The sequence below is a fragment of the Demequina sp. genome (assembly GCF_016278775.1).
Taxonomy (GTDB): Bacteria; Actinomycetota; Actinomycetes; order Actinomycetales; family Demequinaceae; genus Demequina.
On the sequence record NZ_JADQBF010000055.1, the window covers coordinates 1 to 56975 of the forward strand.

Annotated in this window: 53 protein-coding genes (1 of these 53 running past the window's edge); 24 read left to right on the plus strand and 29 right to left on the minus strand. The window is 65.8% G+C overall.

What is annotated here, in order from left to right:
- Positions 1-219: 219 nt before the first annotated feature.
- Complete coding sequence (locus QZZ33_RS06990; protein WP_291379053.1) at positions 220-1386, minus strand: nucleotide pyrophosphatase/phosphodiesterase family protein; 1167 nt, start codon at positions 1384-1386, stop codon at positions 220-222.
- Positions 1387-1388: 2 nt separating this feature from the next.
- The gene (locus QZZ33_RS06995) at positions 1389-1949 is read right to left on the minus strand and encodes a DUF5998 family protein (RefSeq protein ID WP_366475773.1); all 561 of its coding nucleotides are present in this window, start codon (positions 1947-1949) and stop codon (positions 1389-1391) included.
- 96 nt (positions 1950-2045) lie between these two features.
- On the opposite strand from QZZ33_RS06995, the gene QZZ33_RS07000 reads away from it, so the two are divergent.
- Entirely contained in the window at positions 2046-4508 is a 2463-nt protein-coding gene (locus QZZ33_RS07000) for a DNA topoisomerase IV subunit A (RefSeq protein WP_291379055.1), read from the plus strand.
- Between the two features lie 38 nt (positions 4509-4546).
- Here the strand turns inward: QZZ33_RS07000 and QZZ33_RS07005 are convergent, their stop codons facing one another.
- The 8 genes from QZZ33_RS07005 to QZZ33_RS07040 form a co-directional block, all read right to left on the minus strand.
- Complete coding sequence (locus tag QZZ33_RS07005) at positions 4547-5815, minus strand: threonine/serine exporter family protein (protein WP_291379056.1); 1269 nt, start codon at positions 5813-5815, stop codon at positions 4547-4549.
- 69 nt (positions 5816-5884) lie between these two features.
- Complete coding sequence (locus QZZ33_RS07010) at positions 5885-6262, minus strand: hypothetical protein (protein ID WP_291379057.1); 378 nt, start codon at positions 6260-6262, stop codon at positions 5885-5887.
- Between the two features lie 35 nt (positions 6263-6297).
- Complete coding sequence (locus QZZ33_RS07015; protein WP_291379058.1) at positions 6298-8394, minus strand: DNA topoisomerase IV subunit B; 2097 nt, start codon at positions 8392-8394, stop codon at positions 6298-6300.
- A gap of 57 nt (positions 8395-8451) precedes the next feature.
- On the minus strand, positions 8452-8943 hold the full coding sequence (locus QZZ33_RS07020; RefSeq protein ID WP_291379059.1) for a GNAT family N-acetyltransferase: 492 nt from the start codon (positions 8941-8943) through the stop codon (positions 8452-8454).
- A 3-nt stretch (positions 8944-8946) separates the two neighbouring features.
- The gene (locus tag QZZ33_RS07025) at positions 8947-9291 is read right to left on the minus strand and encodes a hypothetical protein (protein ID WP_291379060.1); all 345 of its coding nucleotides are present in this window, start codon (positions 9289-9291) and stop codon (positions 8947-8949) included.
- A 184-nt stretch (positions 9292-9475) separates the two neighbouring features.
- Positions 9476-9835: a hypothetical protein gene (locus tag QZZ33_RS07030; protein WP_291379061.1), complete on the minus strand. Its 360-nt coding sequence runs from the start codon at positions 9833-9835 to the stop codon at positions 9476-9478.
- Between the two features lie 151 nt (positions 9836-9986).
- Positions 9987-11261: an RNA polymerase sigma factor gene (locus QZZ33_RS07035; protein ID WP_291379062.1), complete on the minus strand. Its 1275-nt coding sequence runs from the start codon at positions 11259-11261 to the stop codon at positions 9987-9989.
- A 144-nt stretch (positions 11262-11405) separates the two neighbouring features.
- On the minus strand, positions 11406-12443 hold the full coding sequence (locus QZZ33_RS07040) for a DUF4192 domain-containing protein (RefSeq protein ID WP_291379063.1): 1038 nt from the start codon (positions 12441-12443) through the stop codon (positions 11406-11408).
- Between the two features lie 108 nt (positions 12444-12551).
- Between QZZ33_RS07040 and QZZ33_RS07045 the strand changes: the two genes are divergently transcribed.
- Complete coding sequence (locus tag QZZ33_RS07045) at positions 12552-13622, plus strand: polyprenyl synthetase family protein (protein WP_291379064.1); 1071 nt, start codon at positions 12552-12554, stop codon at positions 13620-13622.
- A 39-nt stretch (positions 13623-13661) separates the two neighbouring features.
- On the opposite strand, the gene QZZ33_RS07050 is transcribed toward QZZ33_RS07045, so the two are convergent.
- Positions 13662-14003: an Rv2175c family DNA-binding protein gene (locus tag QZZ33_RS07050; RefSeq protein WP_291379065.1), complete on the minus strand. Its 342-nt coding sequence runs from the start codon at positions 14001-14003 to the stop codon at positions 13662-13664.
- A gap of 127 nt (positions 14004-14130) precedes the next feature.
- On the opposite strand from QZZ33_RS07050, the gene QZZ33_RS07055 reads away from it, so the two are divergent.
- Positions 14131-15213: a lytic transglycosylase domain-containing protein gene (locus QZZ33_RS07055; RefSeq protein WP_291379066.1), complete on the plus strand. Its 1083-nt coding sequence runs from the start codon at positions 14131-14133 to the stop codon at positions 15211-15213.
- 57 nt (positions 15214-15270) lie between these two features.
- Positions 15271-17223 (plus strand): Stk1 family PASTA domain-containing Ser/Thr kinase, encoded by a 1953-nt coding sequence (gene pknB / locus QZZ33_RS07060; protein ID WP_291379067.1) that lies wholly within the window; start codon positions 15271-15273, stop codon positions 17221-17223.
- Between the two features lie 11 nt (positions 17224-17234).
- Here the strand turns inward: pknB and QZZ33_RS07065 are convergent, their stop codons facing one another.
- The 5 genes from QZZ33_RS07065 to QZZ33_RS07085 all read right to left on the minus strand — a co-directional run bounded on the left by QZZ33_RS07065 (position 17235) and on the right by QZZ33_RS07085 (position 23776).
- On the minus strand, positions 17235-19175 hold the full coding sequence (locus tag QZZ33_RS07065) for an EAL domain-containing protein (protein ID WP_291379068.1): 1941 nt from the start codon (positions 19173-19175) through the stop codon (positions 17235-17237).
- A gap of 211 nt (positions 19176-19386) precedes the next feature.
- Entirely contained in the window at positions 19387-20775 is a 1389-nt protein-coding gene (locus tag QZZ33_RS07070; protein ID WP_291379069.1) for a class II 3-deoxy-7-phosphoheptulonate synthase, read from the minus strand.
- Positions 20772-21971 (minus strand): pyrophosphate--fructose-6-phosphate 1-phosphotransferase, encoded by a 1200-nt coding sequence (locus QZZ33_RS07075; RefSeq protein ID WP_291379070.1) that lies wholly within the window; start codon positions 21969-21971, stop codon positions 20772-20774. The genes QZZ33_RS07070 and QZZ33_RS07075 overlap by 4 nt, the downstream gene beginning before the upstream one ends.
- A gap of 100 nt (positions 21972-22071) precedes the next feature.
- Positions 22072-22782, minus strand: coding sequence for a lysophospholipid acyltransferase family protein (locus QZZ33_RS07080; protein ID WP_291379071.1), 711 nt, complete (start codon positions 22780-22782; stop codon positions 22072-22074).
- Positions 22783-22801: 19 nt separating this feature from the next.
- Positions 22802-23776, minus strand: a complete 975-nt coding sequence (locus QZZ33_RS07085) for an ROK family glucokinase (RefSeq protein WP_291379072.1) — start codon at positions 23774-23776, stop codon at positions 22802-22804.
- A gap of 81 nt (positions 23777-23857) precedes the next feature.
- Between QZZ33_RS07085 and QZZ33_RS07090 the strand changes: the two genes are divergently transcribed.
- Positions 23858-25645, plus strand: coding sequence for a long-chain fatty acid--CoA ligase (locus tag QZZ33_RS07090; protein WP_291379073.1), 1788 nt, complete (start codon positions 23858-23860; stop codon positions 25643-25645).
- Positions 25646-25674: 29 nt separating this feature from the next.
- Here the strand turns inward: QZZ33_RS07090 and QZZ33_RS07095 are convergent, their stop codons facing one another.
- Both QZZ33_RS07095 and QZZ33_RS07100 read right to left on the minus strand, forming a co-directional pair.
- Entirely contained in the window at positions 25675-25998 is a 324-nt protein-coding gene (locus tag QZZ33_RS07095) for a YggT family protein (protein ID WP_291379074.1), read from the minus strand.
- A 170-nt stretch (positions 25999-26168) separates the two neighbouring features.
- On the minus strand, positions 26169-26360 hold the full coding sequence (locus tag QZZ33_RS07100; protein ID WP_291379075.1) for a hypothetical protein: 192 nt from the start codon (positions 26358-26360) through the stop codon (positions 26169-26171).
- Between the two features lie 86 nt (positions 26361-26446).
- On the opposite strand from QZZ33_RS07100, the gene QZZ33_RS07105 reads away from it, so the two are divergent.
- The gene (locus QZZ33_RS07105) at positions 26447-28162 is read left to right on the plus strand and encodes a DEDD exonuclease domain-containing protein (RefSeq protein WP_291379076.1); all 1716 of its coding nucleotides are present in this window, start codon (positions 26447-26449) and stop codon (positions 28160-28162) included.
- Between the two features lie 5 nt (positions 28163-28167).
- On the opposite strand, the gene trpD is transcribed toward QZZ33_RS07105, so the two are convergent.
- Positions 28168-29208, minus strand: a complete 1041-nt coding sequence (gene trpD, locus QZZ33_RS07110) for an anthranilate phosphoribosyltransferase (protein ID WP_291379077.1) — start codon at positions 29206-29208, stop codon at positions 28168-28170.
- A gap of 41 nt (positions 29209-29249) precedes the next feature.
- Entirely contained in the window at positions 29250-29678 is a 429-nt protein-coding gene (locus QZZ33_RS07115) for a hypothetical protein (RefSeq protein WP_291379078.1), read from the minus strand.
- A 112-nt stretch (positions 29679-29790) separates the two neighbouring features.
- Between QZZ33_RS07115 and QZZ33_RS07120 the strand changes: the two genes are divergently transcribed.
- From QZZ33_RS07120 to QZZ33_RS07145, 6 genes are all read left to right on the plus strand, one after another.
- On the plus strand, positions 29791-30423 hold the full coding sequence (locus QZZ33_RS07120) for a heme-copper oxidase subunit III (protein ID WP_291379079.1): 633 nt from the start codon (positions 29791-29793) through the stop codon (positions 30421-30423).
- 9 nt (positions 30424-30432) lie between these two features.
- The gene (locus tag QZZ33_RS07125; RefSeq protein ID WP_291379080.1) at positions 30433-31215 is read left to right on the plus strand and encodes a cytochrome c; all 783 of its coding nucleotides are present in this window, start codon (positions 30433-30435) and stop codon (positions 31213-31215) included.
- Complete coding sequence (locus tag QZZ33_RS07130) at positions 31212-32237, plus strand: Rieske 2Fe-2S domain-containing protein (protein WP_291379081.1); 1026 nt, start codon at positions 31212-31214, stop codon at positions 32235-32237. The genes QZZ33_RS07125 and QZZ33_RS07130 overlap by 4 nt, the downstream gene beginning before the upstream one ends.
- Entirely contained in the window at positions 32234-33916 is a 1683-nt protein-coding gene (locus QZZ33_RS07135) for a ubiquinol-cytochrome c reductase cytochrome b subunit (RefSeq protein WP_291379082.1), read from the plus strand. Before QZZ33_RS07130 ends, QZZ33_RS07135 begins: the two co-directional genes overlap by 4 nt.
- A gap of 140 nt (positions 33917-34056) precedes the next feature.
- Positions 34057-34674, plus strand: coding sequence for a superoxide dismutase (locus tag QZZ33_RS07140; RefSeq protein ID WP_291379083.1), 618 nt, complete (start codon positions 34057-34059; stop codon positions 34672-34674).
- A gap of 1618 nt (positions 34675-36292) precedes the next feature.
- Entirely contained in the window at positions 36293-37228 is a 936-nt protein-coding gene (locus QZZ33_RS07145) for a hypothetical protein (RefSeq protein ID WP_291379084.1), read from the plus strand.
- Positions 37229-37509: 281 nt separating this feature from the next.
- Here the strand turns inward: QZZ33_RS07145 and QZZ33_RS07150 are convergent, their stop codons facing one another.
- The gene (locus QZZ33_RS07150) at positions 37510-37935 is read right to left on the minus strand and encodes a pyridoxamine 5'-phosphate oxidase family protein (protein WP_291379085.1); all 426 of its coding nucleotides are present in this window, start codon (positions 37933-37935) and stop codon (positions 37510-37512) included.
- Between the two features lie 301 nt (positions 37936-38236).
- On the opposite strand from QZZ33_RS07150, the gene QZZ33_RS07155 reads away from it, so the two are divergent.
- The 3 genes from QZZ33_RS07155 to QZZ33_RS07165 all read left to right on the plus strand — a co-directional run bounded on the left by QZZ33_RS07155 (position 38237) and on the right by QZZ33_RS07165 (position 42149).
- Complete coding sequence (locus QZZ33_RS07155) at positions 38237-40591, plus strand: excinuclease ABC subunit UvrA (RefSeq protein ID WP_291379086.1); 2355 nt, start codon at positions 38237-38239, stop codon at positions 40589-40591.
- Between the two features lie 42 nt (positions 40592-40633).
- Complete coding sequence (locus QZZ33_RS07160) at positions 40634-41617, plus strand: quinone oxidoreductase (protein WP_291379087.1); 984 nt, start codon at positions 40634-40636, stop codon at positions 41615-41617.
- Between the two features lie 241 nt (positions 41618-41858).
- A complete protein-coding gene (locus QZZ33_RS07165) occupies positions 41859-42149 on the plus strand; it encodes a hypothetical protein (protein ID WP_291379088.1) in 291 nt (96 codons plus the stop codon).
- Positions 42150-42219: 70 nt separating this feature from the next.
- Here QZZ33_RS07165 and QZZ33_RS07170 read toward each other — a convergent pair whose 3' ends face one another.
- The 3 genes from QZZ33_RS07170 to coxB are packed head-to-tail and all read right to left on the minus strand — an operon-like array spanning position 42220 to position 45207.
- On the minus strand, positions 42220-42621 hold the full coding sequence (locus QZZ33_RS07170; protein WP_291379089.1) for a cytochrome c oxidase subunit 4: 402 nt from the start codon (positions 42619-42621) through the stop codon (positions 42220-42222).
- A gap of 10 nt (positions 42622-42631) precedes the next feature.
- Positions 42632-44332 (minus strand): cytochrome c oxidase subunit I, encoded by a 1701-nt coding sequence (gene ctaD, locus QZZ33_RS07175; protein ID WP_291379108.1) that lies wholly within the window; start codon positions 44330-44332, stop codon positions 42632-42634.
- Positions 44333-44343: 11 nt separating this feature from the next.
- Positions 44344-45207, minus strand: a complete 864-nt coding sequence (gene coxB, locus QZZ33_RS07180; protein WP_291379090.1) for a cytochrome c oxidase subunit II — start codon at positions 45205-45207, stop codon at positions 44344-44346.
- Positions 45208-45239: 32 nt separating this feature from the next.
- Here coxB and QZZ33_RS07185 point away from each other — a divergent pair, with 32 nt between their 5' ends.
- Together QZZ33_RS07185 and QZZ33_RS07190 are read left to right on the plus strand one after the other, a co-directional pair.
- On the plus strand, positions 45240-46376 hold the full coding sequence (locus QZZ33_RS07185) for an aminotransferase class V-fold PLP-dependent enzyme (RefSeq protein ID WP_291379091.1): 1137 nt from the start codon (positions 45240-45242) through the stop codon (positions 46374-46376).
- Positions 46373-46621, plus strand: a complete 249-nt coding sequence (locus QZZ33_RS07190) for a sulfurtransferase TusA family protein (protein ID WP_291379092.1) — start codon at positions 46373-46375, stop codon at positions 46619-46621. Before QZZ33_RS07185 ends, QZZ33_RS07190 begins: the two co-directional genes overlap by 4 nt.
- Positions 46622-46626: 5 nt before the next feature.
- Here the strand turns inward: QZZ33_RS07190 and erpA are convergent, their stop codons facing one another.
- Together erpA and QZZ33_RS07200 are read right to left on the minus strand one after the other, a co-directional pair.
- Positions 46627-46980, minus strand: coding sequence for an iron-sulfur cluster insertion protein ErpA (gene erpA / locus QZZ33_RS07195; RefSeq protein WP_291379093.1), 354 nt, complete (start codon positions 46978-46980; stop codon positions 46627-46629).
- A 93-nt stretch (positions 46981-47073) separates the two neighbouring features.
- A complete protein-coding gene (locus tag QZZ33_RS07200) occupies positions 47074-48048 on the minus strand; it encodes a glycerate kinase (RefSeq protein ID WP_291379094.1) in 975 nt (324 codons plus the stop codon).
- Between the two features lie 73 nt (positions 48049-48121).
- Between QZZ33_RS07200 and nadA the strand changes: the two genes are divergently transcribed.
- Positions 48122-49327 carry a quinolinate synthase NadA gene (nadA, locus tag QZZ33_RS07205; protein ID WP_291379095.1) on the plus strand — a complete coding sequence of 402 codons (1206 nt, stop codon included), beginning with the start codon at positions 48122-48124 and terminating at the stop codon, positions 49325-49327.
- A 46-nt stretch (positions 49328-49373) separates the two neighbouring features.
- Positions 49374-49940, plus strand: a complete 567-nt coding sequence (locus tag QZZ33_RS07210) for a DUF3043 domain-containing protein (RefSeq protein WP_291379096.1) — start codon at positions 49374-49376, stop codon at positions 49938-49940.
- A 57-nt stretch (positions 49941-49997) separates the two neighbouring features.
- Here the strand turns inward: QZZ33_RS07210 and QZZ33_RS07215 are convergent, their stop codons facing one another.
- Positions 49998-50807 (minus strand): MerR family transcriptional regulator, encoded by an 810-nt coding sequence (locus tag QZZ33_RS07215; protein WP_291379097.1) that lies wholly within the window; start codon positions 50805-50807, stop codon positions 49998-50000.
- Positions 50804-51295: a GyrI-like domain-containing protein gene (locus QZZ33_RS07220; protein ID WP_291379098.1), complete on the minus strand. Its 492-nt coding sequence runs from the start codon at positions 51293-51295 to the stop codon at positions 50804-50806. The genes QZZ33_RS07215 and QZZ33_RS07220 overlap by 4 nt, the downstream gene beginning before the upstream one ends.
- 209 nt (positions 51296-51504) lie before the next feature.
- Between QZZ33_RS07220 and QZZ33_RS07225 the strand changes: the two genes are divergently transcribed.
- From QZZ33_RS07225 to amrS, 4 genes are all read left to right on the plus strand, one after another.
- A complete protein-coding gene (locus tag QZZ33_RS07225) occupies positions 51505-52521 on the plus strand; it encodes an aldo/keto reductase family protein (protein ID WP_291379099.1) in 1017 nt (338 codons plus the stop codon).
- A 235-nt stretch (positions 52522-52756) separates the two neighbouring features.
- Positions 52757-53566, plus strand: a complete 810-nt coding sequence (gene amrB, locus QZZ33_RS07230) for an AmmeMemoRadiSam system protein B (protein ID WP_291379100.1) — start codon at positions 52757-52759, stop codon at positions 53564-53566.
- Entirely contained in the window at positions 53559-54173 is a 615-nt protein-coding gene (gene amrA / locus QZZ33_RS07235) for an AmmeMemoRadiSam system protein A (protein ID WP_291379101.1), read from the plus strand. Before amrB ends, amrA begins: the two co-directional genes overlap by 8 nt.
- Positions 54137-55315 carry an AmmeMemoRadiSam system radical SAM enzyme gene (amrS, locus tag QZZ33_RS07240; protein WP_291379102.1) on the plus strand — a complete coding sequence of 393 codons (1179 nt, stop codon included), beginning with the start codon at positions 54137-54139 and terminating at the stop codon, positions 55313-55315. The genes amrA and amrS overlap by 37 nt, the downstream gene beginning before the upstream one ends.
- Here amrS and QZZ33_RS07245 read toward each other — a convergent pair.
- Positions 55290-56306 carry a quinone-dependent dihydroorotate dehydrogenase gene (locus tag QZZ33_RS07245; RefSeq protein WP_291379103.1) on the minus strand — a complete coding sequence of 339 codons (1017 nt, stop codon included), beginning with the start codon at positions 56304-56306 and terminating at the stop codon, positions 55290-55292. The two genes, amrS and QZZ33_RS07245, sit on opposite strands and share 26 nt — an antisense overlap.
- 31 nt (positions 56307-56337) lie before the next feature.
- Between QZZ33_RS07245 and QZZ33_RS07250 the strand changes: the two genes are divergently transcribed.
- Positions 56338-56975: the beginning of a leucyl aminopeptidase gene (locus tag QZZ33_RS07250; RefSeq protein WP_291379104.1), read on the plus strand. 814 nt of this gene lie beyond the right edge of the window; the window shows 638 of its 1452 coding nt (coding positions 1-638); its start codon is at positions 56338-56340; its stop codon lies off the right edge, out of view.

Consider the following 56975-nt stretch of genomic DNA (forward strand, 5'->3'; position numbering starts at 1 on the left):
CTCACCCAGCTGGCACCGCCCGTTCTACTCCCACACCGCCACACGGCGAGGATCAGGTGCCTCCCGCAACAGCGCCGTCGTCGCCTCCCGCAAGCCCCGACAAGCGGCCCCGCAAGGGCAGGGCGTCTGTTCCCAGTTGGGACGAGATCGTCTTCGGCGCCAAGAACGACTGACGTGGGCCGTGCACCCTAACGGGTGTCGGTCGTGCCAGTGGTGGCGTTAGCGTCCCTCGGCGATCAGCAATGGCACGTGAAGTTCCTCAGGCGTGAGTGACCCGTGCATCCCCACCAGCGCCATCGACTTGGAGCTCTGAGTCCGCGAGTCCACCACGGTGGCGCGTCCGGCCATGGCGACCACGACGTCGCCGATGCGATCCCTCGCTTCGAGCGAGATGGGGCCGAAGAGCCCGGCCGTCTCCGCCTCATCGCGAGTGAGTACGACGGCGTCGTCGCCCAATACTTCTTGCCACCGGTCCGCAACGGAGCGCACGTGAGACTCCCCCACGTGCAGATGAAGCGCGCGCGGCTCCCCCGCCACCAGGTCTACGTCTTGGGACAGCGCGGTTTCCTGCCCGACGTCCCACCGAGGCGCACCAGGCACGTCCACCATGCCGTGGTCAGCGGTGACCACCATGACGGTGTCACGGGGAAGGCTGTCCGCGAGTCGCCGCAACTCTCTGTCGGCATCCTCGAGACAGGCCACCCACTGATCGGACTGCCAGCCGTGGCGGTGGCCCGCAGCATCGATCTCGCCCCAATAGCAGTAGGACACGCCCGGCTGTTGGGCGATTCCCAGAGCCACGTCTATGCGGTCTGCAAGGTGTTCGGCGCCCACAAACTGGCCTCCCCGCAAGACGGCATGCGTGAGGCCGGAACCGGCGAACGTACGCTTGCCCAGCGTGGTGACGGTGAACCCCTCCCTGTCCGCCTCGGCAAGCAAGGACGGCATGGGTTGCCATTCCTCGGCCCTGTACGCGCCCTCCCACGAGATGAGATTCGCGAGCTCCCCAGTGCGCGGGTTGCGGGCGGTGTAGCCCGACATGCCGGTGCGTCCGGCCGGAAGTCCGGTGCCGAACAGCGACAATGACGCTGCCGTGGTGGTGGGAAAGCCCGCTGTCACAGTTCCCGACTCGATGCCGCGCAGAAAGGGCGCATGGCCTCGGCGTGCGTCAAGCTGATAGTGGCCGAGCCCGTCGAGAAGGACCACCACCACGTGGCGTGCGCGCGGGATCTCGAGCCGGACGCGATCGGCCTCGGCGTCACGGTGTGCCACCGCGTGTCCGGCGCCAATCGCGGCAAGAGACGCAGACAGCACCGCGCCGAGTTCGCTGCCCCCGTAGTCGGGAAGCTCGAGGCCTGCCGCCTTGAGCCGTGAGATGGGGTCCACGCTTAGCGGCCAGCCAGACGTTGAAGCGCGGCGGTGAAGTCTTCGAGCGCCCGCACGGTGTCTTCGCCATCTGCAAGCACGCTTACGCGGGCCATGGTGTCGTCGCCAGTGATGTCGCCCGTGTAGCCGTGGTCGGCATCGCAAGACTCGTCGGCGCACGTGGCGGGCTCCAGGTCCACTCGCGAGTGGATGCCCCAGCCGACGGCGAGCACGAGTTCGCCAGGAACGTCTCCCTCGCGGAACGACTCTGGCTCCAGGACCACGTGGGTGAGGGCAACCGAGGTGACGACCCGCAGCGGGGCGCTCTCGACCGTCGCCGATGCGGCGGGCGCTCCCCCGCTCTCTGGGCTGGCGCCGTCGTCGATGTGGACGCGGATCAGGCGCGCGTCGGTGAGCACCAGTACCGTCATGTGTCGGCGCACCTCTGACGTGTCAAAGGTGGTCTCTGCGTGCACGAAGTGGCCGCGGACCTCCTCGTCTCCGATGGCGTTCTTGAGGACGTGGTTGGCCAATGCTGGGTAGTACCCGGCACCCACAACGGCCTGAGCAAGCGAGGTGGACATGTGTGGCATTGTCTCACCTGCTCGCGTGGCGTGGCGAACCCGTTGCCGCTTGGCGCGAGACAATGCCATGAGTCCCGATCCTGAACGGAGTGATGCATGCCCGAGTCCGACGCCCAGATCGTCGATATTGACGTGAGCGCCGAGATGGAGGCGTCGTTTCTTGAGTACGCCTACTCGGTCATCTACTCGCGGGCGCTCCCGGATGCGCGCGATGGGCTGAAGCCTGTGCAGCGCCGCATCGTGTACACGATGGGTGACATGGGCCTGCGGCCCGACAGGGCGCACGTGAAGTCGTCGCGCGTGGTCGGCGAGGTGATGGGCAAGCTTCACCCCCATGGCGACCAGGCCATTTACGACGCTCTGGTGCGCATGGCGCAGTCGTTCTCCTTGCGCCTGCCGTTGGTGGACGGGCACGGCAACTTCGGCTCCCTCGACGACGGCCCTGCGGCGTCTCGCTACACCGAGGCGCGGCTCGCACCCGCCTCGATGGCCATGACGGCAGACCTGGGCGAGGACGTCGTCGACTTTGTCCCCAACTACGACAACAAGCTTCAGCAGCCTTCGGTGTTGCCCAGCGCGATCCCCAACCTGCTGGTCAATGGCGCCTCCGGCATCGCCGTGGGCATGGCCACCAACATGGCACCGCACAACCTCATCGAGGTGGTCTCTGCTGCGCGCTACTTGCTAGCGAACCCCAAGGCGACTCTCGACGAGTTGATGAAGTTTGTGCCGGGCCCTGATCTTCCCTCTGGTGGCAAGATTGTGGGACTCGACGGCATCCGGCAGGCCTATGAGACGGGCAGGGGCGCGTTCAAGACTCGCGCGGCGGCGCGCATCGAGAAGGTGACCGCCAAGCGCCAGGGAATCGTGGTGACGGAGCTGCCGTACACGGTAGGCCCTGAGCGCGTGATCGAGAAGATCAAGGACGGCGTCACCTCCAAGAAGCTGCAGGGCATTCAGGCAGTGACTGACCTGACCGACCGCCACCACGGGCTACGGCTCGTCATCGAGATCCGTACGGGATTCTCGCCAGAGGCCGTGCTGGAACAGCTCTACAGGTTCACGCCGCTCGAGGAGGCCTACTCCATCAACAACGTGGCCCTGGTGGACGGTGAGCCGCGCACGTTGGGTCTCAAGGAACTGCTCAGGGTGTGGGTCGACCACCGCATCGACGTCACGCGCAGGCGTTCCGAGTACCGCCTGAAGGCCCGTCGTGATCGGTTGCACCTGGTCGACGGGCTGCTCGTGGCCATCCTGGACATCGATGATGTCATCCAGATCATCCGCACGTCTGACGACTCGGGTGCCGCCAAGGACCGCCTGATGACGGCCTTCGACCTGTCCCAAGTGCAGGCCGAATACATCCTGGAATTGCGCCTGCGCCGCCTCACCAAGTTCTCGCGTCTCGAGCTCGAAAACGAGAAGGCGCAGCTCATGGCGGAGATCGCCGAGCTTGAGGACGTCTTGAGTACTGAGAGCGCGCTGCGGGCCGTTGTGGGACGGGAGATGGACGCGGCCGCGGCCGAGCACGGGACGCCGCGGCGCACCATCTTGTTGGCGGACGCGGGCACCCCTGCAGCCACGTCGCTCGCCAGTGCCCCCGGGGGCGCCTCTGCCGCTGCGCCTGCATCGGGGCGTCGCGCCGCTCCCGCGAACCTCGAGATCGCGGACACGCCCTGCCATGCCCTGCTCTCGACGACCGGCCTGGTGGCTCGCACCTCGGACGAGCATCCGGTCACTCGCGAGGGCCGACGCTCTCCTCACGACGCCTTGCGATCCGCCGTCGCGTCGACGGTGCGCTCCGATGTGGGTGTGTTGACGTCACGCGGACGCATCCTCAAGTTGTCGCTGCTCGAGGTGCCCAGTCTTCCCACGACCGACGGGCCGCCGTCGCTGTCTGGGGGCGCTCCCGTGCGCGAACTCGTCATGCTGGAGCGGGACGAGGAACCGATTGCGTTGGTGCCGCTCGACGGCCAGACGTCTGTCGCTCTTGGCACCCGTCAGGGAGTCGTCAAGCGGATCGCCCCAGAGCCTGTCCCCGCCAAGGAAGCGTGGGACGTGATCGCGCTGAGGGATGGCGACGCCGTGGTGGGTGCTGCTCCCGCCACTGACGACCTGGAACTGGTGTTCGTTACCTCGGATGCGCAACTGCTCCACTTCCCCGCGTCGGCCGTTCGCCCTCAAGGGCGGTCCGCCGGCGGCATGACGGGGGTCAAGGTGGGCGCTGGCGCCGCTGTGACCGGCTTCTTCGTGGTCGACTCCCAGGCGGAGAACCACGTGGTCACCATCTCCGGGCCCTCCGACGGCCTGCCAGGGACGCAACCAGGTGCCGCCAAGGTCACGCCACTCTCCGAGTACCCCGGCAAGGGTCGCGCCACTGGCGGCGTGCGTGCGCACCGCTTCCTCAAGGGAGAAGACGTGCTGCTGAACGCCTGGGTGGGACCCGCCCCAGCGCGTGCCGCTTCTGGCGCCGGACAGCCGGTGGAGTTGCCTGACGCCAACGGCCGACGCGACGGTTCCGGCACGCCACTGACCACCCCTGTCGACGGAATCGGCTAACGCCCCGCTTCTGAGCAGGATTTGGGGTCCGAGACGGCCTAGCGCTCGAAGGCCCAGTGTCTGTCGGTCATGTACTTGGCGACCACAAGCCCCACCAGGATCGCCAACACCGTCAGCAGCACCTGCAGTATTCCGGCCGTGGCGTCGATGTAGCGGGCCTCATTGAGGCTCACCACCGCCTCGTGTGCCAACACCCCAGGGATCTGCACCAGGCACGCGGGCACCTGCAGCGTAATCACCGGCCAGCGCCCACCGCGAGCACCCAGCGCCGCGAAGATTCCCAGCACCAGGCAGGCCAGGAACGTCGCCGTTTGGACCGGCATGCCGTTCTCGATCAACAGCAAGCGGGGCACGTTGACCAGCCCGATCGTCGCCGCGGTGACGGCCATGCGCCACGGCGAGTTGAACAGCAGTGCGAAACCGAGAACTCCCACAAAGCTCGCAGCCGACTTGATGGCAAGGTCTGCCGCCAGTCCCACGTCTATGGGAGGGCGATCAGTGGTGTCGAGCGGACTGATAACAGAGACGCCCCACACGGCCACGGCGGCGGCGAGCGTCAAGGATGTGCCGTAGACCACCCGGACGATGCCGGCCGAATAGTCGGACTTGGCAAGGTCGAGCGCTCCCGTGATGAGTGCGAAACCCGGTAAGAGGAACAGCACTGAAGAGATGTAGCCAGAGGCGTGCGACTCGAGGCCGGTGCCCGCCAACGACAACAGCGCGAGCGATCCGATGTAGACCGTGGTGGCCACGGTGGCGGCCACCAACACCGTGCCGAAGGCGTTGAAGTGCCGATGGGCCAGTTCCCGGCGCACCCATTGCCCCATGAACGCCGCGATGAACACCACGACCACCTCGAGGATGCGTGCCCGGTTGAGCACGGCGAACCCTGCACAGGCTGCACCCGCGAAGCTGGAGTTGAGCCACGGGTTGTACATGCGTCCGTGCCGCTCGATCTCGTCGAGCGCCCGGTGCACGTCGGCTGGCGTCGTCGCGCTCGGGACCTGACGGCGGAAGCGATCGAGGCGCGCGATCCGATCCGCGTTCACGGAGTGGTGCCGCAACTCAGAGACCTCGGTGCGGAACTGCTGACCCACGCGCGACGTGGTGGTGATCTCAGTCAGCGTGACTTGCTCTGAGTGCTCCTCGACTCCGAGCGACCTGGCTACCGTCTTCATGCCTTGCTTGACGCGGTAGCTCGCGGTACCCGAACCAAGCATGAGCAGTCCCACACGCAGGATGGCGTTTGACCGACGGCCTAGTTCGTCGGCGTCGATCTCGTCAGAGGGGGGCGGCGATGGTGTCACGACGTCATTGTTTCGCATCTCGCGACCACCGGTTGCGACCTGGGGCCCGACACCGTCGCGTATTCCGGGTTACGCCCCTCGGCCGATGGCGGCGAGCCGCGCCTCGACAACCCCTTGCCATTGCACGGCCCTTCGCCGCGCCTCTATCGTTCCCAGCCCCATGGGCACGGCCATCGCGAACAGGACGGCGCTTGCGATGTCCCACCCGAGCACCCCGGTAGCCAGACCGCCGAAAACCGCCATCGCTAGCCCACCGGCGGCCGCCCAGTAGGAGCGAAGCTCGCCCAGCATGACGCCCAGAGCGGCAGCATCCTGGCACCCATGGATCGCTCGCGCCGCATCCTCGGACAGTCGCTTGGGAAGCGGACCTGACCAGCCGATGTCGGGCAGGTCTGGCGCCATCGCACGGTAGAGCGGCGACCCCGCTGTGGGCGCTGGTTCCGTCATGATGGCTCCTAGGCGTCACGCCGCTGCAGGTGTGGCTACGTGTCGATCCGATTATGGTCCACGTTGGCCGCACCCGCCACGATGAAGTCGCGGCGGGGGCCTACGTCGTTGCCCATCAGCAGTTCAAACACTCGCTCAGCCGCCTCCGCGTCGGCCGCGGTGATACGCCGTAGCGTCCGGTGCTCAGGGTCCATCGTGGTCTCCGCCAATTGGTCGGCATCCATTTCGCCAAGGCCCTTGTAGCGCTGAATCTCGTCCTTGAAGCTCCGGCCGGCGCGGCGCAGTTCACGCACCGTCTCCTGGAGTTCCTTCTCCGAGTACGTGTAGATGTGCTCGCGCTGTCGCCGCGCCGAACCGAGAACCTCGACCCGGTGAAGCGGCGGTACGGCCGCGTACACGCGACCGGCATCCACGAGCGGCCGCATGTACCTGAAGAACAACGTGAGCAGCAGCGTACGGATGTGGGCACCGTCAACGTCGGCGTCCGTCATCAGGATGATCTTGCCGTAGCGCGCGGCGTCCAGATCGAAGGTGCGCCCCGATCCCGCTCCCAGCACCTGGATGATGGAGGCACACTCGGCGTTGTGAAGCATGTCCGTCACTGACGCGCGCTGCACGTTCAGAATCTTCCCGCGAATGGGAAGCAGCGCCTGGTAGTCCGAGTGTCGCGCCAGCTTGGCAGTGCCAAGCGCACTGTCGCCCTCGACGATGAAGAGTTCGGACTGTGCCACATCGTTGCTGCGGCAGTCGGCAAGCTTGGCGGGCAGCGTTGACGTCTCGAGGGCGTTCTTGCGGCGTGAGATTTCCTTCTGCTTGCGGGCGGCAACGCGGGCCCGCATCTCCGCCACGACCTTCTCCAGCACGGTGTTGGCTTGGGCCTTGAAGTCGCGCTTGTTCGAGGTGAGGATCGCGCCCAGCTCTGTCTCTACCGTCCTGGAGACGATGGCCCGCACTGCCGACGTTCCCAGCACCTCTTTGGTCTGACCCTCGAACTGTGGTTCCGGGAGTCGCACCGTCACGACGGCGGTCAGTCCCGCCATGATGTCGTCCTTCTCGATGCGTTCGGCGCCGTCCTTGCCGGTGAGCTTGAGCCTGCGCGCGTTGGCCTCGATGACCTTGCGCACCACCTTGGTGAGCCCCTGCTCGAAGCCAGCGTGGTGGGTGCCACCCTTGGGAGTGGAGATGATGTTGACGAACGAGCGCACCTCGGTCTCGTAGCCGGTCCCCCAGCGCAGTGCGACGTCCACCTCGCACGAGCGGTCCACGTCTTCCGACTCCAGGTGGCCGTTGGGCTTGAGCACCGGCACGGTCTCCGTGTAGGTGCCGGAACCCTTGAGCAGCCACGTATCGGTCACCGCGGCGTCGGGAGCAATGAAGTCCACGAAATCTTTGGAGCCGCCCTCGAACATGAAGCTGGTTTCGCTCGGCTCAAGCGGGTTGCGTTCGTCGCGCACCACCATGGTGAGCTTGGGCACCAAGAAGGCCGTCTGACGCGCCCTCACGATCAACTCTTCAAACGAGAAGCTCGCCTGCTTGTTGAAGACCTGCCTATCGGCCCAGTAGCGGATGCGCGTGCCCGTCACTGCCTTGGCCACCTTGCCCGTGACGTCCAACTCGGAGCCGGTGACAAAGGGCGAGAACTCGGCGTCAGGTGTCGGTCCACTCGCCGGGTCAGCGAACTTTCCAGGCTCCCCCCGCCTAAACGCCATGTGGTGAGTCTTTCCTCCCCTGTCGACCCACACGTCGAGACGCTCACTCAGCGCGTTCACCACCGATGCGCCCACCCCGTGCAGCCCGCCTGAGGCGGCGTAGGATCCCGAGCCGAACTTTCCGCCCGCGTGCAGCTTGGTCATGACAACCTCGACGCCGCTGAGGCCCGTCTTCGGCTCGATATCTACGGGGATGCCGCGTGCCGTGTCGCGCACCTCGACCGAATCGTCCGGGTGAAGGATCACTTCGATGCGGTTGCCGTGACCGCCGAGCGCCTCGTCCACCGAGTTGTCGATGATCTCCCACAAGCAGTGCATGAGGCCACGCGAATCGGTGGTGCCTACGTACATGCCGGGACGCTTGCGGACGGCGTCCAGCCCCTCAAGGACGGACAGATGACGTGCGGAATAGTCGGAGCTCACGCGGTGAGTCTAGGCGGGCTTCGTCCCGCGACGGCGCGGGCGCGCCCTACAGCGGGGCTATACCTCGGGGACCTCTTTGGCCGCATCGGCGCGCAACGCCGTCATGGAGATGTTGTCCGTCTTCACGAAGAAACCCAGCTCGCGATACAGCTCTCGCCCGTCTGGCGTCGCGTGAAGCTCGATGACCTCGATCCCCTGCTCATCCGTCCACTCGAGCAGCGCGGTCATGATCTCCCGCGCGTACCCTCTGCGGTGGTACTGGGGCGCCGTGGAGACCCATTGCACATAGCCAGCCTTATGCGCCTGCCTGCCGGGCCGCGGCAGCCGAGGGACGATGTTGACAAGACCGCAAGCGGCGAGCCCGCCCTCTTCTGCATCGATCACCATGCCGTACAGATCCTTGCCGAGGCGTTCCTTGACGACGGCGGTCGAGTCGAGCGCCCAAATCGGGGTGGGTTTTGCGCCGACTGCCTTATACATCAAGGCGCCGAGGTACACGATTTCGGCGGCATCCGCTGGCTCGGCGGGGCGCACTACAATCGCGGCCACCGCCTAGTGCCAGGCAACGGCGACAGTCACGTTGAGCAGAGTCAGTAGCAGTGCACCCGCCCACATGCGCCTGGCCGACTCGCGCCGTGCTCCCGTCTCACACAACGCCGCGACGCCCATGGCCACCAAGAACTTGACGGCGATCTTCCAGTGATTGGGCGACTCGTCCTCATCGCCGAACGCGAAGCCCGCGAGAAAGACGCCTGTGACGATCTGAGCGCGCGCTCCCCACAGCATCACCTTGGTGATGCCGCGCTCGCCCACTCGCCACTGCTCTAGCCCACCGCCAACAATGGCGGCCATGCCAACCAGGTGCGCAATGACAAAGAAAATCTGTAGGGCTTCCACGACCACTCCTTAATGGGATGTGTTCTTCGATGTTATCGTGCCTGCCACGAGCGCTGCCCAGGGTCCAGCGAGTGTGAGCGGACTCGCGCGGAGTCCCACGCTGCGATCCAGGGTTCACTCGGCCCAGGAATGCGAAAGCGGCGGGCCCCGTGGGGATCCCGCCGCCAACGCACTGAGCGATGACCTACCAGAACAGGCCCAGCGCCAGCCCGGCTGCCGAAAGCAGCCCGAGGGCGCCCCACACCAGCTGCTGGTTCTTTCTTGCGCGGAACACGACCACGAGCACCAGAATCAACGCCGGAATGATGACGAGGTACACCCACTTCGGAGTGTCGAGCCCACCTTCTCCCAGGATCAGAATCATGGCGGCGGCTACGGCTTGAACGATGCCACCAAGGAACATGCCGCTGGTGACGTCCTTGGACTTCTCCTGAATCTGGTGGAAGAAGCCACCAAAAACAGCGGCGGTGCCGAGAATCAACAGAACCCAGAAGATCTTGTCGATAACGTCGAGGCCCTGATAGGCCTGCAAGAGCACACTCATAGTTTTCTCCTCTTTGAGAATCGCGCCAGGGTGCAGTGACCCGGACGATTGCCAGCCTATCCGTGTAGCGAACACACAGTGCGATCCACCATCACGAACTTGCGACCACTCTTTGTCGAAACCCCACAACGATGAGGGCTGCCGTCACCGACTAATCCAGGTAGTCCCGCAGCACCTGGGAACGGGAAGGGTGGCGGAGTTTGGACATGGTCTTACTCTCTATCTGCCTTATCCGCTCCCTGGTCACTCCGAACACTCGTCCGATCTCGTCGAGCGTCTTGGGCTGACCGTCGGTGAGTCCAAAGCGCATGCCAACAACTCCTGCCTCGCGGTCGGACAGCGTGTCCATCACCTTGCTGAGTTCTTCCTGCAGCAGCGTGAAGCCCACGGCATCAGCGGGAACCACGGCCTCCGAGTCCTCGATGAGGTCGCCAAACTCGCTGTCGCCATCCTCGCCGAGAGGGGTGTGCAGAGAGATGGGTTCGCGGCCGTACTTCTGGACCTCGACCACCTTCTCTGGCGTCATGTCGAGTTCGCGGGCAAGCTCCTCTGGGGTGGGCTCGCGGCCGAGGTCTTGAAGCATCTGGCGCTGAACGCGGGCGAGCTTGTTGATGACCTCGACCATGTGCACCGGGATGCGGATGGTCCGCGCCTGGTCCGCCATGGCGCGTGTGATCGCCTGGCGGATCCACCAGGTGGCGTAGGTGGAGAACTTGTAGCCCTTGGTGTAGTCGAACTTCTCGACCGCACGAATCAAGCCGAGGTTGCCCTCTTGGATCAGGTCCAGGAACAGCATTCCGCGCCCCGTGTAGCGCTTGGCGAGAGACACGACGAGGCGCAAGTTGGCCTCGAGCAGGTGGTTCTTCGCGTGGCGTCCGTCGTTCGCGATCCACTCGAGTTCGCGGCGGTTCTTGGGGGTGATCTTGTCGCCAGCCGCCAGCTTCTCTTCGGCGAAGAGTCCGGCCTCGATCCGCTTGGCAAGATCGACCTCTTGCTCGGCATTCAGCAGCGCGACCTTGCCGATCTGCTTGAGGTAGTCCTTGACGGGGTCCGCTGTAGCTCCAGCGGTCATCACCTGCTGAACAGGGGCGTCGTCGTCCTCACCGGTAATGACGAAGCCGACGATCTCTTCTGGCTCTTCAGCCTCCACGTCCGGCGTGGGCTCAACTTCCGGCACCGACTCTTCCTCGTCAGCGGACGGAGCGGCCGCAGCGGCCGCCTTGGCCTTGCTTGCTTTCGAGCGCGCGGTACCCGCGCCCTTGGTGACGCGCGGAGTGGCCGTGGGAGCGAGGTCCTCTGTGGGGGCGGTAGCGGTCGTGGTCTTCTCCTTCAGTGGTGCGGGCCTCGAGTTGCGGCCTGAGTTTCCGGTGGTGCGGGACGTACCTGCTCGCGTTGCGTTGGCAACGCCGGAACGATCAGACGACACAAGAGTCCTCTCGAGCACGGTGGGGGGTTGCCACGGCTCTCAGCACCGCCGGCAAATCCATTAAAGTGTAACGCCTCTGTCAACGCGGGCAACCCCACCAACAGTTCCCCAGCGGCCCAAATCAGCGCATAAGCCACGTAACGCTTACGCCGCCGTGAGCCATCCGGGCGGCAGGTGAGCTTCGATGGCGCATTGGATCAGTTCCGCGAGTCGGTATGCGGGGTCGTCCTCCAGTGCCATCGCGATGGCGTGAGCCGCTCCCGACTCGTCTCCGTGCCACCAGCGGGACAGTCCCACGAGGGTCATGACAGGGGCAATGTCCGCTGGATGCAACCACACCATGTGGGCCGAGAGCTCCTCGAGCGCGTCCACGAGGTAGCCACGCGGCGCCGCCGCCGATGCTGGCAAGAGCATCACCGACAACGCCTCACGCACTCCTGCCGCCGAGGGGTCAACGCACAGCGCCTCCGCCACGCTCCCCTCACCTGGCACCATGTCGATCACGATCGCGTCCCTGACCGCCACGTCCCGCAGGCCTGCCGCGAGCTTGCCGACCTCGGGATCTGACGGAAGCGTGCCGTCCACCGACACGCGGGTCAACGCGTCACGCCACGCGTCGAGCCGTTGCATACGCCAGTTCGCCACACCGCGCTCGCGAGACGCCCAGGACCTGGCGTGCGCCCTGCGCGCCTTGCGTCGGCGCTCCGCAGGCGCCTGAGCTCGGGCAGACGCTCCGTGTGGCCGTGCGGCGAACGCTCTCACCGCCCCCTTGGGGGCAGGCGGAATTGCCCTTCCCGCATCCGGGCAACACCGGGGATCCACGCATTCCGGGGAACGGTACGTGCCGCGAGCGACCGCCCATGCATCCACCACCTCAATGTGTTCTGCTAGTGCCTGCCTTGCCTCCATGGCCGCGCGGGTTCCGTTGGGGTCCGCGGCGCCGCCGTAGCCCACCACAATGGCCCGCGTCGCGCCCGCTTGAGACAGGTGCCCGGCGGCAATCGAGCACATCACGCGGGAACAGTCGCTGATCGCGAACTCGGCGGCGTCCGCGCGCATCACGGGGCGCATCGCACCGGAGGTCGTGAGCCCCACGATCACCACGGAGTCCACGGGGGTGTATCCCAGCATCAACGGAATGGTGGCGATGAGCTCGCCAGGGTCGCTCAGTTTCACGGTCATGGCGCCAGCGTGGCGCGGGTGGGGCCGCCGCCGTCTGACGAGGCCATCGCGCTGTGGGCAAGGGGGCATTCGTGCGCCTGGGCACGACGCGCGCCCTAGGCTGGTGGCATGGACGACGTCGCACGCAGAGCCCAGGTAGATGAGGTCATCGCGACCGCTCTGGAACAGCTCGCAGCCGACATTGCGCCAGCCACACACAGCCCAGAAGAACTGCTGGCCCCTGTGGCGACGCTGGCAGCCAAGGGCAAGCGCGTGAGGGCGCTCCTGGTGCTCACTGCGTACGACGCGTGTGGCGGGCACGAGCCGGACCGTGCACTTCGAGTGGCAGGCGCGGTCGAGCTCTTCCAGACCGCAGCGCTCATCCACGACGACGTCCTCGACCGCTCGGACACACGTCGAGGCATGCCGTCGACGCATCGCAGCCTGGAGGCGCTTCACTCGTCGCAGGGGTGGCTGGGCGATCCGGAGCGGTTCGGCACGGGTGCCGCGATTCTTGCGGGCGACCTCGCGCTCATGGCGTGTCATCACCTGCTCACCGCAGGCATTGCCGGCCTGCCAGGCAAGGTCGCGTCGGCCGTCGGCGGTCGCTTCTCCTCCATGGCCACCCTGTGCACGGCCGGCCAGTACCTCGACATCCGTCTCGCGGCACAGCCGTTGGAGTCTCTCGGCGCGCACACGGACGCCATTGTGGCGACGATGCGCGCAAAGACGGCTTCGTATACGGCCGAGGGGCCACTCGCGCTGGGGGCCGCACTTGCCGGGCTGCCTCCCGAGACCGTCGACGAGTGGGCCGCCGTGGGTGTCCCCCTGGGCATCGCCTTCCAGTTGCGGGACGACCTCTTGGGCGCGGTGGGGGCGCCAGAGACGACGGGCAAGCCCGCAGGTGACGACGTGCGGGAGGGCAAGCGCACCTTGCTGCTCTCCCTGGGTCTCGACCGCGCCGACGCGAAGGGCCGGGAGGTGCTCATGGCTGCGGTCGGCAACGAATCGGCCGACGCATCGGACATCGCCGCCGCCGTGGGCGTGCTGAGGACTTCGGGAGCGGTGCAGGCCGTCGAGGAGCGGATTGACGATTACGCGCAGCGCTCTCGGGAGGCGCTCGGTTCCCTCGTCATGGACGACGCCCAGCGCGCTCGGCTCGAAGGTCTCATCGACTCGACGGTCTCCCGCGCGTCCTAGTCCCGTCGCGCGCAGGCGCTGCCCGCCGACGCTGGGTGACTAGAAGACGGTCTGGGCAAGCCTTCTCACGGGGGCGCGCTTGCCGGATCGCAAGGCATCCAGCGGCGTGGCATCCAGTTCGTCGTGGACGCTCGTGAGCCATTCGACAATGACGTCGTCGCTGAGGCCAGCGTCTGCCAAGACGATGACGGTGCCGCGCACCGTGGCGAGCACCTCTGGGCCCTCTTCACCGTCGATGATCTGCCCGGCTGGCAGGTACAGCGCGTTGTTCTCCCCGCGCCTCACGGCGATCAGGTAGCGCTCTCGCAAGAGCTCCCTGACGCGGGACAACGGCACGCCAAGCACCTCGGCGCACTCGGGAACACTCAACCATTCGCTCACGTGCCAAGCGTAGCGAGCCGCGTCCCATGTGTTGTGCGCCCCCACATCACCGGCTACAGTCACATATGTCCCAATTGTCACATGCGCCCCGTGAGTATCGCGGCGACGCGTCACGCAAGGAGCCGTCATGGACACGCGCACCGCAACCCGCAGGGCCATCGCCACGTCGCTGACCGCCGCCGCGCTTGCCATGGTCTCCCTACCGGCGCAAGCGCACACGGACCACGTGGTCGCGCCAGGCGACACGGTGTCGGGCCTGGCCGCGACGTACGGGGTTCCCGCCGTGAGCATCATGGAGGCCAACGACCTCAACGCGTCCGCCACCATCTACATCGGCGAGCGCCTCACCATCCCCACCTCATCGCCTGCGCACGCCCCCGTCACGCACGTCGTGGTGCGCGGCGACACCGTGTGGGACATCGCCGCGGCCTACGGAGTGACCGTCGCGCACATCCGCCAGGCCAACGCCCTGAACGCGGCGGCGACCATCCGCATCGGACAGACGCTCGCGATCCCCGGCGCCACAACCTCGCCCTCCACACCAGAACTCACCGCCACCGCTCCATCGCTCACCTATGTCGTCAGGAGCGGGGACACCGTGTGGTCAATAGCGACTCGCCACGGCACCACCGTGGCGGCGATCGCTGACGCAAACGCCTTGAAGGACCCCGGAGTGATTCGCGTCGGCCAAGCGCTGACGGTGCCTGGAGGCGCCCCCACGGGGCTCGTCCCAGACACCTTCCTTGGCCGCACATATCCCGCCGACGTGGTGGCGGCTGCCAACGTCAACAAGGCGACGCTCAACGCGATGGACGTCCCCAGTCGCACACAGATGCAACACCTGGTGATCGACACGGCCAACAGCATGGGAGTGGACCCCGCCCTCGCCCAGGCGATCGCCTACCAGGAGTCCGGCTTCAATCAGCGAGCGGTCTCCCCCGCTAACGCCATTGGATGCATGCAGGTGATCCCCACCTCTGGCGAATGGGCCTCCGACCTGGTAGGACGAGAGCTCGACCTGCTGGTGCCAGAAGACAATGTGACCGCCGGGGTGGCGATACTGCGCCGTCTTCAGCGCGATGGCACCGATCTCGATACGGCGATTGCTGGGTACTACCAGGGAGAAAGATCGGTCAGGACACGTGGAATGAACTCTGACACGGTGCGGTACGTTGCATCAGTGAAAGCATTGATGTCCCGTTTCGACTAGATCACCATCGGAACGGCGTCCCACCTTTTGACCATCCCGACTCCGTAGAATGTGACTGTGGCCGAGACGATAACCGACCCCATGCTCGGCCGTCTGATCGACGGCCGCTACGAGGTGCGCGAACGCGTCGCCTCTGGCGGCATGGCGACCGTGTACCTCGCGCTTGATCGACGCCTGGAACGGCTCGTGGCCGTCAAGGTGATGCACGCGGATCTTGGCTCAGAGACGGAACGCCAAGAGTTCGCCTCCCGCTTCCGACGCGAAGCCAAGGCCTCCGCTCGATTGACCCACCCAGGCATGGTGAGGGTGTACGACCAAGGCACCGACGGCGACATCTCGTACCTCACCATGGAGTACGTCGACGGCGAGAACCTGCGAGCCAGGTTTCACCACGAGTCGACCCTGCCGGTGGGCGAGGCGCTCACCATCGTTGAATCAGTGCTCGACGCGCTCAGCGCGGCTCACCGCAAGGGACTGGTGCACCGCGACGTCAAGCCGGAGAACGTCCTGATCGACGAGGACGGTCGCCCCAAACTGGCCGACTTCGGTTTGGCGCGCGCCGTCACCGAGGTCACGGCAACGTCCACGGGAACCATCATGGGCACCGTCGCCTACTTGGGCCCGGAACTGGTCGCGAACGGCACCGCAGATTCCCGCACGGACGTGTACGCGACAGGGATACTGCTCTTCGAGGCCCTCACTGGCCGGCAGCCCTTCACCGCCCCCAGCGCGATCGAGGTGGCGGCCCGCCACGTCCACGAGGACATCCCCGCGCCTTCGACGTACGTCCCCTGGCTTCCTGCGGAGATCGACGACCTCGTGCTGGCCTTGGCGGCCCGCGAACCGGACAAGCGCCCAGCCGACGCTGGGGCCGCACTGACGATGTTGCGGCAGACGCGCGCCATGATCGACGACCCCACTCTCGACCGCCGCGCCGATCCCCCGTCTGGCACGGTGCCCGTGGTGGATGACGACACCACGATCCTCGATCAGGTTCCGACCGGTTCCACCATTTCGCTGCCCATCGGTGCTGGCATGCCAGCCTTCGCTCCCATCGACGTCGAGATCATCGACGATGACCCGGAGGCGCTGGAGCCGATTCAAGAGAACAGGCGTGTGGGGCTATGGGTGGGCGCCCTCGTGACGGCACTGCTCGTGCTCCTCGGCCTCGGCGCCTGGTGGTACACGACTCAGGGCCCGGGCGCATACACGACCGTGCCCCCCGTGGCAGGCGAGACGTCGAGCGATGCCAGGGCGATTCTCGAGAGCGCGGGCCTCGGCGTCGTCACCTTGTCCGACTTCTCCGACGACGTCCCCGCCGGATTGGTGGTCCGCACCGACCCAGGTGCGCAGGAACAAATCGGCAAGGGCGAGACCGTCAAGATGGTCGTGTCCAAGGGCCAGCGCATGGAGGTGGTGCCCAACGTGGTGGGCATCCTTGAGGCCGACGCTTTGGACCTCTTGGGCGACGAGGGCTTCAGCGTGGGCACCAAGGACTCCGTCTACGACGACGGCGCACCAGAGGGCGAGATCCTCTCGACCTCTCCTGCTGCCGAGGAGTCGGTGCCGTGGAACACGCCCATCGACCTGGTCATCTCCAAGGGCCCGCAACCGATCGTGGTGCCGGACGTGACGGGACTCAGCGAGGAACGCGCCAAGAATCTCCTGGATAGCTTCGCGATGGTCGTGGCCGTCGAGTACGGGCGCGACAACACGGTGGAAAAGGGCGAGGTGTATGCCACCGACCCCGCGCCAGGAGCCGATTCGACCCGCACCGCCGCGATCACGCTGTGGGTGTCTGAAGGCAAACCGTGGGTCGAGGTCCCGAGCTTCTACGAACTCGAGGTGGACGTGGCGCAAGCCCGTGCCGACGACCTCGGGCTGGTGGTGGAGTGGAAGCCGTACAACGCGTTCCCGTGGACCAAGAAGGAGTTTGTTGCCGATCAGAGCATCAAGGAGGGCAAGCGGGTCGAAGAGGGCACGACGATCACCCTCTACTACGACAGTTAGTCGTCCTGAGGTCACCACTGTGCGAACAGCTCAGTGGCGAGGTTGCGCCACTTTCGCAGGCCCCAGTCCTCGCCCGCGCGCCCGCCGCGGCGATCAGAAAGCCATTGATCAATCTCCCCCGCGGGAATGGGCCGACAAAGGTGGTACCCCTGGGCGTCGTCGCACCCGTACGCGGAGAGGTGTTCCAGCACTTCGGCGTTCTCCACGCCCTCCGCGACGATCGTCAGCCCGAGGTTGTGCCCCAAGTCGATGACGCTATGCACGATCAGCGCGTCGCTGGTGTCCTCATGCATCGTCATGACAAAGGACTTGTCGATCTTCAGTTCGGAGATGGGCAGGTTTTTCAGCTGGCCAAGGCTGGTGTAGCCAACCCCGAAGTCGTCAATCGAGATCTCCACTCCAAGATCAGCAAGCCCCCGCAGAAGCCGGGACGCACGCTCCGGATCGGCCATGATCGCCGACTCGGTGATCTCCAACTTCAGCAACGCGGCCGGCACGCCGTGAGCCTCCAAGAGCTCCTCTACGCTGCGCGGCAGGTGCTCGTCCAGGAGACTCCTGGCGGACAGATTCACCGCCACCTGAAGGGGTGCCCCTTCATCGACCCAGGACCTCGCCTGGGACAACGCGGAGTTCAGCACAAACCGCGTGAGCGGGCCAATCAGCCCCGTGTACTCGGCCAACGGCACAAAGTCATCGGGGTACACCGCGCCGCGCGTGGGGTGCTCCCATCGCACGAGCGCCTCCACTCCGGTCACCTCGCCAGACCCCATGTCCAACGTGGGTTGATAATGCAAGAAGAGTTCATCGTTCTCGATCGCGTGGCGCAACTCTCCCAGGAGCACGAGCCGCTCGGGCGAATGGGTATCGGTGTCTGACTCATAGGCAACGACCCCTAGATCGCTGCCCTTCGCGACATACATGGCGGTGTCCGCGTGCTGCAGCAGGGTGGAGGCATCGCTGCCATGCCGTCCAGAGATGACCACGCCAATACTTGCCTCCACTTCGAGCTCGACGCCCTCCACGTGGAAGGGACTCTCGAGAGCCTCCTGGAGGGCGTCTGCGACCCGTGTGGCCGCGGCCAAGGAGCCGACGTTCGGAAGCAAGATGGCGAACTCGTCCCCCCCGAGCCGAGCGACCGTATCGCTGCTCCTCAGCCGTGTCTGCAGTCGGGGGCCGATCTGGCGAAGAAGAACGTCACCATAGTGGTGACCGAACGTGTCATTGACTTCCTTGAACCTATCAAGATCCATGAGGAGCAGACCGGTCGTCGCGCCCGTGCGTGCGCCCGCCTTGAGCAATTCGTCGAGGCGGTCGCCCATGAGCGTCCGATTCGGGAGACTCGTAAGCCCGTCGTGCATGGACGCATACAGGGCGCCCGCGCGCTCGGCGTCGAGGAGCTTTCGATAGCCCCGGGTGATGGCGGCCAGCCCTGCAACCATGAGCAGCCCAATGATGAACACGAGAGGGACGAGTCCGCGCACGGTGTCATGAAGGTTCTGCACCTCCTGGATCCGCGCCATCGCCACCACGTGCTCCCGGTCGGCTTCGCCTTGGACCAGTACGACAATGGCGTTGAACTCCGGGTCCACCTCTTGCCCGGCGATCCGCGACACCTCCATGGTGTCATTGCGATCAACCGCGGCAAACATCTCCTCGATCGAGCTCAAGTAGCGGTCGTGACGGCTTCTCGCACGCTGAATCAGGGTCCGCTGCTCCGGCCCGGCGTCGCCGTACGCCTGCTGGAAGGCTGCCACCAAATCCGCCGACGCCGCATTGAAGTCTGCGCGCACACTGACGCTGGGATTCAGTCGGTACTTGTGGGCCAGTGCCTCCTCCGCCGCTACCGCCGCGGCCGCGCGGTCGAAGGCTTGAGACTGCCTGCTGGCCTCGGTCGCCGCCGCCGCGGCTCGCGCCGCCAACTGCGACGACCATATGGCGAACAAGCTCACCATGAGGAGCACGACGACGATGCCTACTCCGGCCAACCGACTCCGTCGAGCCTGACGCTTTGCCGTGTTCTTGCTTCCCGAGTCTCCGCTCGTGGGTCCCCCGCCCGCGCGAAAACGGCTTGGGACAATGTGGAACCAAGCAGCACCTCGCCATTGAAGTCGCATGCGAGTCCTATCGGGCTCGAATGGGGGTGTGTAAGGAAACCCCCTTGCGCTAGTCGTCCACCTGCAACTGCTCCAGCGGAATCTGGTTGCGCTGCGACAACAGTTCGGACACCAGGAACGCCATCTCGAGCGACTGCTCGTGGTTGAGGCGCGGGTCAACCTTAGTCTCGTAGCGCCGCGCCAGGCCCAAGTCGTCGATCTCGGCTGTGCCGCCCATGACCTCGGTGACGTCGTCGCCGGTGAGCTCCACGTGCAGTCCTCCGGGGACGGTGTCGAGCTCCCTGTGCACCTCGAAGAAGCCCTTGACCTCGTCCAGGATCGTGTCGAATCGGCGCGTCTTGAAGCCGGAGTCTGAGGTGAAGGTGTTGCCGTGCATGGGGTCCGTCAACCACGTGACCGCCACACCGGCGTCGCGCACACCCTCCACGATTCCAGGAAGCACGTCACGCACTTTGTCCGCCCCCATGCGGGCCACGAAGGTGATGCGACCGGGGATGTTCTCAGGATTGAGGCGTTCGGCGAGGGCCACGGCATCCGCCGCCGTGCTCGCAGGCCCCAACTTGATGCCGATGGGGTTGTGAATCTTCGACATGAACTCCACGTGGGCGCCGTCTAGCTGACGGGTGCGCTCGCCGATCCACAAGAAGTGCGCCGAGCAGTCGTAGGGCAAGCCTGAGCGCGAGTCGATGCGGGTGAGCGCACGCTCGTAGTCGAGAAGGAGCGCCTCGTGGCTCGAGAAGAACTCGACGGTCTTGAGCGCGTCGAAGTCCCCGCCTGCTGCCTCCATGAAGCGCACGGCGCGGTCGATCTCCCCCGCCACCTTGTCGTAGGCCGCGTACGCGGGGTTCGCCGCGAAGCCGCGATTCCATTGGTGCACACGGCGCAGGTCAGCAAATCCACCCGTGGTGAAGGCCCTGATGAGATTGAGGGTGGATGCCGACACGTGGTAGGCGTCAACCAGCCGCTCGGGGTTGGGAATCCGAGACTCCGGCTCGAAAGACGAGTGGTTGACGATGTCGCCGCGGTACGCGGGCAACGTCACGCCGTCCCTTGTCTCCCAGTCGGAGGAGCGCGGCTTCGCGTACTGGCCGGCCATCCTGCCGATCTTCACGACGGGTGTCGACGCGCCGTACGTCAGGATCACGGCCATCTGCAGGATCGTTCTGATCTTGTTGCGGATGCGGTCAGCCGTCGCCTCGGCGAAGATCTCGGCGCAGTCCCCGCCTTGAAGCACGAAGGCATCGCCAGCCCCTGCGGCGGCGAGGTGGCCACGCAACACGTCGGCCTCTCCCGCGAACACGAGCGGCGGCACCTGCTTGAGCCTGCCGACGGCCCGTTGGAGGGCGTCGGCGTCTGGCCACGCCGGCTGCTGCCTGGCCTCGCACGCGAGGTAGCTGTCGACGCCAGCGGCGACGAGCCTCTCGTCTGCGGTGGTCATGACTGCCCGATGTCAGCCAAGAGATCGACGTACCAAGAGGTGGACGTGTCGAAGGGCTTGTGGCCCGCAATCCGGGGGAACGCAATCGCCTTCAAACGGCCGCCGTCCTCCTCGTCGTGCCCAATCACGCCGGGCTCGCCGCGCAGGGCGGACTCGACGGCGAAGTCGGTCATGGACTTGATAAGGCGCAGATCTTCCTTGTTGGCGCGCGCTGAACGCGAGAAGTAACCGGACTTCTGCACCATCACCTTCTCGGCGCCCAGGCGGTCGGCAAACTGCTGAGCGAACCAGTTGCCAGGGTTGATGTCGTCTAGTCGCACGTGGCCGAACGGGTCGCGTGCCACCTCGCCGCCTGACTCCTCGATCTCCTTGATGATTTCCGGCACGCCAGCGCCCTCTGACAAGAAGATGTTGACGTTACCCACCGTATCCATGACGGCCTTGAGGCGCGTGGCCTCTGCGTCCAGGTCGATCGACGCCTCCGGCACGTACAGGGCGTGGATGTCCCACCGCTCCTTGGTCAGGCCGATGCCTGGCACAAACTCCAGGGTGTTCAGCCACTCGCGGTACTTCATGCCGGCCGCGGCCGTCAGCCAGCCACACGCACGGCCCATGACCTCGTGAACGATGAGCATGCGGGGGCCTGACCGGTGTTCGCCGATGACGTTCTGAGCGAACACGGAAGCCTGCTCGGCAGCGGACCATGCGCCGAGCGACTGCTTGATCGGCACCACGTCGTTGTCGATCGTCTTGGGAAGCCCCACCACGGTTAGCTCGTAGCCGTTCTCGTGAAGGTAGGCGGCAAGGTCGGCCGCGGTCGTGTTGGTGTCATCGCCGCCAATAGTGTGAAGCACGTCCACGCCGTCGGCCTTGAGCTGCTCAGCGGCGACGGCGAGGGGGTCTTGGCCCTCCTTGACCAGGCCGCGCTTGACGCAGTCGGCCACGTTGGTGAGCTTGACGCGCGAGTTGCCGATGGGCGAGCCGCCGAACTCGTGAAGGATGCCCGCCTTGGCTCGCACCTCATCGGAGATGACGATCTTCTTGCCCTGCAACAGGCCCCAGTATCCGTGCTCGTAGGCGATGATCTCCACGTCGGGCGCGACCTCGGTGTAGCGACCAATGAGGCCACCGACGGCGGACGACAGGCAGGGGGCGAAGCCTCCGGCGGTGAGCAACGCGACACGACGAACGGACATGCGACAAGCCTTTCAGAAGAGGGTTTTCCCGCTCATTCTAGGGGCGGGGCGTGGGCTGCTGCGCGACGCAGGTCCCGTGGACGGCGAACGGTGCGGGCGGTCAGGACTCCTCGGAGCTGGCCTTCCGCTGCGCCTTGTCGAGTTCGCGCTTGTACTGTGCGGAGTCACGATCGACGTACTCCTGGCCGGACATCGCACGGATCGCGTCCATCACGGCATCCGTCAGTTCCCGCAACGCTTCCCTGTCCTCTTGGCGGCCCCGATACCCGCTGATGTGGAGGGGGGCGCCGATGCGCACGCCGATGTCCTCGCGAGTAGGCACCCTCTTCCCCACCGGCTGCGCCACGTCTGTGTTGATCATCGCCACAGGAATGATGGGAACGCCAGCCTCGATGGCGAGCCGCGCCACCCCGGTCTTGCCGCGGTAGAGGCGGCCGTCAGGGCTGCGGGTGCCCTCAGGGTAGATGCCCAGCAACTCGCCGCCTCCCAGCACCTGCATGCCGGTGCGCAGCGCGGCCTCAGAGGCCTTGCCCCCGCCTCGATGCACGGGAATGGTGCCAACACCCTGCATAAAGGCCCTGGTAGCAGCGCCCTTGACGCCTTTGCCGGTGAAGTACTCCGACTTGCCAAGGAACACCACCTTGCGCTTGAGCACAAGGGGCAGAAACACGGAGTCGGAGAAGGACAAGTGGTTCGACGCCAAGATTGCGCCGCCATGCGCTGGCACATTCTCTGAGCCCTCGACCCAGGGCCGGTAGTAGGCCTTGAGGCCGGGACCCAGCAACACGTGTTTGAACATCTGGTAGTACATGCGTCTCCTCGTGTTCGCTCTAGCGGGGCGTCAAGTCGAGCGGCACGGCCTCGCGAGCGAGCGCCGCTGCCCCCACGATTCCGGCGTCGTTTGCCATGTCGGCGGCCAAGATGGGAGGCACTGGGCGATGGCCACGTGCGGTCAGGTGCTCGAAGAAGGCCTCGCGGGCCGGTTCAAGCATGAGATCTCCCGCAGCGATCACGCCCCCGCCGATGACGAACACCTCGGGGTCGAGTACGGCGGCGACTTGAGCGCAGCCCTCGCCGATCCACCGGCCCACATCCGCCAGGAGTTCGAGTCCCAGTTCGTCGCCGTCAAGAGCGGCGGCCGTGACATCCGGACCGGAGATGGCCTGGGGCTTGCCGCCCGCGCGCTCGATCAGACCGGCGGCGCGCACGGGGCGATCGACGGCTGCCTTGCGGGCCTCGCGAGTCAAGGCAGAGCCAGACGCGTATTGCTCCCAGCAGCCCTTTTGCCCGCATCCGCACGGTTGACCGTTCGGCACCATGCGCAAGTGGCCCAGTTCGGCGGCAAAGCCATAGGCGCCACGCACCAGTTCACCGTCGACCACGATCGCGGACCCTAAGCCAGTGCCGATGGTGAGCATCACCATCGTCCCTGTGCCCTTGCCAGCGCCGTGAACGTATTCCGCCCAGCCCGCAGCGTTCGCGTCGTTCTCCACCACCACGGTGATGTCGTCTCGGCCCATCATGGCCCGCAGGTTGTCTCCCAGCGGGTAGTCGCGCCATGCGATGTTGGGAGCGAAATTCATGTGGTTGCGGTCGGAGCTTGCGAAGCCAGCCGCCGCAAGGCCTACGGCCCGCACGTCGTACTTCGCCGACAACTCCGCCACCGCGTCGGCGATGGCCGCATCGATGCTGCCGGGGTTCTGCGGCTGGGTGGGGCGGCGCACCTTCGTCAAGATCGTGCCAGTGCTGTCGACCACGCCCACAGCGATCTTGGTTCCCCCAATGTCGACACCCACCGCGTCCACGTCAATCCCTTCAGATGTATGTCATTCGACCCCACCGAGGGTATCGTGAGCGCAACCATTCACCTTGCCAACGGAGTCAACATGAGTGATGCATCGTCCCCAGCGTCCCCTGCCCGCAACATCATGGAACTCGCGACGGAATCCTGGTCTCTGCGCGCAGACAAGGTGGTGATGCGCTACACCGACGCCGATGACCAGTGGATCGACGTCACCGGCGCTCAAGCACGCGCACACGTCGACGCCGTCGCGAAGGGGCTGATCGCGCGAGGCTTGGGTCCAGGCGACACCATCGGCATCATGTGCCGCACACGGTTCGAGTGGACAGTGCTTGACATGGCCATCTGGTCGGCAGGTGCCATCCCTGTTCCCGTCTACGACACGTCGTCGTCGTCCCAAATCGACTGGATCACGTCAGACGCCAACATCGCCACGCTGTTTGTCGAGACCGATGCCCACGCGGCTCTCGCACGCAAGGTCGCCTCCGACTCCGAGTCGCCGCTCACCGCCATCGAGGTCATCGACAGGGGCGCCATCGACGCCCTCATGGCAGAGGGTGCGAGCGTGAGCGACGCCGAACTTGAGGCGCGCCGCACGGCCCCCGGTCCCGATGACCTGGCCACCATCATCTACACGTCCGGCACCACTGGCAGGCCCAAGGGCGTCCGCCTCACGCACGGCAACTACACCGTGCACGTGGCCGGAATCCAAGAAGAGTTGCACGACGTCCTGTTCGAGGAGGGTGCCTCGACCGTCATGTTCCTGACGCTCGCGCACTCGCTTGCCCGGCTCGTCGAGGTCGCGCTCGTGGCGTCCGGCACCGTCCTGGGCTTCTGCCCAGACTCGACCAAGTTGGTCCCCTATATGGGCACGTTCAAGCCGACGCTGATCCTGGCCGTTCCGCGCGTGTTCGAGAAGGTCTATACGTCGGCCGAGCAGAAGGCCGCAGCTGGCGGCAAGGTCAAGATCTTCCGGTGGGCAGCCAAGCAGGCGATCGACTACTCGAGGGCGCTCGACACACCAGAGGGCCCGTCGGCTGCACTGAAGCTGCGCCACCGCATTGCCCACCGGCTGGTCCTGCAGAAGATTGTCAACGTGCTGGGAGGGAATGGCCACTGGGCCATCTCCGGCTCCGCCCCGCTGGGCGAACGGTTGGGGCACTTCTATCGCGGGCTGGGCCTGGTGGTGCTCGAGGGATACGGACTCACGGAGACCAACGCTGCGTCTCACGTGAACCGCCCCGAGCGGTCCAAGATCGGCACCGTGGGCAAGCCCCTGCCCGGCATCGAGGTCAAGATCGCCGACGACGGCGAGATCCTGTTGCGCGGGCCCTCGCTGTTCTCCGGCTACCACCACAATCCCGACGCGACGGCCGAGTCAGCGCAGGGTGACTGGTTCTTGACGGGTGACATTGGCGCCGAGGACGACGAGGGTTACCTCACCATCACTGGCCGCAAGAAGGAACTCATCGTGACGGCCGGCGGAAAGAACGTGGCGCCCGCGATGCTGGAGGACCGACTGAGGGCCTATCCGCTGGTCTCTCAGTGCGTGGTGGTGGGCGACGGCAAGCCCTTCATCGCCGCGCTGATCACTCTCGATGCTGAGGCACTACCAGGCTGGCTCAAGGCGAAGGGCCTGCCCGAGCTGACGGTGGCAGAGGCGGCGGCCGACGCGACGGTGCGCGAGCACCTTGACAAGGCGGTCGAGCGAGCCAACAGGGCGGTGTCACGCGCCGAGTCGATCCGCAAGTACGAGGTGGTGCTCGAGGACTTCACGATCGCGAACGGCTACCTCACTCCTTCCCTCAAGGTGGTGCGCGCCCGCGTCATGAAGGACTTCCACGAACGCATCAAGGGCCTGTATCGCGAGTAACTGGCGACAGGACCGCGTCGCTCTAGCCGCTACAGGGCACTCCTTCTGGCCTCATCAGCCGGCGTGGGAGTAATCGCGTTGATGAGCGCGACGATCAGCAGGTAGGCGAGCCCGTACACGAGCAGTGCGAACAGCGTCGAGAACTCCAGAACGTATTGGCTCTGGTAGGTCTCGGTGGGAAACACGCCGCGGAACGGATCGAGCAAGACGCCGCTCATCTCGTACCACCAACTGACAAAGCCGTTGTCTTCGTTGGCGCCGAACAGCTTGAGCACGAACCGCAAGAGCAGGAACGCTCCCACCAACGTGAACAGAAATTCCAGAATTCTGGTGACGAGCAGATTGATGCGCACGGCGCCTCCTTCGTCGGGCAAAGGTCCCGCGACCCGCAAGGCAACCGTGCGGCGCCGGGGACACGCAACTGGTCATTTTCCAGGTTAGCCGCCACCACATCGTCGTCAAGCCCTCACGAAGCTCGCCTCCCGGGGTGGATGGAATGGGGCTGTCGCGGATGAGGCGAGGGTCAGCTGGCGCGTTCATCCCGCACAAGTCGCAAGGGCGGCAATAGTCCCCCTTGCGACATGGCGGTGATGGCCGCCGCTTGGTCCTCGTCCACTTCGATGGTCTGGGGACGCCGCGTGATCGTGAGAAAGGACACCACGCAGTCGCCGCACGCTGGGCCGCGTGCCGTGCACTCATCGCATTCGATCAACATGACACTCACGCTAAACGCGACCCCTGACATCTGGACATGAGCGCCAGCGCCCACCCCTGTCTGACCCGTGACGTACGGTCTGACACATGACCATCGACGCGCCCGATCTGAGCTCTCAACTTCAGGGCGTGCAGGTAGGACTCGACCAGATCGGCGAGCCGCTCCACGCCACCACCTTTGTGGTGGTCGACCTCGAGACCACCGGCGGCTCTCCCTCGGGGAGCGCCATCACCGAGATCGGCGCGGTCAAGACGCGCGGCGGCGAGGTTCTCGGGGAGTTTCAAACGCTCGTTGACCCAGGGCTGCCCATCCCACCCATGATTGTCGCCCTCACCGGGATCACCGACGCCATGGTGGTGGCCGCACCCAGGATCGAGCAGGTGCTTCCCAGCTTCCTCGAGTTCCTCGGAGACGCCGTGCTGGTCGCGCACAACGCGCCATTCGACGTCGGCTTCCTCAAGGCAGCCTGCCGCCAGCATGGCTACCGCTGGCCTGGCAACGAGGTGGTGGACACGGTCACCTTGGCCCGCAGGGCCACCACCAAGGAGGAGGCTCCCAACAAGAAACTGTCGACGCTGGCACGCGCCTTCGGCACTGTGGTCACCCCCAACCACCGCGCACTGGAAGACGCCAGGGCCACGTCGGAGATCCTCCACCACATGCTCGAGCGGTTGGCGCGCTTTGGCATCACGCACCGGGAAGATCTGGACGCCCTGCGCAACCCTGTGCCGGAGAAGCTGAGCAAGAAGGCCACGATGGCCGACAAGGTACCCGCGCAGCCAGGCGTCTACGTCTTCAGGGGCCCGCAAGGCGAGCACCTGTACGTCGGCACCTCCAAGAACCTGCGCTCGCGCGTCAAGACCTACTTCACGCGGGGCGAGCAACGCCGCCAGATCAGGGAAATGCTCGAACTCGCAGTGGGAGTCGACACCTACGTGTGCGCCACCGACCTGGAGGCCAGAGTCGTCGAGGTGCGGATGATCGACCGTCACCGCCCCCGCTACAACCGCCGCTCCGCACGGCCGGAGCGCACGGCCTGGATCGGCTTCACCGACGAGCGCTACCCACGCCTGCGCGTCACCCGCTCGGCATCCGGCGGCGGTGCGCTCGTGGGGCCGATGCGCGGCGGGGGCGAGTCTCAGTCCGCGATCGAAGCCGTTCAACACGCGCTAGGGGTGCGCACGTGCACCACGCGGCTCACGATCGTGCCGCGGGCCGGCGCTAGGGCGTGCCTGCAGAAGGATCTGGGCCAGTGCGCGGCCCCGTGCGTAGCTGGTGCAGAGTCTGGCTACGACGCCACCGTGGCGGCGGCCACTGCGGCACTGCAGGACGACCCCTCCCCCGTGGTCGCGGCGCTCTCCCAAGCCATTCAGGAGCACGTCGACAAGCTGGACTTCGAACGCGCGGCGCAGCTTCGGGACGGCATATCGGCCCTCGTCGACGGATCGATGCGTGCCCAACGGCTGCAGGCGCTGCGCGGCGTGCGCCTGGTCGCCGTCAAGCGTTCAGGTCACGGCTTCGACGTGGTGTGCGTCGCGGACGGCGTGCTCGCGGGATCGGCACACGTCTCTCAAGGGGTCTGGGCCGCATGCGCGCGGCTCAAGGACGAGTGGGACGAGGCCCCGGCCGATGCCCTGGTGGAGGAGCGCGAGATGATCGCGCGCTGGCTGGAGTCAGAAGGCACCAGACTCGTGTTCATCGAGGGCGAGTGGAGCAGCCCCGCCATGGGTGCCGCCAGGCACGCCCGCTGGGTGAGCGCGCGCAACCTCGACCGCGAGAGCGTCGAGCAGTTGCGCCGCTAGGCCACTCAGTCCTGAGTCGCCTTGGCCCAGCGATGCAAGGTGGCCTCGGCCGCGCCGGAGTCAATCGCGTTCGCCGCCGCAGTCATGCCAGCCTTGATCCGGGTGACCAGATCGTCGGCGTCCGTGCCTGGGAGCGTCCCGTCCGCCGCGATCGCCAGCGCGGCGTTGGCGATGACGGTCTCACGCACCGGCCCGCTCGCCCCCGCCAACACGGACCGCACCACTGCGGCGTTTTCGTCGAACTCGCCTCCGCGCAGCGCCTCGATCGGGATCGGGTGCAGCCCCAGGTCCGCGGCAGCGTCGATCACGGCCTCGCTCACCACACCATCTCTCACGGTCCACACGCGAGTGGCCGCGGTCGCAGCCAACTCGTCCAGGCCATCCTCGTTGCGGAACACCATGCCGTCGCGGCCGCGCATGGCGAGCACCTCTGCCATGACGGGGGCCAACGCGGCTGACGACGCGCCAATGGCGCTGACGGCTGGCTGGGCTGGGTTGGTGAGCGGACCCAACACGTTGAAGATGGTGGGGATGCCGAGCTCTTTGCGCACGGGGCCAGCAAAGCGCATGGCCGGGTGAAACTTGATCGCGTAGCAGAAGGTGATGCCGACCTCTTCGACCACCTCGGCCACGCGCTGCGGCTCGAGGTCGAGGTTGACGCCGAGCGCGGAAAGCACGTCGGAAGACCCTGTGGTGGAGGATGCGGCACGGCTGCCGTGCTTGACCACCCGTAGCCCCGTGCCAGCGATCACGATCGCGGCCATGGTCGAGATGTTGACGGTGTTGGCCTTGTCGCCGCCAGTACCCACGATGTCAACGCAGCGACCAGGGACGGTGAGAGGTGCGGCGTGGGCGAGCATCGTCTCCACCATGCCGTTCACCTCTGCCGCGGTGGCCCCCTTAGTCTGCATCCCCATGAGGAACGCCCCCAATTGGGCGTCGGTGGCGCGACCGTTGAAGACCTCGTCGAGCATCCAGGCCGTGTCCGCCGCGTCGAGGTCCTCGTCAAAGGACAGGCGCATCAGGATGTCGGGCCACGTTGCCATGAGAATTCCTTCTGTGGAGAGTCAGTAGAGGGGTGGAGAACCTAAGCGGTCGCTGAAGCGGGCTCGAAGAAGGCGTCGACGGCGTCCTTCACGACGAACGGGTCAAGCGGGTGCGCGACGGCGGCGTCTGCCTCGGACCACGTGGCGAGCCAAGCGTCGGCCGTGCGGCCCACCAGCAACAGGATGGGCGGGCACACAAAGAGCTCGTGCTTGAACTGCCGCGCGATGCCCATTCCTCCAGACTTGGCCGCCTCGCCGTCAAGAATCATGAGGTCGAAGTCGTTGGCGTCCGCCTGCATCACGGTGCCGTCGTGGGTGGCGGTCTCGGTCCACTCGACGGACCTGCCAGAGGTGGTGTGACCGACAGCAAGCTTGACCTTGTCACGCACCGTGACGTCGTCGCTGTAGAGCAAGATGTTGACTGGCTTGAGTGCCGGAGAGTCGCCGGGGCGAACAGTGACGTCGTTCATGCGGTCCATTCTGGCACGACGCACAGGGACGACGTCCGGTCTCGACTTGTGTGGCGCGCCGGGACCCGGGACCTTTGCTCGCGCTCGCGCTCAAGACAGGCATAATGGGTCCATGTCCCACGCACCAGCGGCGATGTCCTCCCCGATCCACGCTACGCGCCCCAATCGAGTCGCGGTCGGGACCATAGTCTGGCTTAGTTCCGAACTCATGTTCTTCGCAGGACTTTTCGCCATGTACTTCACCCTGCGAGGCGAGGCTCCCGGCGAGTGGGCCTCCGGCACGTCGTTGTTGAACGTGCCGTTTGCGTTGTTCAACACCGCGATCCTGGTGGCGTCATCCTTCACCGCCCAAGCGGGCGTGTGGGCCGCCGAACGTTACCAACGCCGACGCACGGGCTCACTGTTGAACTTCCGCGCGTGGGGCGTCCACGAGTGGTTCGTGCTGACGTACATCATGGGCTCGCTCTTCATCGCCGGCCAGATCTTTGAGTACTCCGAGCTGGTCCACGAGGGCCTCACCATCTCGTCCTCGCCTTATGGCTCCGCCTTCTACATCACCACCGGCTTCCACGGCCTCCACGTACTTGGCGGCCTGATCGCCATGCTGTTCGTGCTGGGCCGCTCCTTCGTCGCTAGGAAGTTCGGCACGCTCGAGGCAACCACCACCATCGTCGTGTCCTACTACTGGCACTTTGTCGACGTGGTCTGGGTTGCCCTGTTCCTTGTCATCTACGGTCTGCAATAGGGGGACCCGATGCGCACAGTTGCTTTGAAGCGTCACCACCGCGCGGCGCCCCTGATCCTGATGTTCGCGTTGCTGGCTGGACTCACCATGGCCGCATCGTTTGCTCGTTCGGAGCCAGCACAGGCAACGGTGGCGTCTGAGGACGCCATCCAAGAGGGCCAGAAGCTCTTCGCCGCCAACTGCGCCACGTGCCACGGCTTGAGCGCTCAGGGCCAAGACGGCGTCGCGCCGACGCTGGTAGGGGTTGGTGCAGCCGCCGTTGACTTCCAGGTGGGCACCGGCCGCATGCCGATGCAGGCCTCCGGCCCGCAGGCAATCGCCAAGGACGTCCAGTTCAACGACAAGCAGATCGCTCAGCTGGCCGCTTACGTCGCGTCGCTCGGCCCCGGACCTTCTGTTCCCGACGCGGAGGCGGTCGACGCCGCGCTTGGCGACCCCGCCAACGGCATGCAGCTGTTCCGCACCAACTGCTCCATGTGTCACGGGTCAGTGGGAGGCGGCGGAGCGCTCAGTCAGGGCAAGTACGCGCCCGCGCTGTGGGCGACCACCCCCACCCACATCTACGAGGCCATGCTGGTGGGACCCCAGTCGATGCCAGTGTTCAACGACGCGAACATGACGCCAGAAGACAAGCGCGACATCATCGCCTTCCTGGAGGAGCAGCGCGACGGCGCGCCGGGAGGCCTCAGCCTGGGCACCATCGGCCCCGTCGCCGAGGGCCTGTGGGCGTGGCTGCTGGGCATGGGCCTGATTGTGGGGTTCACCGTGTGGATTGGAGTGCGTTCCTCATGAGCACCGACAACGTGAATCACCAGGGCGGCGCTGTCGACGAGGAGTTCACCGATCCCGGCGTGCCCGCTGACCACCGGCCCCGCCGTGCGGACGTCGACCCCAAGGCGGCAAATCGCGCCGAACGCCAGGTCGCGGCCATGTTCGGCCTGTCGGTGCTCGGCACCGTCATCGCGATCGCTGCCTACGTCATGTCCGACGTGGGCGGCGACAACATCGCGGGCGTGCAGAACTCCACGATGCTCATGGGACTCGGCCTCTTCTTGGCCATGATCGGCATCGGCACCGGCGCGATTCACTGGGCCAAGACGCTGATGCGTGACCACGACATGGTCGAGGAACGCCACGAGTTGCGCTCCTCAGACGAGGCCCGCGCTGGAGCCGTCGACAACCTCAAGGAGGGCGCCAAGGATTCCGGCATCGGCGTCGGACGTCGCGGGCTACTCAAGGGCTCCTTGGTGACGGCGCTCGCCATCGCTCCCCTATCAGTGCTGGTGCCAGCCATCGGCAACCTGGGCGGCGACTGGAACGTCTCCAAGTTTCGCCACACCATGTGGAAGCAGGGTGTTCGCCTTGCGAAAGACCCGGACGGCTCACTCATCAAGGCGTCCGACGTCACCATCGGCTCCGTCTTTCACGTGATCCCAGACGGCCTCACGGAGTTGGAACACCACCAACTCGAAGAGAAGGCCAAGGCCGTCGTCCTGCTCATCCGCATGAGTCCAGACGACCTCAACGTGCAGCCAGGACGCGAAGACTGGTCCTTCGACGGCATCGTCGCCTACTCGAAAATCTGTACGCACGTCGGCTGCCCAGTGGCGTTGTACGAGCAGCAGACGCACCACCTGCTGTGCCCGTGCCACCAGTCCACCTTTGACGTGGCCAACGGAGCCAAGGTGGTGTTCGGTCCCGCCAAGCGGGCCCTGCCGCAGTTGCCCATCGCCGTCGATGACGAGGGCTACATCATCGCCAAGGACGACTTCAACGAGCCGATCGGCCCGAGCTACTGGGAGCGCCTCAAGTGACCGAAGTGAAGACCGCACCCACGGACAGCCGTCTCAATCGCGCGGCGGGCTCCACTGCCAGCTACGTGGACGAGCGCACCTCGATCGGCGCGTTCACCAAGTTCATTGCGCGCAAGATCTTCCCCGACCACTGGTCGTTCATGCTGGGCGAGATCGCGCTGTACTCGTTTGTCGTGCTACTGCTTTCAGGCGTCATCCTCACGGCGTTCTTTGTACCGTCGATGGACATCGTTGAGTACGAAGGGGAGTTTGCGCAGTTGAAGGGCCTGGAGATGTCCAGGGCCTTCGAGTCCACCGTGCACATGTCCTTCGAGGTGCCCGGCGGCCTGCTCATGCGGCAGATCCACCACTGGGCAGCGCTGATCTTCACCGCGTCGATCGTGACGCACATGGCGCGCATCTTCTTCACCGGCGCCTTCCGCAAGCCCCGCGAGCTCAACTGGCTAGTGGGCTTCACGCTCATGATCCTGTCGCTCGCGGCTGGCTTCACCGGCTACTCGCTTCCTGACGATGTGCTGTCGGGCAACGGACTGCGCATCATCGACGGCGTCATCAAGTCGATTCCGCTGGCAGGGTCCTACATCTCTTACGGCCTGTTCGGCGGCGAGTTCCCTGGCGAGGCGCTCATCCCCCGCATGTTCACGGCGCACATCCTGCTGATACCGGCCCTGATCTTGGGGCTCATCGCGCTGCACCTGTTCCTGGTGTTCCTGCACAAACACACGCAATACCCGGGAGGCGGCCGCACCGACAAGAACGTGGTCGGCCTACCCCTGTTCCCGGTCTACATGGCCAAGGCCGGCGGCTTCTTCTTTGTGGTGTTCGGCGTGATCGCGCTGCTGGCCGCCGTGTTCCAGATCAACCCCGTGTGGAACTACGGGCCGTACGACCCCTCCCCCGTCTCCGCAGGCACCCAGCCAGACTGGTACATGCTGTTCATCGACGGCGCGCTGCGCATCATGCCAGGCAACTTCGAGTACGTGATCGGCGGCTTCACGCTGTCGCTCAACGTGCTCATCCCTGCCGTCGTGCTGCCAGGGCTGTTCTTTGGCGTGCTGGCCCTCTACCCGTGGATCGAGGCGTGGGCCACCGGCGACCGTGGCGAGAAGCACGTGCTGGACCGCCCCCGCAACGCCCCCACGCGCACCGCGCTGGGCGTCGCACTCATCACGTTCTACGTGGTGCTGGTGCTCGAAGGCTCCAACGACATCGTGGCGTCCCTGTTCAGCCTGTCGATCAATGACCTCACCCTGATGTTCCGCATCACCGTGATCGTGTTGCCCATCCTCGCGTTCATCATCGCCAAACGCCTCGCGATGGGACTGCAACGCAAGGACCGCGAACTGGTGCTCCATGGGCACGAGACGGGGCGCATCGTCCGCTTCGACAACGGCGAATACATCGAGGTGCACGAGCCGCTCACCGAGCAGGAACGCTGGGTGCGTGTGTCCTACGACGCGCTCAAGCCCCGCGAACTTGCGCCCGAACTGAACGACCGCGGCGTGCGCCGCAAGGGCTACCGCTGGGACCGCTTCAAGGCAGCCTGGTCGCGCTTCTACTTCGAGGACCGCGTGGAACCCGTGACGCCAGCAGAACTCAAGGCGGCTGAGGAGCACCACGCCCACGAGCTCGAGTCAGGCAAGAAGGCTGCGCCTGAGGATCCCGCGATCCACCCGTGACCGGTCGCGCTTGCCAGCCAATCGCCGCACAATGGAATGGTCACCGATGCAAGCACGTTGACCCTGTAGGACCGATGCGTACCTCCTGGTACGCGCCACAACGAGAGTCTCGGTAGTCCCCGGGGCGCACTGGAGGAACAATGGCCGACTACACACTGCCGGACCTTGCCTACGACTACGCAGCACTCGCTCCGTCCATCTCGGGCGAGATCATGGAGCTCCACCACTCCAAGCACCACGCCGCCTACGTGGCAGGCGCGAACACAGCGCTGGAGAAGATGGCGGACGCCCGCGACACCGACAATTTCGGTGCCATCGCCGGGCTCGAGAAGGCACTCGCCTTCAACCTTGGTGGCCACACCAACCACTCGATCTTCTGGACCAACATGTCGCCAGACGGCGGCGACAAGCCCACTGGCCCCCTCGCCACCGCCATCGACGAGCACTTTGGCTCCTTCGACAAGTTCCAGGCGCACTTCACCCACAACGCCATGACCATCATGGGCTCCGGCTGGTCGATCCTCGCGTGGGACACCATCGGCAAGAAGCTGGTGATTGTGCAGCTGTACGACCAGCAGGGCAACGTCCCCATGGGACTCATCCCGCTGCTCATGCTGGACATGTGGGAGCACGCCTTCTACCTGCAGTACAAGAACGTGAAGGCCGACTACGTCAAGGCGTGGTGGAACGTCGTGGACTGGGCCAACGTCCAGAGTCGCTTCGCCACCGCGTCATCGACCACGGGCCTGCTCGTCTAGTCTTTCCGCTTCACAGAGACGACGTCCCCCCTTTCCGGGTTCGCCCGGTACGGCGTCTCCCCCCGCCAAGGGCGGGTCTACCGGAAACGGTGGGCCCGCCCTTGGTCGTTCTTGTCCCAACCCCTCCAAATGGCTTAATCTGTACCGGCTTTCGATGCCCCTCTCCCGCCCGTGGCGTGATTGCTACCGGCCGACGCTGGGGTTGGCTTGGGTGCGGACACTCGGCCTGGGGGCACGCAAGGAGCTCCTCCGTGGTGGCGGTCAGGCTTGATCCCCCGCGAAGGGCCTCTTCGCGTGCTGTGGGGTTGGGTGGGCACAATTGAGTTCGCAACCGATGGTCACGTGGTAACGCTCGGCCCTTGCCGAGCGTCCTGTCGGGATTTCACTTCGAGCGCTTGCTCGACGAGATGCCGACGCCGCTCACAATTCCGTACGAGTGTCCTTAGGGACTCAAGTCAAGTGCGCACGATCAAACCATCGGCGACGGCTGCCACCAGGGCACTGCTTAGGGCAACCGCAACGCGAGCCTCATTCTCCGAGGCTTCTGCCCCGCGCAGTCGACTGTCCCCCGTGGCGGTCGTGTTGCCCGTGCCGGAGCGCTCGCATCCTTCCGACTACCACGTCTTGGGTCGACGCCTTCGGGTGTTGGCGAGACAGCGGTATCGCCCAGCTACCTTGAGCCTCCATCTGTGAGAGAAACTTGCCCAACGTCGCATCGCTGTCGTGCGGTGATCTCACGGGCGCCCTCGCGTCCTCGCCGGCAAGTATCGCGAGACGGTGGGCCTCGCTCGGGTTCGCGTCCACATCCCGCATTGGGGCTCCCAAGCCTGCGTTAACCTCGCACCCGCCCGTCCGGTCCCGCCCATGACGTCCTCCGCAACAGCTTTCACACCAAGTGGCGCGTGCATCACGAGCGCTTTGCGGCCAGAGCGCTCGCCCATTGTGAATGGCTGGTTTGCCGCGTTCAGTGATTCCACTGAGTTGACCTGCGCTGCCCTTGTTGCCGTTTGCGAAGATGTAGTTCGCTATCTGGAACGGACTGGGATGATTGCGAAGATGGGCCATTGCGCCGTCGATCACTCGTCTCGCCGACAATGAGCCGCCACTTCCGCGCGCACCACAAGACGGAAGCGGAATCTTGAGCGTCTAGCGCATACGCTCGACAAACCCATTCTGGAGCACGGCCCACCGATCGCACGGAGCAGCCTCGCTTGTGCAGATTGGGTTCTCAACCCACGACCAATAGGTCGCAGCCAGCCATTCCGGAAGGCCGCCGTCTAGGGGCGTCAGGCGCCGCTATTGAGGCCCCATCGTCAACCCCTAGTGGTCGCCAAGCCGTTTCTCCCATGGATCGATCCTGCCATGCCAATCCAACGCGAACTCCTGTTCCGCACTGACTGGAGCACCCGGAACCTGTCGCGCTGACGGTACTCGAGTTGATCGTGGGCTTGCACAACTCCGGCCGTTGGCACAGCGACCTCGCAACCTCCGTCCCACGGACTTCGAAGCACCTCAGGCTGTCGCGGAAATGGAGGCATGATCGACACATAGGCCGGCTGCGAAACGGGATCGGGTTCTGTGCGCCGCATAGCGTGAACCATACTTGTAACATCTCGGGATGGACACGACCGAGAATCGACTTGCGAATATCATCGACGGACTCTCGGGCTCACCGCATCAAGCGGTCCCCGCCAACCTGTCGTCGAGCGCCGAAACTGCTGAACGCGTCGCCGAACTCTTGGTTGCGTTTGGTGCCCTCCAGTCAGACGGACCCGGCAGGTTTCGGCCCACCAGCGACACCGCGAGCTTCTTCCTCCGAAGCGTCGCCGCTCACATTCGCGAAGGCAAGACGATTCTCGGTGGTTGGGACAGGGACAGACCTGAAACGCCGGGCGCTTCAGGGGCGCCGAGCGGACCAGCGCTCACGTACGCGATGGAACTCGCCCGTGCCGCAAATGGAGAATCCGCTCCAGTACGCATTTCCGAAGTCGTCCAGGTCATCATAAAGGCCAACTACAGATTCGGGCTCGGCTCGCGATACCTCGTGAGATGGGACAGCCGAGCACGCGCCTTCCAGTTAGTCGGCGGCCACAGAAGGCCCGAAGACTTGGACGTCACAGACGCAATGTGGAGGGAACTTGAGGAGGAGGTGCCGGGAATCCTGACCGGAAGGACCACTGATCAACTCGCCTATCACGGAAACGCAGTCGCCGACCAGGTATCGAGAACCTTTGGTGCGCTCTCGCGGTACAACATGACGTTCTTCACAATACGACTCGCGAGCAAGAAGTTGCGGATGTCCCCTGTCGAGCGATGGGTCTCGGCCCCCGAGATCACACGCGGTCGGACTCGGAAGGGCGAGTCAATCAACATCTTGGGGCTAGGAAAGGCCTTCTCGAATCTTGAAGGTCATCTGGCCGACCTGCCACCAAGCATAGACACGCCACAGTGGCCAAGAGTGGGAGATCTGATTCGGCGAGGGACTGTAGCGCTACTGAGCCTCTTGGGCCTATTGAGCGCCCTCGTCACAATCTACGCCTTCGCCACTCGTTGAGCATCCTCGATTCCATGGTGCGCACATTGGTCGTCCGTTCCGGCCCACAATGCCCAGGAAGTCCTTGAGCCGCCGGGCGTGCCAGTCGATGAGCACCCCCGTTTCTCAGGTCCTTGCCTTGGGAAGCACCGACCCGCCCTGATCCAAGCAATGGGTTATCACCATTCGCTGCAGTTGTCCGATTCGCACGGGCCGACCCGCCCGTTTGGCCCCCACGCCGCCAGAGAGAGTGGCTAGCCCCTCTTCAGTTCACGGGTGTCCTGCAGGAGTCGACGTCTTGTTTACCAGCTCACCTCGACGACCACCGGCGGCTTTGTTGAGGCGTCGTAGTGCCTCACCCAGGTGGGGCGGATCACGACCATCGCGAAGTCCTCGTGCTCCGCGCGCGAACCTGGGTAGTGAGCCACGTGGGCCGCCGCGAAGTAGGCCTTCTCTTCGCCCTCCGCGACGTAGGCGCGGCCCTCGAGTTGGAGCGAGACTTCGCCCGTGGTGCCGATGACCATGGCCGCTTTGGGGTTCGCGCGCAGGTTGGCGATCTTCCGCGCGGTGCTGCGAGCGGTGAAGAAGAACGTTCCTTCGTCGTCGGCTGCGATGTCCACGAGTGCAGCCTCCGGATCACCCGCTGGCGAGACGGTGGAGACGACGACCAGGCGTTCCTGGCGGGCGAACGCAGCGACGGCTGCGGGGTTCTGCGGGTCAATGTCCATGCGGAAACCCTAGTGCGATCCGACTGCGCGAGAGCGGGCCGTTGGGCTCGGCTGGACCACACACGCGCCACCTCTTGGTGGTGTTGGTGTCGCGTGAGCACCACATATCTGCATCGGGGCGCGACTCCGCCGTCTACGCGATCAAGCGAGTGTCGAATTGTGGTGCTCACGCGACGGCGCAGGCGGCCGGGGACTTGGGCCTAGCGTCGGCAATCCACCCCAACCCCACCACCCGTCGGTCCCCCGCCCTAGAATCGTGCCTGGCATCGTCCCCGTGCCGCCAGCCTCCAAGGAGCCAGCCGTGACCGACTCTTCCGACCGCACCCATCCAGCCGACTCCCATGGCTTCATCGAGGTTCATGGTGCGCGCGAGAACAACCTCAAGGACATCTCGCTCACCATCCCCAAGCGCAGGCTCACCGTGTTCACCGGCGTCTCGGGTTCCGGGAAGTCGTCCCTGGTATTTGGCACCATTGCGGCCGAGTCTCAGCGGCTGATCAACGAGACCTACAGCGCCTTTGTCCAGGGCTTCATGCCTTCGCTCAACCGCCCTGACGTCGATTCGCTCAGCGGAGTGAGCGCCGCGATCATCGTCGACCAGGAGCGCATGGGCGCCAACTCGCGCTCCACCGTGGGCACCGCCACCGACGCGAACGCTCTGCTGCGCATCCTGTTCAGCAAGGTGGGCCAGCCGCACATCGGGCCGCCGCAGGCGTTCTCCTTCAACGTGCCGTCCTCGACGGGCGTGGGATCGGTGAAGATCCAAAAGGGCGGCGCCGTCATCGCGGAGAAGCGCGAGTACAAAGTTCTCGGCGGCATGTGCCCCCGCTGCGAGGGCATGGGCACCATCAACGACATCGACCTCACCCAGTTGTTCGACGACTCCAAGTCGCTCGCGGAGGGCGCCCTGACCATCCCGGGCTACACCGTGGACGGCTGGTACGTGCGCATCTTCACCGAGTCCGGCTTCTTTGACCCCACCAAGCCCATCCGCGACTTCAGCAAACGTGAGCGGGACAACTTCCTCTACAAGGAGCCCACCAAGGTCAAGATCGAGTCGATCAACATGACCTACGAGGGCCTGGTCCCCAAGATCCAGAAGTCGATGCTTTCCAAAGACGTGGACGCTATGCAGCCGCACATTCGCGCCTTCGTGGAGCGGGCCTTCACCTTCACCACGTGCCCAGACTGTGAGGGGACGCGGCTGGCCGAGGCGGCGCGGTCGTCCCGCATCGGCAAGGTCAACATCGCCGACGCTTGCGCCATGCAGATCTCCGACCTCGCCGAATGGGTGCGCGGGCTCGACGAGCCGTCCGTCGCTCCCCTGCTGGCAGGTTTGCAGGAGAACCTCGACGCGCTCGTGCAGATCGGGCTCGGCTACCTGAGCCTCGACCGCCCCGCGGGCACGCTCTCTGGAGGCGAGGCGCAACGCGTCAAGATGGTGCGTCACCTCGGATCCGCGCTCACCGACGTCACCTACGTGTTCGACGAGCCCACCGCCGGCCTGCACCCCCACGACATCCAGCGCATGAACGCCCTGCTACAGAGCCTGCGCGACAAGGGAAACACCGTGTTGGTGGTCGAGCACAAGCCCGAGGTGATCGCCATCGCCGACCACGTGGTGGACCTGGGGCCCGGCGCTGGTAAGGACGGGGGCAGGGTCGAGTTCACGGGCACCGTGAAGCAGCTACGCGCTTCTGACACGCTCACGGGGCGCCACCTCGATCACCGCGCTCAACTGCGCACCGACCCCCGCGCGGCCAAGGGCGTGCTCGAGATCAGGGGCGCCAACCAGCACAACCTGCGGGACGTGAGCGTGGACGTGCCCACCGGTATTCTCACCGTCGTCACTGGCGTGGCAGGGTCGGGAAAGAGCTCCCTCATCCACGGAAACCTCGGCTCGCTCGACCAGGTGGTGGTGGTTGACCAGGGAGCCATCAAGGGCTCGAGACGCTCGAACCCCGCGACGTACACGGGCCTGCTCGACATCATCCGCAAGGACTTCGCCAAGGCCAATGGAGTCAAGCCCGCGCTCTTCAGCGCCAACTCGGAGGGCGCGTGCCCCGCGTGCAAGGGCGCCGGCCTCATCTTCACCGACCTGGGGCCCATGGCCACCGTCAGCACCGTGTGCGAGGCGTGCGAGGGCAAGCGCTTCACCGACGAGGTGCTCGAGTACAGGCTGAGGGACAAGAACATCCACGACGTACTCCAGATGTCCGTGGCGGAGGCGCTCGAGTTCTTCGCCGACGGCCCGGCCGCGCCGACGCTCCAGCGCCTGAACGACGTGGGCCTGCACTACATCGGGCTCGGCCAGGCGCTCAACACCCTGTCAGGGGGCGAGCGCCAGCGGCTCAAACTCGCCATCCAGATGGCCAAGAAGGGCACCACCTACATCCTCGATGAGCCCACCACCGGCCTGCACCTGGCGGACGTCGACAACCTGCTCGCGCTGCTGGACCGCCTGGTGGACGACGGCAATACCGTCATCGTGATCGAGCACCACCAGGCAGTCATGGCCCACGCCGACTGGATCATCGACCTTGGCCCGGGAGCGGGCCACGACGGAGGGACCGTGGTGTTCGAAGGCACTGCGGCCCAGATGGTGGCTGGCGGCAAGACGCTCACCGCGCAGCACCTCAAGGAATACGTCGCCTAGTCGCAACCCACTGCGAAGCGCGATCGTGTCACGATGGAAGTTATGAAGGCAATCATCGCGTCCCATGCAGGCGGCCCCGAGGTCATGAGCCTTGCCGACGTCCCCGCACCCGACTGCTCGCCAGACCGCGTGCGGGTGCGCGTCGAGGCCGCTGGCGTCAACTTCATCGACACGTACCGCCGCGCTGGCGTCTACCCCGTCGAATTCCCGATGATCCCCGGCAGCGAGGGCGCCGGCACCGTGATCGAGGCGGGAGGCGACGTCACGTGGGCCGCGGTGGGCGACCGCGTCGCCTGGACCTCCACGTCCGACTCCTACGCCGAGCAGATTCTGCTTGGCGAGGGCGATTGCTACGCCGTGCCCGATGCGGTGGCGTCAGACACAGCGGCGGCGTCCATGCTGCAAGGGCTGACGGCGCACTACCTGGCCACCTCGTCGTTCGAACTGGGCGAGGGCCACACGGCGCTCGTGCACGCGGGCGCTGGCGGTGTTGGCCTGCTGCTCACGCAGTTGGCGGTGGCGAGGGGTTCGCGGGTCGTCACCACCGTGTCCAGCGAACGCAAGGAGGCGCTGTCTCGCGAAGCAGGTGCCGATGCCGTGATCCGTTATGACCGGTTCACTGACATGGCTCACGAGCTTCCCCAGGAGGTACGCGACCTCACCGACGGGCAGGGCGTGGACGTGGTGTACGACGGCGTCGGCAAGTCAACGTTCGATGCCTCACTGGGCTGCCTCGCCGTGCGCGGCACCATGGTGCTCTTCGGAGGAGCATCGGGGCAGGTGCCGCCCGTCGACCTGCAGCGACTCAACGCGGGAGGCTCGCTCAGCGTCACGCGCCCATCACTCGGACACTTTCTGCGCACGCCAGAGGAGCGGGCGTGGCGCAGCGGCGAGCTCTTTGCCGCAATTCTCAACGGCAGCCTGGACGTACGCATCGGCTCCCGATACCCGCTTGAAGAGGCCCCGGACGCGCACCGGGCCCTAGAGGGCCGCAGGACCACAGGCAAGGTGCTGCTCATTCCGTGAGTGCGGAAGGATACAGGTGCGCGATGGGCCACCGAGTGGCAGAATCGCACTGAGACGAGCACAAGGAGTGGCCTTGCCCACGACAGCACGGTGGAGCACCCACCCGCGCAGGTACGCGCTGGCGACGTCGGGACCGTTTCCTCCCGACCACCGCACCAATGCGCCGCGCCCTACCGCCATTTCGGCGGAGTGCGACCTGGTCCGCAGCTGTTCGACATCCACTGACTGCCAGACATTCTCAGTGCGTGAGTTCTTGTACCTCGAGGACGGCACCCGCGTGGTGTTGCGTGAGGGACTCGAGTTCACATTTGGATCACCGGACGGACACGTGCGCGAGGGCCTGTGCGCCGCTACCCTCATGGCGGCTATCCGCAACGTGGTCTTGCCAGAGGTCTCCGCCGCCGATCCCGAGCGGCCGTGGGCGTGCATGGTGCAGTTGGCCCGCCGACGTCGGGTTCAGACCACCGCGGACGAGCTCGCGCAAATTCCTTACGAGGTACACCTCACGGACGCGGTGCGCCGCTGGCTCTAGCCGCGTCGGACGCACATGCCGGAACCCCGGTCCGCGCCGTTGCGGAGCCGGGGTTCGGCGTCTGGAAACGCTAGTGCGCGAAGCGCCCCGTGGAGTACTCGAATACCCAACCCACCAGGCCGATCAGCGACACGATGGCGGCGGGAACCATCACCCACCACCCCACGGCCAATGCCAGGAACCCGAGAGCGCAACCCAGGGCGACCACGAAGGGCCACCACGACCACGGAGCGTAAAGGCCCTGGTCACCTGGCTCCTCCGAGATCGCGGCCTCCTCGCGGTCCTCTGGCCGGTCGCCGTGCCGCTTGGTCAGCATGCGGAAGTAGATGCCCACCATGAAGGCGAGGCCAGCCGAGAGCAGCATCGCGGGGAATCCCACCAGCTCTTGGAAATCGGTCAGCGTACCGTAGACGATCGCAACCAGCAGGAAGAACGCTCCGGGGAGCAAGAAGACATTGGACTCGAGTTTCATGGCTTGCCTCCTAACTCACTGCCGGCTTGTCGATGTCGCTGTCGCCTGCCGCCTGGTGGTCGACGGCCGCCACTTGCGGGTAATGCAGGTCGAACGCGGGCCGTTCCGAACGGATGCGCGGGATCGACGCAAAGTTGTGTCGCGGGGGCGGGCAGCTGGTCGCCCACTCGAGGGAGTTGGCGTAGCCCCACGGGTCGTCGGCGGTGACTCGAGGCGCGTGCTTGGCGGTCCTGTAGACGTTCCACAGGAACGGCAGCGTGGACGACGCCAGCAGGAAGGCCCCGATGGTCGAGACCTGGTTGAGAATGGTGAATCCGTCCTCAGGCAAGTAGTCCATGTAGCGGCGAGGCATTCCGCCTGCGCCCAGCAGGTGCTGCACAAAGAATGTGAGGTGGAAGCCGATGAACAGCAGCCAGAAGTGCAACTTGCCGAGTCCCTCGTGGAGCATCTTGCCGGTGAACTTGGGCCACCAGAAGTAGAAGCCTGCGAACATCGCGAACACCACAGTGCCGAACACCACGTAGTGGAAGTGAGCGACCACAAAGTAGCTGTCAGACACGGGGAAGTCGAGCACTGGCGAACTGAGGATCACGCCGGTGAGCCCGCCAAAGAGGAACGTGATGAGAAAGCCGATGGACCACAGCATCGGCGTGGCCAGGACGATCTTCCCGCCCCACATCGTGCCAATCCAATTGAAGAACTTCACCCCAGTCGGCACTGCGATCAGCATCGTCATGAACGCGAAGAACGGCAGCAGCACGGCGCCTGTGACGTACATGTGGTGTGCCCACACGGACACCGAAAGCGCCGCAATGGCGACCGTTGCGTACACGAGCCCGTGGTAACCGAACAGCGGCTTGCGGCTGAAGACGGGGAAGATCTCCGACACGATGCCGAAAAATGGCAGAGCGATGATGTAGACCTCTGGGTGTCCGAAGAACCAGAAGAGGTGTTGCCACAGGATGGCGCCACCGAAATCGGGGTTGAAGATCTGGGAGCCGAGCACGCGGTCGGAGCCAAGTGCGAACAGCGCGGCCGCGAGCGGCGGGAAGGCCACGAGGATCAGGATCGACGTCACGAGGGTGTTCCACGTGAAGATCGGCATCCTAAACATCGTCATGCCAGGGGCGCGCATCGTCACGATCGTGGTGATGAAGTTGACGGCTCCAAGGATGGTGCCGAAACCTCCGAGCGCGAGACCGAATACCCACAGGTCCCCGCCCACACCGGGCGAGTACGCCGTGCTGGACAGCGGCGCGTAGGCGAACCAGCCGAACGACGCCGCGCCTTGAGGCGTGAAGAACCCCGCGGCGGCGATGAGTCCGCCGAAGAGGAAGAACCAGAACGCCAGCATGTTGAGGCGTGGGAAGGCGACGTCCGGGGCGCCGATCTGCAGCGGCATGATGACGTTCGCGAAACCGGCGAAGAGCGGCGTCGCGAACAGCAACAGCATGATGGTGCCGTGCATGGTGAACAACTGGTTGTACTGCTCGGCCGACTGCACCACCTGCATGCCGGGTTCAAACAGTTCAGCACGAATGAACAGCGCCAAGATGCCGCCGATGATGAACCACGCGAATGACGTCGCCAGGTACATGTAGCCGATCGTCTTGTGGTCTGTCGACGTGATCCACCGCACCACTACGGAGCCGCTACGACGGCGAGCGATCGTGGGGGCTTGCTCGCCCGGACGATCCGACTCGAATGCCATGGTTGCCACGTCTAGCCCTCCTCGCCGCTCGGCTGGACGTCAACGTCCTGCAGGCGGTTGTACTCGAGGCCGATGGAGCCCGTCTGGCCAGCGTCGCGCAGCGACTGAATGTAGGCGTCGTACTCCTCGCGGGGCACCACTTTCACGTTGAAGAGCATGGCCGAGTGATACTCGCCGCACAGCTCAGCACATTTGCCCTGGTAGGTGCCCACTTGCTGCGGAATGAACTGCATATGGGAGGTACGGCCAGGGATCAAGTCCTGCTTGACCAGGAACGCAGGGACCCAGAACGAGTGAATGACGTCGCGCGAGTCGAGCTGGATGTCGACCAGCTCATCGACCGGCAGGTACAGGACCGGCAGGGTCTCTTCGACACCCTCCTCGCCGGTGAGCCTCGCCTGCACGCCCACGCTGTAGACGTCGTCGTCAAGGTAGTTGAAGTCCCAAGCCCACTGCTTGCCGATCGCCTGAATGCGAACATCCGGCTCGTCCGAGAGGTCCTTGATGGCCGCAACGTCCGTGGCGGTCCACCGGAACAGCACCGCGATCATCAGCAGCGGCACCGCCACGTACATGAGCTCGAGCGGCACGTTGGCGCGAGTCTGCATGGGCAGCTTCTCGTCGCCCTTCTTCTTGCGATAGACCGTGACGGCCCACAGGATCAGCGCCAACGTGATGACGCCGACGACGATGGCGGCGAGCCATGAGTAGTTCCACAGGTCGATGATGCGACCTGTGTGGTTGGTGACGCCGGGTTGACTGGGGAGACCATTGGCTTCGGACTGGCCCGCACAGCCCGCAAGCAGGGACGACGCCCCTACGATGAGGGCGGCTGGGCGTAGACGACGAAGCGCTACTGGGGACGAGGTAGCCACTGATGCATACTATCGCGCGATACCGTTATGACATGCAAAGGTCCCGGGTTTACCTCGATTCGGGCGGTTCTGCGCCGCTTTCCGGTCGCGTCGCCGACGCTTTGCGCGCCGGTTTCGCGGAAGGCTGGGCTGATCCGGCCCGACTGAGCGCCGAATCGCGGCGTGCGCGCGCCCTCGTTGACGGCTCGCGCGAGGCGATCGCCGACGTGTTGGGCGCCCGCCCAGAGCTGCTGCACTTCACCACCAGCCCTCACGATGCGTTCGCGCGCTGCATCGCGGGCATCCACGCGGCGAGGCGCGGTCGCCATCGCATCGTCGTGTCCGCCATCGAGCGGGATGCCCTTGCCAACGCCGCCGCGTTCACCGCCCCACACTCGGTCGACACCGTGGCAGTCGACACGGCAGGGCATGTCAGCATCGAGGGACTCGCCGCGGCCCTCCAGTCAGATGAGGTGGCGCTCGCCGCCGTGCAGCACGCAAATCAGGAACTCGGCACGGTGCAGCGACTCGAAGACGTCGCTCGCGCTACCCAGGCGGCGGACGTTCCCTTGCTCGTTGACGCGACCTCGAGCATCGGTCACATCGACCCTCCTGCGTATTGGGACGCGCTCGTGGCGCATCCCGCTGACTGGGGCGGGCCTGCTGGCATTGGCGTGCTGGCCCTTGAGCCGCACACTCGGTGGCTGCAGGCATGGCCAGATGGCGACGACTGGGCACCTGGCGGCATCAGCGTGCCCCTGGCTCTCGCGTCGGCCGTGGCCTTGCAGGAACGCGAGGAGGCGCGGCGCGAGCAGAACGACCGCCTCGCGGCCCTCGTGTACCGCATCCGCGCCACAGCCGCACAGGTGCCTGGCGTGGACGTGCTGGGCGATCCCCACGAGCGCCTTCCCCACGTCGTCACGTTCAGTTGCCTGTACGTGGATGGCGAGGTGTTGCTGGGAGAACTCGATCGGCGCGGATTCGCGGTCGGCTCGGGCTCAGCCTGCGTATCAGGCACGCTCGAGCCGTCGCGGGTGCTCGCCGCCGTTGGCGCACTCACCCACGGCAATGTGCGCGTCGCGCTACACCCCGGAGTCTCTGAAGACGACATCGAGCGTTTCCTGACGGAACTACCAGACGCGCTCGACGTGGTGCGAAAGCGCATCGGCGCCCCGCACATCGCGTCGTGAGCGATCAGCCAGCCAGCGCACCATCCGTGGTGGATGCCAGAGACACGGCATGCCCCATGCCGATCATCATGCTGGCCAAGGCCGCCAAGGGCCTCGCGGCGGGCACCGAGATCACGGTCCTGGCCACCGACCTCGCCGCGCGTTACGACGTGCCCGCATGGGCGCGCATGACGGGCAACGACTTTGTGGGGGAAAGCGAAACGGACGGCGGGGCGCTAGCCCTCACCGTCCGTTTGCGAAGCTGATCTGATCAGCTGAACGAGTCACCACACGCACACGAACTGCCCGCGTTGGGGTTGTCGATCGTGAAGCCCTGCTTCTCGATCGTGTCCGCGAAGTCGATCTTCGCACCGTCAAGGTACGGAACCGACATCTTGTCCACGACCACCTGGACGCCGTCATAATCCTTGACAGCGTCGCCGTCGAGCGTGCGCTCGTCGAAGTAGAGTTGGTAGATCAGGCCGGAGCAGCCGCCAGGCTGCACCGCCAGACGCAAACGAAGGTCGTCGCGACCCTCCTGCGCAAGGAGGCTCTTGACCTTCGATGTAGCCGCGTCGGTGATGACCACGCCGTGCGCCGAAGTCTCAGTTACGGTGTCTGTCATATGGCGACTCCTTCCAATACGAGTTCCCTCTAGGGTACGACGCTGCGCGTCGCCCTGTGAACACCAACGCGGGGTCCGACGAGTTTGTGCCCGTCAGCGAGGCGCCCACGTCTGCGCCACGCGACGTACGCCGTCCGCCAAGCCTGAGCGCCCATGCCGCGCCTCGTGTGCCGAGGACAGTCCCGCGGCCATGAGGTCGCGGCGCCCCACGTTGACGGCGGTGCTGAGCATCGTCGCTGGCACTCCCCCACGTGCCGCCACTGCGGCCACGCTCGCGGCCACTCCCTCGTCAAGCGACGACGGCGTGAGGTCGCCCCCCACTCCCATCACCAGGTCTGCGGCGGTGGCGGCATCGGCGAGGCCCGACGCATCGGCCAGGTAGTGCGAAGCGGGAATGATTCGGGCGCCCAGGGCAGCCAAAGCGTAGGCGAGACCTCCCGCCGCGCCCGTCCCTGGCTGGTCAGAGAGCCGTGACGGCCCCACGAGGGACCCGCGAACGGCCACGGCATCGGCCTCGCTCGAGATCTCGACCCACCGCTGTTCTTGCGCCTGAGCGGCGGCGGCGAGCGCGCCATCGCCCTCCCTGCCGTCGACGAGAGCGGCGCTCATGCCGTGAAAGCCCAGCAGCGGCCTGCGTGAGGTGGTCAGCGCCACGAGGTCGAGACCCTTGAGCGCTTGTCGCACCGCGACGAGCCCGCCTCCCCATAGGTCCGCGGCGTCACCAGCGGGCGGCACGTCGCCCACTGGGATGACCACGGGTGCAGTGGCGCCTGCCGCCGCGAGGCCCAGGAGCGCCGCCGACACGTCGAGTGGGTTCCAACGCGCCGCGCCTTGTGCGGGCGTCAGCCACACTGCGCCGCCGTGCGTGACGACCTCCGCTCCCCCGGCGAGGGAGCGCTCGCCGGCCCACGCGTCGGCCGTGCGCGGGCCGCCATCCCCCACCGGCAGGGCCTCGATGGCCGAGCCAGGCGACGCCTCGCTCCATACCTGAGCAACCGCCACCGCCGCCGCACGAGCGCCCATGGCGTCGTCCCCCGGCCAACCATTCACCGCTGCCACCACTCGCATGCGGACCAGTGTGCATGCTCAGGGCGTAGGGGGACGACGAACCGGAGGCCCTCACGCGTGAAACAATGGTCAGATGACGCAGACGTTCCAGGAACCCGAGGCATCGCCAGCGCTGCTCCTGCTGGGGCAACGCACGGACCCCGTGTCCGAGCGCGGCGTGGACTGTCCAGGAGACCTCCCCGAACCCTCCGACCCCCATTTGGTGGAACGCGCGCGCAAGGCCAAGGAGGCGCTCGGAGACCGGGTATTCATCCTTGGCCACCACTACCAGCGCGACGAGGTCATCCAGTTCGCCGACGTGACGGGCGACTCGTTCAAATTGGCTCGCGATGCGGCGGACCGGCCGGATGCCGAGTTCATCGTGTTCTGCGGAGTGCACTTCATGGCCGAGAGCGCCGACATTCTCACGTCCGACGATCAGGCGGTGATTTTGCCGGACATGGCCGCTGGTTGCTCGATGGCCGACATGGCTGGCATCAGCCAGGTCGAGGATGCTTGGGCGCAGCTCGACGAGGTGGGCGTCGCGAGCCGCACGGTGCCGATCACCTACATGAACTCGACGGCAGCCATCAAGGCCTTCTGTGGCCGACACGAAGGCGCGGTGTGCACCTCCTCTAACGCCGAGGTGGCGCTGCGGTGGGCCTTCGACCAGGTGGGCGGCATTGACGGCGACGGAAAGGTGCTGTTCATGCCGGACCAGCACTTGGGCCGCAACACGGCGGTGCTGCAACTGGGGCTCAGCCTCGACGATTGCGTGGTGTGGGACCCGCGCAAGCCGCTGGGAGGAAACACCGCCGAACAGTTGGACGCCGCCCGCGTGATCCTGTGGAAGGGTCACTGCTCCGTGCACGGCCGATTCCGCAAGGCCAACGTGGACACGCTGCGCGAGAACGTGCCAGACATCAACATCTTGGTGCACCCCGAGTGCACGCACGAGGTGGTCACCAACGCTGACTACGTGGGCTCCACCGAGTACATCATCAAGGCGCTCGACGCGGCCGAACCGGGAAGCGCCTGGGGAATCGGCACGGAACTGAACCTGGTGCGCCGCCTCGCGAACGCCCACCCCGACAAGCAGGTGCACTTCCTGGAAGACACGGTGTGTTTCTGCTCCACGATGAACCGCATCGACCTGCCACACCTCGTGTGGACGCTCGAATCGCTGTTGGCTGGCGAGGTCCCCAACCGCATCGTCGTCGACAAGACCACCCAAGAGCAGGCGCGGGTCGCGCTCGACCGCATGCTCGCTCTTCCGGCGGCGCAGCCGGAAAAGGACTGATAGCCGACGCCACCACCGGCACGGCTGACGAGAGGACGACCACCACATGGCACGCAAGGAACACCCAGAGGAGCTTTCCGCCGAGGAGGCAGCCGCTGGCAAGGGCCGACCAACGCCCAAGCGCCGCGAGCAAGAGGCAGCCCACCGGCGTGCATTGGTCGCCGACCCGAAATCGGGAACCAAGGAGCGCAGGGCCCGCATCCGGGAGCAGCGCGCCAAGGAGCAGCAGGCCATGCTGAACGGCGACGAGAGGAACATGCCCGTCGAGCACCGTGGGCCCGTTCGCCGCTACATCCGCGACTTCATTGACGCCCGCACCAGCCTGGGCGAGTTCGCGCTGCCTGGGTCGATCGCATTCGTCATCGCGTCACTGTTCTTCAACTCGAACCCGAACGTGGGCGGCCTCATCATCTTCGCCTTCTATGGACTCGTGTTTGCCGCCATCGGCGACACCATGTGGGCCATGCGCTCGATGCGCAGGCGCATCACCGAGAAGTTCGGCGCCGACGCCCTCGGCCGCGGGTGGCGCCTGTACTCTGCAGCACGCCTCATGAATCTGCGTCGCTTGCGCGTTCCAAGGCCAGTAGTCAAACGCGGCGAGTACCCGGTCTAGGGGCGCGCTCCCCGTGAGGCGCCTACACGGGCCACGTGGGCTTTCACCCGCTTGGCGTCAGCGCTGAGCCTCGACGTAGCGTTGCGCGACCTGGCATCGGAAGGGTTCCCCTTCGAGGTAGATCTCGCGAGGGGATCCTGACGGCCTGCGCGTGTCAAACGTGGCGGCATCGCGCACCGCGTCGAAGGCGCGCAAGATGGTGGGGAACTGGACGTCCCCATAGGGAACCTCAGTGAAGAGTTCCTTTCCAGGCGGTTCAACGCCATCCGCCATCGCCTCGCTCTTCACCGGCACCCGCACCTCGATGGGTCCATCCGATTCCCAACTGACTTCGCCGTGATAGACCACGACGAGGGCCTGGCTCCTGTCGATATCGGCGCCTGCCCTCTGCGTGAGCAATGCGACCGCGCGTTCGATGTGTGACGGGAGATCTGCGGCCGTAGTGCGCGCCATGTGTGCGACGTACGCCTGGGCAGCTACCTCACGGGTCGACACCGTGGGCCCGTCAACCGCGGAGCGGGACGGCTCGGTGAACAGGTCGGTCGCGAGACTGTCGAGCAGAGCGGTCGCGCGCTCATGCGCCCGGGCGGCTTCGACCCTGTACTCGGCGAGCAATCTGCGCCGCTCAACCTTGGACGCGTCGAGGATCGCGCCGATGCGCTCGAGCGGCATGCCAACGCGACGCAGCAACGCGATCATGCGTGCGCGCTGCGCCTGCGATGGCAGGTAGTAGCGATACCCCGTGTACTCGTCGACCAGGTCCGGCTGCAGCAGGCCTCGTCGCTCGTACAAGCGGAGCGCCTTGGCAGATAGCCACGTGACGCGGCTGAACTCGCCGATCGACAGCCTCGGGCTGGTCTCGCTCATCTCAACAAGTATGTGACCTCGGTGGCCCACTTGCTGCGATCCGGCTCCGATTGCGGATCCGTGAGGAACTGCTCCGTGCGGCCTTGCCAGTGGATTCCGTCGGAACGCTCATCGATCGCGAGTACTAGCCCTTGGACCTGCGCCCACTCCCACATCTCCCGATGCACAGTGGCGAGCACATCGGGCCCGCCTTCGGGCCTGGCGACCAGGTATCGGCCTGCGGGAAGGGCGCCGGTATCGAATCCCTCGCCGATCTCCATGCACGCTGCCACGGGGACGCTCACCGTGATCTCCATCGGATCCTGTGCAGTCTTCAGGCGGTGGTATTGGTAGATCGGCCCGCCCAGCGGAACCCCGCCCGCAGCCGCCAACGCACTGTAGATGCGCGGGACGTGCGCATTCAAACGATCCCAGTGCGCAAGTTCTGCTGTCATCTTCACGCCGACCCAGGGACGCTCCGGTCGTTGTTCGACAGTGAATTCGGTCATCAGCTTCCTCCTGGTCGCCACCCGTACCTCGGATGGGCCACCGTCAGCCAACACCTTGTCCCAGGGACAGAGTCAAGGGGCTCTGGTGACCGACATGAACCCGCTCGGGGAGGCCGGGCTGATGTCTCGACAGGCCGCGCAGCTCGCATTCTCCGGCGACCGAGTCGAAACGTTACGACACCCCCGCGTGTCGGCGTTAGTGTGGAAGCATGATCAACTACCGCTACCTGGGCAACTCAGGACTCAAGATCACCGAACTCACCTACGGCAACTGGCTCACGCACGGTTCGCAGGTCGAAAATGAGCAGGCGACGGCGTGCGTCAAGGCCGCGCTCGACGTCGGCATTACGTCGTTCGACACTGCCGACGTCTACGCCAACACCAAGGCAGAGACGGTCCTGGGCGAGATCCTCAAGGGTGAACGCCGCGAGAGCCTCGAGATCTTCACCAAGGTGTTTTGGCCGACAGGCCCCGGCGGAGCAAACGACTCGGGGCTGAGCCGCAAGCACATCATGGAGTCCATCAACGGCTCCCTGAAGCGCCTGCAGACAGACTACGTGGACCTCTATCAGGCCCACCGCTACGACCACGAGACACCGCTCGAAGAGACAATGCAGGCGTTCGCCGACGTGGTCCGCCAGGGCAAGGCCCACTACATCGGCGTGAGCGAGTGGACCGCCGACCAAATCCGCGCGGGAGCGGCCCTGGCGAAGCAGCTGGGCTTCCAGCTCATCTCCTCTCAACCCCAGTACTCGATGCTGTGGAGGGTGATTGAGGACGAGGTGGTGCCAGCCTCCCACGAGTCGGGTGTGAGCCAGATTGTGTGGTCCCCCGTCGCCCAAGGCGTGCTCACCGGCAAGTACAAGCCTGGCCAGGCTCCGCCAGCGGGATCGCGTGCCACGGACGAGAAGGGCGGCAAGAAGATGATTGGCCGCTTCTTCGACAACGAGGTGCTCCTGGAGCGCGTTCAGAAACTGAAGCCCATCGCCGACGAACTGGAACTCAGCATGGCGCAACTTGCCGTCGCATGGGTCCTCCAGAACAACAACGTGGCCGCAGCCATCGTCGGCGCCTCCCGACCGGAGCAGGTGCACGAGAACGCCAAGGCGTCCGGAGTGACGATTCCTGCGGAACTCATGTCACGGATTGACGACGCCCTAGGCGACGTGGTGGTCCGCGACCCTCGCCAGACGGTGGAAAGCAACCCCACGGGTCGCCCTTCCTGACCCGCCGCAGACACACGAAGGCCCCGCAACCTCACGGTTGCGGGGCCTTCGTGCTTCAAAGGAGAAAACAATGCGATTCGTACGCCTGGCAGGTGCGTACACCTTCTACAACGGCACTATCCGGCGTTTGGTTCCCGCCTCGTGGCAGAATTTTCTCACCCACCCGAACACCTGCAGTTCTTGGGCCGTGACCCTCGAAGTCCCCGGCGATATCATGGTCACGAGGTGATGCACCATGCCCTCGCCTACGCTCCGAGAGGCAGCCGTCGCCGGGAGTTTCTACCCCCGGAGTGCCGACGTATTGCGCGACACCGTCGACGCGCTGCTTGCCGACGCCGCCTCATCGCCGGCCCCGATGCCCAAGGCCCTGGTGGTCCCGCACGCTGGCTACCAGTACTCCGGTCCCGTTGCCGCATTCGCCTACGCCCGCGCGGCACAAGGGCGGGGCCTCGTCGAGCGGGTGATCGTCATCGGCCCCAGCCATCGGGTGCCGTTGCGCGGGATCGCCCTTGCCGGCGCGCAGGGATTCGCTACGCCGCTCGGGGTGGTCAGGGTGCCCGACGACTGGGCCACGGACCAGTTGTCCACGCTCCCCCAGGTGTGCGTCGCACCAGACGCGCATCGATGGGAGCACTCGGTGGAGGTTCAGTTGCCCTTCATCCAACGCACCCTGGGAGACGTGGAGGTGGTCCCGCTGGTGGCGGGCGAGGCGACCGGCGACGAGGTCGCCGATGTACTCGAGGCGCTGTGGGGCGGGCCGGAGACACTCCTGGTGGTGAGCACTGACCTGTCGCACTACCTGCCGGACAGCGAGGCCAAGCTGATCGACGCCGCCACCGTCGCCAAGATCGCCGCGCTCGACGGGCCGATCCACCACGAGTACGCGTGCGGCGCGACCCCGCTTAATGGGCTGCTCGTCGCGGCACGCCGCCGCGCCCTGCGTCCCACGTTGCTGGATCTTCGCAACTCTTCAGACACTGCAGGCGACCCCACCAGCGTCGTCGGCTACTGCGCCTTTGCCTTCGAGGAGGACGGCCGTGGCTAACTCCGACGCTTCCACCGCCGCGGACGACGCCGTCCTCCCGCCCGATGCTGGCGGCATCCTGATCCCCCTTGCGTGGGCGGCGATCAGGTCCGCACTGGGCGAACCTTCCACGTTCCCCACCGAGAAGCCGACGTGGCTCCTGGCGCCGGGCGCGAGTTTCGTCACCCTGACGGAAGAGCACGCGCTGCGAGGATGCATCGGGTCGCTCGAGGCCAGGCTGCCGCTCCGTGACGATGTGCAAGCCAACGCCGTCGCCGCCGCCTTGCGCGACCCCCGCTTCCCGCCGCTAGACCGCGATGAGATCGACCAGGTTGCCCTCGAGGTCTCCGTCCTGTCCCCGTCGTCGCCGCTAGACGTCACTGGCTTCGTCGAGGCGTACAACGCTCTCCGGCCGGGAACCGACGGTGTAATCCTTGAGGTGGGATCGCGACATCGGGCGACGTTCCTGCCCCAGGTATGGGGCGAGTTGCCGCAGCCTGAGGCCTTCTTGCGCCACCTGTGGCTCAAGGCCGGGGTCGAGCCGGGGGTCTGGCACGCAGAGACCCGCCTGCACACCTACACCGTCGCGGCGTGGCAGGAGCGCCCGTCGACACGGAACGGGGGGTAGCGGACGTGACAGGGCCACCCACCCCCAGTGCCGGAGAAAACGCTCCCGACGTCGAGTCGTGGCCGGACTCCCCGACGGCGCGCTGGTGGACCCCGCTCGACGACGGCCGTATTCAGTGCGACCTGTGTCCCCGACGCTGCCGCCTGCACGCGGGACAGCGAGGATTCTGCTTTGTGCGCGCGAGAGACGGCGACCGCATGGTGCTCACCACCTACGGACGGAGCTCGGGCTTCGCGATAGACCCGGTCGAGAAGAAGCCGTTGGCACACTTCCACCCAGGCACCGCTGTGCTGTCGTTCGGGACGGCTGGCTGCAACCTCAACTGTCGGTTCTGTCAGAACTGGGACATCTCCAAGTCCCGCGAGTGGGACCGGCTCGCAGCGGTGGCCGGTCCGGACGAGATCGCTCAGACGGCGTCCGCCTCTCACTGCGACTCCATCGCCTTCACCTACAACGACCCGGTGATCTTCGCCGAGTACGCGATCGACACCGCCCGCGCCTGCCACGAGCGCGGCATCCACACGATCGCGGTCACCGCCGGCTACATCAGTCCAGAGGCCAGGGCCGAGTTCTTTGCACCCATGGACGCCGCCAACATCGACCTCAAAGGGTTCACCGAGGACTTCTACCGGAAGGTCACTGGCAGCCACCTGCGCGACGTGCTCGACACCATCGTCTGGGTGCACGACCACACCGACACCTGGATGGAACTGACGACCCTCCTCATTCCCGGCCACAACGACTCGCAGGATGAGATCGCGCGCATGGCGCGCTGGATCCTCGCAGAACTAGGGCCCAACGTGCCCCTCCACTTCTCGGCGTTCCACCCCGACTTCAAGATGCTCGACATTCCCCCCACACCCCCCGCGACCCTGCGCAAGGCGCGGGCCGCTGCGCTCGATGCCGGGCTCCGCTTTGTCTACACCGGCAACGTGCATGACCCGGAATGCGAGACGACCAGTTGTCACGCGTGTGGGCAGTCGCTCATCGAGCGGGACTGGTACAGGATCCTCGCCTACCGCCTCACGGAGAACGGCCGCTGCCCGTCGTGCGGAACCGCGGTCCCTGGACGCTTCGGTGATGCGGTCGGCCACTGGGGTCAACGCTCGCTCCCGATCAGCGCGTCGCCAACTTCCTATTGATGCGGGACGGCCAGAAGGGGCCCTCGTAGACCAGCGCTGTGTAGCCCTGCACCAAGGTGGCGCCAGCGTCGAGAACCGCAACCGCATCGTCGGCCGTGGTGACCCCGCCCACGCCAATGAGGCACATGTCCGCCCCCACCCGTACCCGCAACCGGGCGATCACGTCGACCGTCCGGCCGAGCAGCGGCGGACCTGACAACCCGCCGGGGCCGCGATCGTGCGCGATGGTCGTGTTCGTCGCAACAATTCCATCAAGGCCGAGTTCGAGCGCCAGGGAGGCCACTGCGTCGATGTCCTCATCCGTCAGATCGGGCGCAATCTTGACCAACAGCGGCACCTTTCGGCCCCTGACCGCCTCTGACGCGCCCGCCCTGGCGTGTTCCAGAATGGGGCGCAACGCCGCGACCGACTGCAGATCACGTAGTCCCGGCGTGTTCGGCGATGACACGTTCACGACGAGGTAGTCCGCGTACGGGGCAAGCACTCGCGCACAGTATCCGTAGTCAAGCGGCGCATCCTCGGCCGACGTGGTCTTGTTCTTGCCGATGTTGACGCCGACAATCGCCGCCCGCCCCACCGCAGAGCGCCGAAGCGTCGCGAGCCTACGCGCGGCCGCGTCCGCTCCCTCGTTGTTGAATCCCATCCGATTGCGCAAGCCGCGGATGTCCAGCTCTCGCCACGCGCGGGGCAGTTCGTTGCCTGGTTGAGGCTTGGGAGTGACCGTCCCGACCTCCACGTGAGAGAAGCCCGCAAGCCACAGGCTCTTGACGGCAACCGCGTTCTTGTCGAGGCCAGCCGCGAGGCCCAACGGAGCCGGAAAGTCGATTCCCATGGCGCGCACGGCAGCCGCCGCTGGTGCTGGCCGCATGAGCCTCAGCCATCGCGCCGCCGCCACGAGCGGCCACCCCCACCGGAGTGCGGCAACCGCCGCATGATGGGCTCGCTCGGTGCTCATCCTGACGATGACCCAGCGAAACAGTAGGGCGTACATGCGATCAATTTAGCGGGATAGGCTCGGGGCCATGACCACGATTTCCACCACCGACCAGTCCCTTCCCACCCTGGCTTGCGACGCCCTCATCCTCGGCGTGGACGCAGACGGCAAGGTTGCGGCACATCCGCAACTGCCTTCCGATGTCCAGGAGACCCTCACCGAGACCGCCGCCCAACTGGAGGCCAGCGGGAAGCTCGGCGCCGTCACGGTGCTTCCCGGTGCGAACACCGCCGCTCGCCGCATCGTGCTCGTTGGCCTCGGAGACGCCTCCGACGGCGACTTGCGGTTTGCCGCCGGGTGCGCGTCCCGCTCGTGCGGGAAGAAGCCGGGAACCGTCGTCGTCGGCCTGCCTGCGACGAGCGACCGCGCGGCCTCCGCCATCGCCGAAGGGGCACTGCTGGGCGCCTACGCGTTCACCGACTACAAGTCAGAGGCTGAGGGCGAAGACGAGAAGTCCTTCACCAGCTGGCTGATCGCTGGAGCGTCGGGAGCCGCGATCGAGCGCGCCAAGGTCATCGCTGGCGCCGTGGCAGGGACGCGAGACCTCATCAACACTCCCCCGCTCGACATGTTCCCCGCCTCGCTTGCCGAGATCTCACAGGGCTATGGCGCGCAGCTTGATTGCGACGTCAAGGTGTGGGAACCCCAGCAGCTCGCCGACGAAGG

What these genes read in the sequence shown, in the direction of transcription:
- amrB (WP_291379100.1), top strand. Translation starts at nt 52,757, where the DNA reads ATGCCCTCGCCTACGCTCCGAGAGGCAGCCGTCGCCGGGAGTTTCTAC.
- QZZ33_RS07170 (WP_291379089.1), bottom strand. Translation starts at nt 42,621, where the DNA reads ATGAAACTCGAGTCCAATGTCTTCTTGCTCCCCGGAGCGTTCTTCCTG.
- QZZ33_RS07130 (WP_291379081.1), top strand. Translation starts at nt 31,212, where the DNA reads ATGAGCACCGACAACGTGAATCACCAGGGCGGCGCTGTCGACGAGGAG.
- trpD (WP_291379077.1), bottom strand. Translation starts at nt 29,208, where the DNA reads ATGGCAACGTGGCCCGACATCCTGATGCGCCTGTCCTTTGACGAGGAC.
- QZZ33_RS07145 (WP_291379084.1), top strand. Translation starts at nt 36,293, where the DNA reads ATGGACACGACCGAGAATCGACTTGCGAATATCATCGACGGACTCTCG.
- QZZ33_RS07215 (WP_291379097.1), bottom strand. Translation starts at nt 50,807, where the DNA reads ATGAGCGAGACCAGCCCGAGGCTGTCGATCGGCGAGTTCAGCCGCGTC.
- QZZ33_RS07160 (WP_291379087.1), top strand. Translation starts at nt 40,634, where the DNA reads ATGAAGGCAATCATCGCGTCCCATGCAGGCGGCCCCGAGGTCATGAGC.
- QZZ33_RS07225 (WP_291379099.1), top strand. Translation starts at nt 51,505, where the DNA reads ATGATCAACTACCGCTACCTGGGCAACTCAGGACTCAAGATCACCGAA.
- QZZ33_RS06995 (WP_366475773.1), bottom strand. Translation starts at nt 1,949, where the DNA reads ATGTCCACCTCGCTTGCTCAGGCCGTTGTGGGTGCCGGGTACTACCCA.
- QZZ33_RS07040 (WP_291379063.1), bottom strand. Translation starts at nt 12,443, where the DNA reads ATGACCGTGAAACTGAGCGACCCTGGCGAGCTCATCGCCACCATTCCG.
- QZZ33_RS07055 (WP_291379066.1), top strand. Translation starts at nt 14,131, where the DNA reads ATGGACACGCGCACCGCAACCCGCAGGGCCATCGCCACGTCGCTGACC.
- ctaD (WP_291379108.1), bottom strand. Translation starts at nt 44,332, where the DNA reads ATGGCATTCGAGTCGGATCGTCCGGGCGAGCAAGCCCCCACGATCGCT.
- QZZ33_RS07045 (WP_291379064.1), top strand. Translation starts at nt 12,552, where the DNA reads ATGGACGACGTCGCACGCAGAGCCCAGGTAGATGAGGTCATCGCGACC.
- QZZ33_RS07185 (WP_291379091.1), top strand. Translation starts at nt 45,240, where the DNA reads ATGCAAAGGTCCCGGGTTTACCTCGATTCGGGCGGTTCTGCGCCGCTT.
- QZZ33_RS07080 (WP_291379071.1), bottom strand. Translation starts at nt 22,782, where the DNA reads ATGTACTACCAGATGTTCAAACACGTGTTGCTGGGTCCCGGCCTCAAG.
- QZZ33_RS07140 (WP_291379083.1), top strand. Translation starts at nt 34,057, where the DNA reads ATGGCCGACTACACACTGCCGGACCTTGCCTACGACTACGCAGCACTC.
- QZZ33_RS07125 (WP_291379080.1), top strand. Translation starts at nt 30,433, where the DNA reads ATGCGCACAGTTGCTTTGAAGCGTCACCACCGCGCGGCGCCCCTGATC.
- QZZ33_RS07210 (WP_291379096.1), top strand. Translation starts at nt 49,374, where the DNA reads ATGGCACGCAAGGAACACCCAGAGGAGCTTTCCGCCGAGGAGGCAGCC.
- QZZ33_RS07120 (WP_291379079.1), top strand. Translation starts at nt 29,791, where the DNA reads ATGTCCCACGCACCAGCGGCGATGTCCTCCCCGATCCACGCTACGCGC.
- QZZ33_RS07065 (WP_291379068.1), bottom strand. Translation starts at nt 19,175, where the DNA reads ATGGTGAGCTTGTTCGCCATATGGTCGTCGCAGTTGGCGGCGCGAGCC.
- QZZ33_RS07075 (WP_291379070.1), bottom strand. Translation starts at nt 21,971, where the DNA reads ATGTCCGTTCGTCGTGTCGCGTTGCTCACCGCCGGAGGCTTCGCCCCC.
- QZZ33_RS07000 (WP_291379055.1), top strand. Translation starts at nt 2,046, where the DNA reads ATGCCCGAGTCCGACGCCCAGATCGTCGATATTGACGTGAGCGCCGAG.
- erpA (WP_291379093.1), bottom strand. Translation starts at nt 46,980, where the DNA reads ATGACAGACACCGTAACTGAGACTTCGGCGCACGGCGTGGTCATCACC.
- QZZ33_RS07010 (WP_291379057.1), bottom strand. Translation starts at nt 6,262, where the DNA reads ATGACGGAACCAGCGCCCACAGCGGGGTCGCCGCTCTACCGTGCGATG.
- QZZ33_RS07090 (WP_291379073.1), top strand. Translation starts at nt 23,858, where the DNA reads ATGAGTGATGCATCGTCCCCAGCGTCCCCTGCCCGCAACATCATGGAA.
- QZZ33_RS07245 (WP_291379103.1), bottom strand. Translation starts at nt 56,306, where the DNA reads ATGTACGCCCTACTGTTTCGCTGGGTCATCGTCAGGATGAGCACCGAG.
- QZZ33_RS07105 (WP_291379076.1), top strand. Translation starts at nt 26,447, where the DNA reads ATGACCATCGACGCGCCCGATCTGAGCTCTCAACTTCAGGGCGTGCAG.
- QZZ33_RS07070 (WP_291379069.1), bottom strand. Translation starts at nt 20,775, where the DNA reads ATGACCACCGCAGACGAGAGGCTCGTCGCCGCTGGCGTCGACAGCTAC.
- QZZ33_RS07030 (WP_291379061.1), bottom strand. Translation starts at nt 9,835, where the DNA reads ATGAGTGTGCTCTTGCAGGCCTATCAGGGCCTCGACGTTATCGACAAG.
- QZZ33_RS07150 (WP_291379085.1), bottom strand. Translation starts at nt 37,935, where the DNA reads ATGGACATTGACCCGCAGAACCCCGCAGCCGTCGCTGCGTTCGCCCGC.
- QZZ33_RS07115 (WP_291379078.1), bottom strand. Translation starts at nt 29,678, where the DNA reads ATGAACGACGTCACTGTTCGCCCCGGCGACTCTCCGGCACTCAAGCCA.
- QZZ33_RS07200 (WP_291379094.1), bottom strand. Translation starts at nt 48,048, where the DNA reads ATGCGAGTGGTGGCAGCGGTGAATGGTTGGCCGGGGGACGACGCCATG.
- QZZ33_RS07220 (WP_291379098.1), bottom strand. Translation starts at nt 51,295, where the DNA reads ATGACCGAATTCACTGTCGAACAACGACCGGAGCGTCCCTGGGTCGGC.
- QZZ33_RS07100 (WP_291379075.1), bottom strand. Translation starts at nt 26,360, where the DNA reads ATGTTGATCGAATGCGATGAGTGCACGGCACGCGGCCCAGCGTGCGGC.
- nadA (WP_291379095.1), top strand. Translation starts at nt 48,122, where the DNA reads ATGACGCAGACGTTCCAGGAACCCGAGGCATCGCCAGCGCTGCTCCTG.